Raw genomic sequence first — 55,166 nt, forward strand, 5'->3', positions numbered from 1 at the left:
AGTTCCCCGCGGTGGTGGTCAAGCGGGGCGCCGCGGGCGCGCTGGTCGCCCGGGGCGGCGAGGTGCGGGCGGAGGTCCCCGCGCTGCCTGCCGTCGCCCACGACTCGACGGGCGCGGGCGACGCGTTCACCGGCGCGTTTCTCGCCTCCCGGCTGGGGGGTGCGGATCTTCGCGTGGCGGCGGAGGAAGGGTGCCGGGCCGGGGCCCGGGCCGTCGAACGGGTCGGGGGGAGGCCCCCGGTGCCCGGTTCGACGGACTGCTGAGCGTCTCCCGGTACGGAGTGGCCAGGCCCTGCCTGCGGCTGCAGGAGTGTGGGGGCTTGTCGCGCAGTTCCCCGCGCCCCTTACAGGGCGCCCTACTCGCCGGAGCTGCCATGGCAGGGGGAAGGCCCCCGGTACCCGGTTCGACGGACTGCTAAGCGTCTCCCGGTACGGCGCGGCCAGGCCCTGCCTGCGGCTGCAGGAGTGTGGGGGCTTGTCGCGCAGTTCCCCGCGCCCCTTACAGGGCGCCCTACTCGCCGGAGCCGCCATGGCAGGGGGAAGGCCCCCGGTACCCGGTTCGACGGACTGCTAAGCGTCTCCCGGTACGGCGCGGCCAGGCCCTGCCTGCGGCTGCAGGGGTGCGGGGGCTTGTCGCGCAGTTCCCCGCGCCCCTTACAGGGCGCTCCACTCGCCGGAGCCGCCATGGCAGGGGGAGGCCCCGGTGCCCGGTTCGACGGACTGCTGAGCGTCTCCCGGTACGGAGTGGCCAGGCCCTGCCTGCGGCTGCAGGGGTGCGGGGGCTTGTCGCGCAGTTCCCCGCGCTCCCTTACGGGGGCGCTTTACTTACCCCTTCCTGCCCCACGCCGAGATCAGCGGTGACGTCGCCAGGTCCATCGTGCCCGTCGCGACGCTCGCCAGGTGGGTGGTGATGTCCTCGTCCGTGGCCAGGCCCGCGGTGGTCAGGGCCGTGCGGGACTGCTGGATCGTCATCATCTCCAGGGCGGCGCACGCCGGGGCCGTCAGGGGGAAGTACGCGTCGGCCTCCACCTGGCGCAGGCCCGCGGCGCGCAGCAGACGGGGCAGGCCACGGCCGTACGCGACGTCCGAGCCCCGCTGGGTGAGCAGCGCGCGCCTGATGCGGTTCGCCAACTCCTGTGCGGGGCCGTGCTCGTCGGGGCAGGGCAGGGGCTGCAGCGCGGGGTCGGCCTCCTCGATCAGGAGCCGGCCCCCGGAGCGCAGGGCCCTGATCATCGACCGCAGTGCCTGCTCCGGGTCGGGCACCCGGGACAGCACGAGCCGCGCGTGCACCAGGTCGAAGCCCTCGACGGGCGGTGCGTCCGCGCCCACGTCGTGTGTGCGCACCTCGACCGGCGAGCGCGCGGCCGACGTCTGCCAGGACGTGTCCGTGGCGGTCGCGAGGACCCGCCCGGTGGGGCCCACCCGCTTGGCGAGCCAGGAGACGACGGAGGCGCCGCCCGCCCCGACCTCCCAGCAGCGCCAGCCAGGACCGATGCCGAGCCGCTCGATGTGCCGGAAGGTCGTGGGATCGAAGAGGGCCGCGAAGGCGTCGTGGCGCCGGCCGACCTCGGTGGCGCCAGCCGCCTCAGCCGCCCCAGCGGGTCGATTTCCTGAGAGATAGCCGTCGATGAGCGTCATGCCGCGATCATCCCAGTTGTCCGGGCTTCGCCTGGGGAGGCTGAACCGGGCATATCGGAGCGGAGTCTTCCGTTCCCACAGGCCCCGGCCGCACTGTCGCCTCGTACTGGCAGACTTGCTGGCCAAGTCACCGGAACGAGGAGCCACGCATGTCGATGGCAGGCAACCTGCGGAAGGTAGGGAACCTCCGGAAGGTGGGCGGCCTGCGGAGAGTCGCACGGGCAGCCCGCCTCACCCGCAAGCACACCCGCGTCGACCTCAGCCATCCCGTCCGCTCCCCGCTGGGCTCGTCGGTGGTCAAGTGCGTGACGTACCGCGACGGAGTCCGTCAGGAGGGCGGCCGCGACCTGGTCGAGGAGGTCGAGCGCGTACGCAAGAGCGGTGACGGTTTCGTCTGGCTGGGTCTTCACGAGCCCACGGAGCAGGAGTTCGCGGGCATCGCGGAGCTCTTCGACCTGCACCCGCTCGCCGTGGAGGACGCGGTGCACGCGCACCAGCGGCCGAAGGTCGAGCGGTACGACGAGACGCTGTTCGCCGTGTTCAAGACCGTCTGTTACGTGGACCATGCCGAGCTGACCGCGACCAGCGAGGTGGTGGACACCGGCGAGATCATGGTCTTCGTCGGCCGGGAGTTCGTGATCACCGTGCGGCACGGCAGGCACGGCTCGCTCGGTCCGCTGCGCGAGGAGCTGGAATCGGCGCCCGAGCAGCTCGCCAAGGGCCCCGGAGCGGTGCTGCACGCGCTGGCCGACCACGTCGTGGACGACTATCTCGCCGCCACGGACGCCGTGCAGGCCGACATAGACCAGGTCGAGATGGACGTGTTCTCCAAGGAGGGGGAGCGCGCCGATCCGGGCCGCATCTACCAGCTCAAGCGTGAACTCCTTGAGCTGAAGCGGGCCGTGGTGCCGCTCGACCGCCCCCTGCAGATCCTGTCCACCCAGCCGATGCGGGTGATCGCCCCGGAGATACAGGCCTACTTCCGGGACGTCGACGACCATCTGAAGCGGGTCACCGAGCAGATCGCCGCCTTCGACGAGCTCCTGAACTCGATCCTCCAGGCGCATCTCGCCCAAGTGACGGTCGCCCAGAACGAGGACATGCGGAAGATCACTGCATGGGCCGCCGTGATCGCCGTACCGACGATGGTCTGCGGTCTGTACGGCATGAACTTCGACCACATGCCCGAGCTGCACTGGAAGTACGGCTACGGCATGGTCGTCGGACTGATCGTCACCGTCTGTTTCGCGCTGTACCGAGGGTTCCGGCGCAATGGCTGGCTCTGACGCAATGGCTGGCTCTGACGCACCGCGACGGCCACGCCACGCCCCGGCGTCTAGTCTGTGACGGCCATGTCAACCACCGGGGGAAGGTGACCGATGCCTCTGCGCGAGGGTGATCCCGAGTCGATCGGCGGCTACCGGATCGAGTCGCGGATCGGCACCGGCGGCATGGGCGTCGTCTATCTCGGACGCTCCGCCTCGGGCCGCGCGGTCGCGGTCAAGGTCGTCCACACCCAGTACGCGGACGACCCCGAGTTCCGCGCCCTCCCCCAAGCTCTTAAGGAGCAGGGGGGACCCCCCTCGCCAGGAGGTCACGGCCGCGCGCCGGGTCAGCGGCGCCTTCACCGCGCCCGTCGTGGACGCCGACCCGGAGGCCGCGCTGCCCTGGATGGCCACGGCGTACGTGCACGGCGACACCCTCGCCCAGCGCGTCGCCGAGCAGGGGCCCCTCGACTGGCCCCGGCTGAAGCGGCTCGGCGGCGAACTGGCCGAGGCGCTGCGGGAGATCCTCCCCCACGCCTTAAGGGCGCGGGAGGTGCCCCCTCCGCCGAGGTGGTGCACCGCGACCTGAAGCCGAGCAACGTACTGCTGCTCGACTCCGGGGAGGACACGGACGGCGGCGGCGGTGACGGCGGCGACAGCGGGATGACGCGCGTCATCGACTTCGGCATCTCCCGTGCCGCGCACAGCGATGTCCGGACGCAGACGGGCCTGGTGATGGGCTCACCGCCGTTCATGGCACCGGAGCAGTTCAGCAGCCCGCGCGACGTGGGGCCGCCCGTCGACGTCTTCGCGCTCGGCGCACTTCTCGTGTACGCGGCGACGGGGCGCAGCCCCTTCGAGGCGGAGAACGCGTATCTGGCTGCCTATCAGACGGTGCACAACGACCCCGAACTGGGCGCGCTGCCCGAGGCGTTGCGCCCCCTCGTCCTCTCCTGCCTCACCAAGGACCCGCAGGACAGGCCCACTCCGGTGCAGGTGCTCGAGGCGCTGGCCGCGCTGCCGGAGGAGGGGGAGCCGGGTGCGCCGCAGGACCGCGTGTCCACCGTGGAACGGGCGGAGGAGCCGGAGGGTACCGCCACCGACACCTCCGACGCATCCGACACCTCCGACGCCTCCGACACCACGTTCGCCCTGTCGGCGACCGCTACCGCGGCCCAACGCCCGCGCCGGGGGCGGCGGTTCAAGGTGGTCCTCGCGGGTGCCGTGGCGCTTGCGGCCGTGATCGGCATCGGCGTATCCGTGGCACTGCTCGGGGCGTCGGATCCCGTCGCGGAGGGCACGGACGGCAAGCCGGGCCTGCCCGACGGCTGGCAGCCGTGGCACGTCGCGGCCGAGAAGGACGGCGACGACATGATGCCGTCCTCGGAGGCCTGCACCCCGCACGCGCGCGGCGTCTACTGCGCGTCGCCGACCACGGCGCTGACCCGGCTCGATCCCCTGACGGGCAAGGTCACATGGACCAAGCCGATGCACCGCCCCAAGTCCAGCGACGGGTACTCGGTCACCGAGCCCGTGGTGGGCGCCGGGGCGGTGTTCACGTTCAGCGCGGAGGGCTCCCAGGGCGTCGACGCGTACGACGCGAAGAGCGGCCGGCGGCTGTGGCGGCTGCCGGGGCCGCACGCGGAGTTCCAGTTCCTGAGCGGCGTACTCGTCGTGCACAAGGGCGAGTTGAGCGAGTCCCGGACGTCGACGTACACGGCGTACGATCCCCGGTCCGGCGACGAGCTGTGGCACCACAAGGTGACCAGCGACTCGCCTGGCGCGTTCTACGCGGGCCCGGACGGCACGGTCTTCGCGGATCTGCGCACCGCAGCGCGCAAGGGCGACCCCGCCCCCGCCTCATCGGCCATCACGCGCTTCGACGCGCGCACCGGCCGGAAGCTGGGCTCGGTCAAGGCGCCGAAGGGCGATCTCTGGCTGGCCACGGTGCACGACGGCAAGGGGTACTTCGCCCGCTGGGAGGACGACTCCGGCGTCTCCTCACGCTTCTTCATCCAGGATCTGACCTCGGGGGACGTCCGCGGGATCGACTTCCCCTGGGCAGTCGAGCCGGAGGCGCCGCCGCTGGTGCGCGGCGACGCCATGTACCTGTTCGACTACGCCAACGAGACCGTGCTCGCCCTCGACCTCGAGCGGGGCAAGCCGCTGTGGACCACCTCGCGCGAACTGCGGATCTTCAGCGAGCCTTCGGTGCGGGGCGACACCCTGTACGCCACGATGCCGGACAGCAGCGTCATCGCCGTCAACACCCGTACGGGCAAGGAGCGGTGGCGCTCGGCGCCCTCCTTCAGGGACACCGACAGAGGCGGCTCGGTGGACGACAGCTCCCCGAGCGGGGTGGCCCCGCTGGCCCTCGGGGGCGTGCTGTACGGGGTGACGGACGACGGCACGTTCTCGGTGGCGGCGAAGGGGTAGTCGTACGCGAGCAGCCGTAGGCGATCAGCTCTTCGCGTACACGCTCTCGACCCAGCCCGCGAGCTGCTCCTCGGTGAGGTGTTTGGCGAGGTCGGCCTCGCTGATCATGCCGACCAGACGCTTGTTCTCGATGACAGGGAGCCTGCGGATCTGGCGGCCCTGCATCTCGTGCAGGACCTCGTCGACGTCCGCGTCCGACGCGACCCAGCGTGGCGTACCCTTGGCCATCTCGCCCGCGGTCACCTTGGACGGGTCGTGCCCCATCGCCACGCAGCCGACCACGATGTCGCGGTCGGTGAGGATGCCGCAGAGGCGTTCATTCTCGTCGCTGATGGGCAGCGCGCCCACGTCGAGCTGGCGCATGAGCTGCGCGGCGCGGTCCAGGGTCTCGTGGGCGGGGATCCACTGGGCACCACGGTGCATGATGTCTCCGGCGGTGGTCATGAGTACCTCCCGTTGCCGGACGGCCGGCGCGGCACGGAGGCACCGCTAGTCCCGGCGCCCTTCATTCTCTCCGGGTCTGCGGGGGTCCGCACGCCGGGGACGGGCACCGCGGATCCCGGTCCGGTCGACGTTCAGCCGCTCCACGCCGGATGCCGGGGATCGTCGGCGCGTACGACCACGTCGGCCGCCGCAGCGGGATCCGTCTCCGTCTCGTACCGCTCGAAGGCCGGCAGCGTCCACTGCTCGTCCGGTGCGGTACGCCGGCGCAGGGCGCCCTGCGAGAGCCGTATGTGGACCGTCAGGTCGAACGGGAACCAGTGGCCGAGGAGCAGCGGGCCGTGCATCAACAGGATTCCGCCGGGCGGGAGTTCGACGTACGGGCTGCGGGTGGCACGGTCCGCGGCCGGGTCCCACAGGTCGGGCAGTACGCGTCCCGTGCCGCCCGGATCCAGTGGCCCGAACACCTCGCGCCACAGGGCTCCCGTGTCGAACCAGCCGCTGTGGTACGCCTCCACGTCCTCGCGCCCGTACTCCAGGCGCAGGGAGGCCGGGCGCAGGAAGTCCTCCGTGCCGATCACCAGCGCGGACCGTCCGCGCACCCGCAGGGCGTCGGCCACGCGGTGTGCGAGCTCGCCGGGCCTGCCCGCGGGGGCGCCGTCGAAGGCGATGCGGGGCCAGAGGCTTCCGTCGGCCGTCTTGAGCTCCGCGAGCCGGCCGGCGAGGGCTTCGGTGAGCCGTTCCCAGGTGATCGCTTCGAGTCGCACAGGGCCCATGATGCCGGGTGCGCGGTAGGGCCCCTCGGGGAGGGGGAATGCTTCGTTCATGGCTCCGACCACCCCTCCTCTGCCAACTCCGCCCGCCGGACCGGGACTTGTCGCCATCCAACCGCTGAAGCGGCGGCACTGCGAGGAGTGCCGTGGCGGACCGCTCGCCCTGCTGGTCGTGGAGGACGGCGGGCCGCGCTGTCTGGACTGCGCCGACCTGGGGCATCTCGTGTTCCTGCCGCGCGGCGACACCGCGCTGACGCGGCGGGCCCGCGAGGGGAGCGGCCTTGCGGCGGTGGTCGTGCGCCTCAACCGGCGCCGGAGCCGGTACGAACGGCAGGGCGTTCTCGTCGAGGAGGCGGCCCTCGCGCGTGCCGAGGAGCGGTGCCTCGCAGACGCGGAGGCGCGGGCGCGGCGGAGGGCGCGGGACGCGGTGCGGCGGGCGGCGGAGGACGTCCGCTTCACGGGGGCGTTCGCGGACGAGATACGGCGCCTGTTTCCGGGGTGTCCGGAGGGGCGGGCGCTTGCGATCGCCGCGCATGCGTCCGTGCGGGGCAGTGGGCGGGTGGGGCGCAGTGCGGCGGGCCGCGCGTTGTCCGCGGGGGCGGTGACCGCGGCTGTGGTTGCCGCGGTGCGGCATACGGATACTCCGTACGACCGGCTGCTGATGAGCGGGGTGCCGCGGGGTGAGGCCCGCCGCCGGATCGCTGCCGCGGTCGAGGCCACGCTGGCGCTGTGGCGCGCCGCCGCGCCTCCTGGCCGGGCCTCGGCGTGACCTCCGGCCGGGCGTCGTCGACCTCCGTCGCGGGGAGGGGCTCGGCTTTGCCTTCCGGCCGGGCGTCGTGCCTCTGGCCGAGGCGGGGCTCGGTTTGGCCTTCGGCCGGGCGTCGTCGACCTCCGTCGCAGGGAGGGGCTCGGCTTTGCCTTCGGCCGGGCGTCTTCGCGGATTCGAGCCGCCGCTTCGCGGCGGATCTTTCCCGCCCGCCCACCCGATTACCCCGGGTGAACGGGTGGGTGGGCGGGAGAAATCGCCGCGGAGCGGCGGCTAGGGCGGACGGGCAGGTGACAGCCGAGCCCCGCATCGCCGCGCAGCGGCGGCTTGGGGCAGTGGGCCCGCGGCAGGCGGCCCCTCAGGGGTGCCGCGAGACGTCCTCGCATGCGATCGCGCGTCGTGCGCATGGCCGACCCCGCGCCCAGGGAATTGACTTGTGGTGGGCGACCCCGCCATGCAGACTCACGGCTCGCTCGCCCACCACCCGGCCGCCTTACCCGACGCGGGAGTTGCCATGATCGAGGGACCGTACTTCGTACTCGTGCTGCTGGGCGCGCTCGCCAGCGGCCTGGTGGCCGGAGCGTTCATCGCGTTCTCGACCTTCGTGATGAAGGGCCTCGCCGCGCTGCCCCCGGCACAGGGCATCGCCGCGATGCAGTCGATCAACGTCGCCGCCGTCACCCCCGGGTTCATGGCCGTGTTCATGGGCGCCGCCGGCCTCAGCTCGGTCGTCGCCGTCGTCACGTTCGTGCTCTGGCCCGACGAGGGCACCGTGGAGATCCTGCTCGGCAGCGCGCTGTATCTGTTCGGGTCGTTCGGGGTGACCATTGCCGCGAACGTCCCCCGCAACGACGCCCTGGCCAAGCTCGACCCACAGGCCCCGCAGAGTGCGGAGAAGTGGCGTACGTACGTCAGCGAGTGGACCAGGTGGAACCACATCCGGGTCGGCGCGTCGCTCGCCTCGGCGGCGGCCTTCACCCTGTCGCTGACCTGACCTGACCTGACCTGACCTGACCCGACCTGACCGGCCCCCCGACCCGACCGAGTGCCGCGGCGGCCGGCCCGGCGTAAGGTGGCGGAAAGCCTGCAAAAGCACGCGAGGGAGACGGCCATGGCCGACCCCAAGGGCTTCCTCACCACCCCCCGCCAGGAATGGCCGCGCCGCCCCGTGGGCGAGCGGGTCGGTGACTGGGACGAGGTGTACGTCCCCGGAGCGTTGCTGCCCATCGTCGAACGGCAGGCGGACCGCTGCATGGACTGCGGCGTTCCGTTCTGTCACGACGCGTGCCCGCTGGGCAATCTGATCCCGGAGTGGAACGACCTCGTCTCGCGCGCCGGCTGGCGGGCCGCCGCCGACCGGCTGCACGCCACGAACAACTTCCCCGAGTTCACCGGCCGCCTGTGCCCCGCCCCCTGCGAGACGGGCTGCGTCCTTGCGATCAACCAGCCCGCGGTGACCATCAAGAACGTCGAGGCGGCGATCGCCGACCGTGCGTGGGAGGACGGCCTCGATCCGCCGCGGCCCCCGGACCGGCACTCCGGCCGTACCGTCGCGGTCATCGGCTCGGGCCCCGCCGGTCTCGCCGCCGCGCAGCAGCTGACGCGCGCGGGGCACACCGTCGCCGTGTACGAGCGCGACGACCGCGCGGGCGGGCTCCTGCGGTACGGAATCCCCGCGTTCAAGATGGAGAAGCACCACGTGGAGCGGCGGCTCGCACAGATGCGGGCCGAGGGCACGGTCTTCCGTACGTCGACGGAGGCGGGCCGGGACATCGGCGGGGCGGAGCTGCGGGCCGGGCACGACGCGGTCGTCCTCGCTGTCGGCGCCACCGCCTGGCGTGAACTGGACGTGCCCGGGCGGGAGTTGGCCGGTATCCACCAGGCCATGGAGTATCTGCCGCTCGCCAACCGCGTCTGCGAGGGCGATCTGGACCGCTCGCCGCTGTCCGCCGCCGGCAAGCACGTCGTCATCGTCGGCGGCGGGGACACGGGAGCCGACTGCCTGGGCACGGCCGTGCGCGAACGGGCCGCGTCCGTCACGCAGTTGGACATCTACGCGCGGCCTGGCGAGGCGCGCGACGACCTTGCCGAGCCCTGGCCGACGTACCCGAAGGTCTACCGGCTCTCCGCCGCCCACGAGGAGGCAGGGGAGCTGGGCACCGCACCGGCGGCGGACGCCGACGCGCGCCTCTTCGCCGCGTCCACCCTGCGCTTCACCGGCGACGCGACGGGGCGGGTGCACGCCCTGCACCTGGCCGAGGTCGACGCGGACCGCCGTCCGCGGCCCGGCACCACCCGTGCGCTCCCCGTCGACCTGGTGCTTCTGGCGCTCGGCTTCTCGGGCCCCGAGCGGACGGAAGGCGGCCTCCTCGACCAGCTCGGCGTGGACGTCGAGGAGCGCGGCACCCTCGCACGCGACGCGGGCTTCGCGACCAATGCGCCGGGGGTCTTCGCGGCGGGCGACGCGGGCCGCGGCCAGTCGCTCGTCGTCTGGGCCATCGCCGAGGGCCGCGCGGCCGCTGCCGCGGTGGACCGATGGCTGACCGGCTCGACGCACCTGACGGCACCGATAGGGCCGTACGACCGACCGATGACGGCGTGACGCGAGGGCCGGGCGGCCGCGCGGCCTGACGCAACGGCCTCTCCGCCGCCCACCGCGATGGACCAATGGCTGCCCCTGCTGACCGCGAACGCCCCCGCACTGGCCGGAAGACACCGTCAACCAGCCCGTCAGCTCCAGGAATTGGCCCTCTGGTGGGATCGTTGTCATGGGAGGCACGTCGCCGTCGGGGCCCGCCGGGGTGGGGGCTGTGGTCCGCCCCGCGAACGGCATCGGACCCGTCGACGACATGCCGAGATCCTTCGTTCCGCCGTCAGGCGCAGGGCCACCCCCGCGCGTCCCCCCTGTTGGCGGCCGGTCCTGGAGGGTGCCTGATGACGACGCTCGGCGAACGCCCCGCATACGACGACACGTACGGCGACGGTCATGGCGAGGGCAAGGGTGGGGCGCGGGGCGCGGGTGCCGCGCGTGCCACGGCCCTTCCGCCCGTTCCGCTGGACGATCCGCGGGCGGCACAGACCCACCTCACCGGCTCCAAGGCCGCGCACCTCGCGCGCGCCGCCCGCGCCGGGCTCCCCGTACTGCCCGGCTTCGTCGTCCCGCACGGCACGGACGAATCCCCCGACGCAGGTGCCCTGCACCATTCCTGGCGTGAGCTGTCGGCGGACGGTGCGCTGCCGCTCGTCGTCCGCTCCTCGTCCCCGCAGGAGGACACCCAGGAGTCGTCCCTGGCCGGGCAGTTCGCGTCCGTGCTCGATGTGCGCGGCTGGGACGCCTTCCGTGCGGCGGTCGACGTCGTCCGCGCGTCGGCGCACCTTTCCGACGGCACGACGGCCGCGATGGCCGTCCTGGTCCAGCCGATGCTCGCCGCGCGTGTCGGCGGCGTGCTGTTCGGCGCGGATCCCGTCGAGGGGCGGCCGGACCGGATGCTGGTGAGTGCGGTGCGGGGCGGTCCCGACACGCTCGTCAGCGGCGAGCAGCCCGGCACGAACTATCTGCTCAGCCCGCGCGGGCGCGTCCTGCGTACCGAACCCCCGGCGCCGGAACGGCTGTTGACCGCATCCGAGCTGTCCCGCCTCACCTGCCTCGCCCGGCGCGCGCGCAAAGTGTTCGGCGGGCCGCAGGACATCGAGTTCGGCTTCGACGACGACGGGCGTCTCTGGCTCTTTCAGAGTCGTCCCATCACGGCGATGGCGGCCCGGCCGGCACGCGGGGCACGACTGCTCGGTCCCGGACCGGTCGCGGAGACGCTTCCGGACCAACTCCAGCCGCTGGAAGAAGACTTGTGGGTCGCTCCGATGGCGCGTGGGCTCGCTGCCGCACTGGACATCGGGGCCACCGCGCCGCGGCGCACGCTGCGGACCACGCCCGTGGTCACGGTGGTCGGCGGACGCGCTGCGGCCGATCTGCGCCTCCTTGGCGCCGCACCGCCCCCGCACCGCGTGCTCGCGCTGCTCAACCCGGCGCCGGGCGCCCGCAGGCTCGCCGCGGCCTGGCGGCTCGGCCGGCTGACCGCGGCGCTCCCCGGCCTCGCCCTTGACCTCGCCGCGGACATCGACCGCGCGCTCACAGGGACGGCGCAGGCCGCCCAACTCCCTTGCCCCGAGCTCGCGTCCACCCTCCGCTGGACCCGCGCCGCCCTTGTGTCCCTGCACGCCCAGGAGGCCCTCTGCGGGGCGCTGCTCCCCGAGCGGCACACCGCGACGGCGGCGGGTGCGGCGCTCACCGCGCTCGCGCAGGCGCGGGCACGGGGGCTGCCGGACGACCGTGCCGTGGCGCGGTATCCGGTGGTGCTCGCGCTGGTTCCGCCGCGGCTGGAGGGGGAGGTTCGGCTGCCGGAGAACACCGGGCATGGCGGGAGCGCACCCGCCCCCGCGTCCGCGGGGGCCTCAGGACTTCCGCCGCGAGAGGCGCTCCGGCTGCGCATCCGCTGGGTGCAGGAGCTGCAGGTACGCCTTGTGCGCGAGGCGGCGCGGCGGCTCGTGGCGCGGGGCGAGCTCGGCGCGCCGGGACGGGTCGGGCTGCTGCGGTGGCCGGAGCTGGTGGACGCGCTCACCGGCGGCCGGCTGCCCGGCGATGTCGGGGAGCGGCTGCCGCGGGCCGCTTCGGCCCGGCTGCCGGACGCGTTCCGGATCGCGGAGGGCGGCGCGGTGGTCGCGGAACGGTCCGCGCGGGGCACGGGGGACGGCGGGCGCGGCGTGTCCGGCGGGCGGGCCGCGGGGACTGCGTGGGACGGCACCGGGGCGCGGCCCGCGGACGCGGTGCTCGTGGTGCGCACGCTCGACCCGGCACTCGCGCAGCTGCTGCCCGGCCTCGCGGGGCTCGTCGCCCAGACCGGCAGCCCGCTCTCCCATCTGGCCGTGCTCGCCCGCGAGTTCGCCCTCCCCGCGGTCGTCGGTGTGTCGGACGCCGTACGGCGCTTCCCGCCGGGCTCCCGCCTCACACTGGACGGCACGACCGGCGACGTACACGCGGACGCGGACGCGGAAGGCACAGAGGCCACAGATCCCGAGGTGCCCCGATGAAGCGGCTCGCCTACTTCTTCGGCGGTGCGGCCGCCACCGGAGCCGCCGTCTACCTGGTCGTCTATCTCTACCGGTGGCAGTGGCAACGGGCCATCCTGTGCGGTGTGTTGCTCCTGGTCGTCGAGATCGTGCTGCTCGGCGCGGTGCTCCTCGGCCGGATCGCCCGCGTCGAGGAACGGCTGCGCGACGCCGACCGGCGCCAGGACGACGTACTCGCGCGGCTGCGTGCGGAAGGGAACCCCGGCCCCGAGTCGCGGACGCCGCGCTTCCGCTGGCTCGACGACGACCCCGCAGGACGTACGTACGTCTTCGTGCCCGTCCTGATGGTGACCGGCGTACTCCTCTCCGGTCTCGCCTGGGCGGTGCAGCGCATCGCCTCCGCGACGGCGCGCCCCGCCGCCGAACAGCGGCTCGCCGGGCGCCTCGCCGTCCTCGCGGCGCCGCCGCCCGGCACCGGCCTGGAGGATCTGCCCCCGCCGGGCGGGCCGCGCGACCGGCGCGGGACGGTGCGGCTGCTCGCCGTCGCGACCGTGGGCGCCGCCCTGCTCGCCGCGCTCCTCGTGGGCATCGCCGAGCTCACCCAGACCCGCGAGGACCATGCGAACACGTCGGCGGCGACTTCGGTGCTCCTGCGGATCGACATGCGCGGCGCGGACGCCACGCCGGAGCGCCGTTCGCTGGCCGCCCATCAGATCTGGGAACGCTGCCGGGACTCCACCTCCGTCCCGCTGCGCCATGCCGCGCTCGGGCCGCTTGGCGACGATCTGTACGCGGGTGTCGTGCGGCCCGCGCTCACCGACCACGACCGCATGCGGCTGCGCGGCTGCCTGGAGGACACGGGTCTGGACAAGGCCCGTCTGACGGTGCGGGGAATCGGCGACACGGGCCCGGACGACGGCTGAACGGCCCACCCGGACGACGACTGAGCGGTGCCGCCCGAACCACTCCTCAACTCCCTTTTATGTACGGCGCGTTACCCTGCCAGTACACCTCGTCCCCAATCCTTGGTCCCTCATGACCGTCACCCGCACGGCCCCGTCCACGTCCACATCCACATCCACATCCCCACCACTCCCCCGGCATCGCCGTCTGCGCCGCATCTGCCTGCGTGCCATCGCCGGGTGCGCGCTCGCCTATCTCGCGCTCTGGGCGACCGGCACCCTCGGCATCCTCGCGCTCTCCTACTGGGCGCGGAACGCGACGGCCGCCCCCACGAGCGCCGTCAGCGCAGCCGGCATCCATCACTTCCGCCCGGTGGACAGCGACGGGCTGCTGTGGCGGGGTGCCGCGCCGTCACCCGACGGGTACCGCCGGCTCGCGCAGCTGGACTTCGCCACGGTCGTCGATCTGCGCGCCGAGGACCTGAGCGCGGCCCAGCTCGGCGCGCCGCGCCGCGCCGGACTCGACGTCGTACGGCTGCCGATCCGCGACGGCCAGACGCCGACGCCGGTGCAGGTGCGCCGGTTCCTGGACGTGGTGCGCACCGCCCACGGGCCGGTGTTCGTGCACTGCGGTGCGGGAGTCGGGCGTACGGGGGCGATGGCGGCCGCGTATCTCGTGCGGACCGGAGAGGGGTCCTCGCAGGCCGCGGTGCGGCGCAATCTCGCGGTGGGGCCGCCATCGGTCGAGCAGATCTACTATGCGCTGCGGCTCCGCGACGACCGTGCGCAGCAGCCCCCGATGCCGGTCGTCGCGGTGAGCCGTCTTGTGGACGCCCCCCGCAGGATGTGGTCGCGGCTGTGAGATCCCGTCAGGCGGTCACGACAGAGGAACGGTCATGACAGGAGGAACGGTCACGACAGGAGGAAATCGGCCTCCCCGTCCTTCGCCCCCTGGATGAACGCCGTGATCTCGCCATGGGTGTAGATCAGCGCCGGGCCGTCCGGATCGGCGGACTGGCGGACCGCGACCCTGCCGTCGGCCAGCTTCATGGCCTCCAGGCAGTTGCCGCCGTTGCCGCCGCTCCACGGCTTGTGCCAGCCCTCGTTGCCGAGGTCGCGGGCGGGCATGCCGTTGTATATCCGGGAGTCGTCCCGTGACTCGGGGCGGGACCCGGCTCCGGGCTTGGACCCGGGTCGCGTACCGGCTCGGTGTCGATCCATTCACAGCTCCTTGCGGACATCCCGGAGGATCTCCTTTGTGCGATGTGCCGTCGCGGCTTGCGCCGCCATGCGGTCCATGACCTCCAGGTGGGTCGCCACCTCATTGCGCGCGTCCAGATAGACCGCGCCGGTCAGATACTCGCTGTAGACCATGTCCGGCAGCTCCGGCATGGCGAACCGGAACAGCACGAACGGTCCGTACGTGCCGGGATGCGGACCCGCTGCGAACGGCGCGATCTGCAGCGTCACATGGGGCAGTTCGACGGCTTCGAGCAGCTTGTCGATCTGCTCGCGCATCACATCGGGACCGCCCACGGGTCTGCGCAGCGCGGTCTCGTCCATCACGACCCACAGGCGCGGCGCGTCCTCGCGGGTGAGCAGCGCCTGGCGCTCCATCCGCAGCGCCACATACCGCTCGATGTCATCGGGGTTGGTCTGGCCGATCGCCCCGGAGCGCATCACGCCACGGGCGTACTCCTCGGTCTGGAGCAGTCCGGGCACGAAGTGCGGTTCGTAGGACCGGATGAGGCTGGCCGCGCCCTCCAGGCTGACGTACATGCTGAACCAGCCCGGCAGGATGTCGTGGAACCGCTGCCACCAGCCCGGCTTGTTCGCCTCCTCGGCGAGCATCACGAAGCCCTCGGCCTCGTCGTCCGCGATGCCGTAGGACTTCAGGAGCAGTTGGAGGTACGGGATCTTCAGCGCGACCTCGGCCAGCTCCATGCGGCGGACCGTGGCCGGGGCGACGCGCAGGATCCGTGCGGCCTCTTCGCGTTTGAGGCCGGCGCGCTCACGCAGGTCCTGCAGGCGACGACCGAGAACGACCTGTCCGACGGTCGGCGCGGACCGCGGTTCGCTCACGTCCCTACCTCCACGTACTCCACGTAACCCCAACTCACTCCGCACCTGGAGCCGTTGCGAGCAGTGTGCCATGCGCCGTCTCGGAGGGACACGCCACTGTGCACTTTTCAGAGTGGGTCTTGCCAAGGTGTTCCCGACGGGGCGATAGTGGATGGCGTGACTCCGCCCGCGCCGTTACATGCCGCAGCCGCCGAGGCCCGTGTTGGCGATACCGCCGACGCATGGTTCGAGGGCGGCGCCGAGCTCTGCGTCAGCTTCGCGCTCGCGCCACGCCCGGGGTCTGCCGCGCAGGCCAGGCGGCTTGCGGGCGCCCAGCTCGTGGGCTGGGACATCGACGAGGACGCGCGCGAAGCCGCCGCCCTCGTCGTCTCCGAACTGGTCACCAACGCCATCGTGCACACCGCGAGCCACCGGATCGTCTGCGAGCTCTGTACGCGCCCCGGGACGCTGCGCATAGCGGTACGTGACGAGGGGTGGGGCTCAGGTGCCCCGCGTCCCGCCCATCGAGGGCCCGACGACGAGCACGGGAGGGGATTGCTCCTCGTCGAGGCGGTCAGCAGGGCGTGGGGGGTGCGGGACGAGGGTCCCGGCGTTGGCTGCACGGTGTGGGCGGAGCTCGGGGCGTGAGCGGGTGATCGGCGTGAGCCGGTGTTCGGCGTGAGCCCGTGTTCGGCGTGGGCGTGAGGGCAGCTTGGGCGTGACGACGATGCGGGCGGGGAGCGTGTGAACGCGGTGACAGTGCGGCGGCCGTTGGATCTGAACACGCTCGTCCGCTTCGAGCGGGGGCGGGCCGCTGCCGCCGTTCCGCCGCCCACGCGGCTCGCCGTTCCTGAGGGGATGTCACAGCCGCTGGGGTGTGATGCCGTGGCGGTGCCTGCGGGGATCGGGCCCGGGTTGATGGCGCGGTTGCCTCGGGTGGGGTGTGTGTACGAGGACGTGGACGGGGCGCGGTGGTGGTGGATCGTGCCGGCGGATTCCGATGTCGCCCTGGAGTGGCCGGCTCCCGCGTTCTACGCGGCCGGTGCGGTTGTGCCCGGCGCGCGCCGGTCCCCCTCCCTGATCCACTGCCCGCCCGCGGAGGGCGGTGTTCCCGGTGTTCCCTACACTCCGCCGATTCCCCTGTACCTGGCGTTGTGCAGGGTGACGGGAACTACGCCGGGGTGGTCGCGGGCGGTGCGGGCCTAGGCTCCGGCGGTTCTTTTCCCCGACCCCGCCCCTACCCGAATCCCTTCCGGCTGCGTCGGCACGGGCTGAAAAGGCAACTGCCGGGCAAGGTCGGCGCCCTCCCGCAGGCACCGCCCCCGCGCCCTCAGCCGGACACCGCCCGTTCCACCGCCGCCACCACCTCCCCCGGCGCCTCCATCTGCGCGAGATGCCCCACCCCGTCCACCACCCGGACCGAAGCCCTGCCCATCAGGGACGTCGCGTTGGACGCGGGGATCACCCGGTCCTCGCGGCCCCACACCGCCACCACCCGCAGCGACGCCGGAAGCAGGTGCCGCACGTCGAGGGCCGGTGCGTCGTCCTCGTCGAGCAGCGTGGTCAGCAGCGTGCGCAGGGCGACGTCCACGCCGTCCAGGCGTTTGTACTTGAGCAGGTCGTCCACCAACTGCCGTGTGACGAGACCCTCGTCCGCGAACAACTTCCCCAAGTGCGGGCGGAGTTCGCGCCGCGTACCGGCCGCCGCGAAGCCCCGCAGGTAGGAGGCGTCCACCTCCGGGCCGTACCCGGCAGGCGCGATCAGCGTCAGGGAACGCACCCGCTCCGGGACCCGCGCCGCGACCGCCGTCGCGACCGCGCCGCCCAGCGAATGCCCCACCAGATGCGCCCGCTCGATGCCGAGCGCGTCCAGGAAGCCCACGACCACGTCCGTCAGCGCGTCGAGCCCGCCCGCGCCGACGTCCTTGCCCGACTCCCCGTGACCGGGCAGGTCGAGCGCGTACACCGTGTGCCGCGCGGCGAGGGGCTCCTGCACGAAGAGCCAGGAGTTCTTGTCGCCGCCGTAGCCGTGGACCAGCACGATCTCCTCGGGGCCCGCACCCGACGTCGCGTACGCGAGGGCCCGTCCGTCCACCTCCGCGAGACCGCTGACCGGGCTGCCCTCGTCCTCCGCGGGCACCCCGCGCGCCAGTTGCTCGCGTGCCTCGGCGGCCACCCGCTCGATCTCGTCCTCCGGGACCTCCGCGGGCGCGATGACCGCGATGACGCACCCGACGGGCGCCTCGCCGCCCGCCTCGGCGACGATCCTGCGCAGCACGCCGCCGGACGGAGCCTCCAGCGTGCCCGCGATCTTGTCGGTGTCGATCTCCGCCAGATCGTCACCCTCCTCGACCTCGTCGCCCTCCTGCGCGATCCACTCGGTGATCTTCCCGGTCTTCATGGACAGGCCCCACTTGGGCATGGTGACCCGTTCGACGAGCGACATCCCGGATATCTCCGCCATCCCCTCCGCCCTCACGGCTTCCAGTCGACGGCCGACTTGACCGCGGCGGCGACCCGCCCCGCGTCCGGCATGTACAGGTCTTCGAGCGCCGGGCTGAACGGCACCGGCGTATGCGGCGGCGTCACCGTCCCGATGGGCGCGCGCAGCGCACCGAACTCCTCGCGCGCGACGAGCGCCGCGATATCGGCGGCCATCCCGCAGCGCGGCGACGCCTCGTCCACCACGACAAGGCGCCCGGTCCGTGCGACGCTCTCGAGGATCGTGTCGGCGTCCAGCGGGCTCGTCGTGCGCGGGTCGATGACCTCGCAGTCCACGCCGGACGCGGCCAGTTCCGCCGCCGCGTCGGACGCCACGGACACCATGCGCCCCAGAGCCACCACCGTCACGTCCTCGCCCTCGCGCACGATGCCCGCCTCGCCGAAGGGGATCGCGTAGCTCTCGGCGGGGACCTCGCCGACCACGTCGTACATCGCCTTGTGCTCGCAGAAGATCACCGGGTCGTCGTCCCTGATCGCCTGGATCATCAGCCCTTTCGCCTCGTACGGGGACGAGGGGAGGACCACCTTCAGTCCGGGCACGGCCGTGAACGCCGGGTACATCGCCTGGGAGTGCTGGGCGGCCGCGCGCAGTCCGGCCCCGTACATCGCACGGATGACGACGGGGGTGACGGCCTTGCCGCCGAACATGTAGCGGAACTTGGCCGCCTGGTTGAAGATCTGGTCGAAGCACACGCCCATGAAGTCGATGAACATGAGCTCGGCGACCGGCCGCAGGCCGCGTGTCGCCGCGCCGATCGCCGCGCCGATGAACGCCGACTCGGAGATGGGCGTGTCGAGGACCCGCCCGGGGAAGCGCGGGTGGAGCCCCTTCGTCACGCCCAACACCCCGCCCCAGGCGTCGGATTCGCCGGGTGCCCCCGCACCGCCCGCGTTGTCCTCGCCCATGACGATGACGGAGGGGTCGCGCTCCATCTCCTGCGCCAGTGCTTCGTTCAGCGCCTCGCGATAGCTGATGCTGCGTGCCACGGTCGACTCCCCTCAGAGATACGAGATTCAGAGGTACGAGATGTAGACGTCGGTCTCCAGATCCGCGCCGGTCGGCGGGGGCGCCGCCTGCGCCTCCGCGACGGCCTCGTCGATCAGTCGGGCCACTTGTGCGTCGATCGCGTCGAGTCGGTCGTCCGTGAGGGTGCCCGCCACCTGCTGCCGGAAGCGCTTGATGCAGTCGAGTTCGGCGCGGGCGCGCTGCACCTCGTCGGCCCGGTACTTCTGCTGGTCGCCCTCGAAATGGCCGTAATACCGGGTGAGTTGGACCTCGATGAGAGTGGGCCCCCCGCCCGCACGTGCCCGGTCGATCGCCGCGCCCGCCGCCTCGTGCACCGCGAAGAAGTCGAAGCCGTCGACGCTCACGCCGGGCATGCCGAAGGCCGCCGCGCGGGCCGCGATGGAGCCGCCGCCCACCGACCACTCGGCCGAAGTGGCCTCCGCGTAGCCGTTGTTCTCGGCGACGAAGACGGCGGGCAGCTGCCAGACGGAGGCGAGGTTGAGGGATTCGAGGGTGGTGCCCTGGTTGCTGCCGCCGTCGCCGAAGAAGGCCACGCCGACGCCGCCGTCCCTGCGCACCTTCGCGGCGAGCGCGGCACCGCAGATGAGGGGCGGCCCGCCGCCGACGATGCCGTTGGCGCCGAGCATGCCCTTGGAGAGGTCGGCAATGTGCATGGAGCCGCCCTTGCCGTGGCACGCCCCGGTCCTACGCCCGTAGATCTCGGCCATCATCGACTTCACGTCGACATGCTTGGCAATGCAGTGGCCGTGGCCCCGGTGGGTGGACGCGATGACGTCGCGGTCGTCGTCGAGGTGCGCGCACACCCCGGTCGCTGACGCCTCCTCACCTGCGTACAGATGGACGAAGCCGGGGATGTCGCCGGTCGCGAACTCCTCGTGGAGCCGCTCCTCGAAGTCACGGATCGTCCGCATGGTGCGGTACGCGTCGAGCAACGCGGGTCCGTCGAGGCCGTGTTCGTGCGGGGCCCGGGGTGTCCGGAGAGTGCCGGTCACGGAGTAACTCCTTTGCCGGTGCGGGTGCGGAGTTGCGTGCATGGGCCATGGCACTGCGGTCCCGGTCGATCGGCAACAGTTGCCCGGGGTTGCAAGTCCGGACACGGTGCAACCCCGGGCAACTCATGCCGGCCGACCGCTCAGTCGGTGCCGCCCAGGCCGTGAGCCCCGCGCATACCAGCAGGACGGTCATGTAGAACCAGGCCACGGGGGCCATCGGGCAGGAGACGCGGACACAAGCCGCGATCGTGTCCGCCCTGGCCCATGACGCGCTGTGTTCCGACCCGTCGCGCACGCGGCCCGCCCCGAGGCCCGCGTGAGATCACGCGGCGGCGGCCACCTCCGTGACGACGGCCGCCTCGGTGTCGCGCACGATCACCAGGAAGGCGTCGGACGCGAGGTCCATGACGACCTCCGCCCGCAGACCCTCCATGCGGCGGGCCCGTGCGAACTCCTCCGCGGGCCACGATCCGCGCGGCCCACCGGCCGGAAAGCGTTCCAGTACCACTCGATCGTTCATCATCGTCTTCCCGCTCCCCCGTCGGCAGTCCAGCAAAGGACTCTCATGGAGTAGAACGCATCGCGGGGTGGAAAAGACTCACAACGTGACGGACCTGACACCGAGTTGTGTCCGGAACACTCACTCGTCGTACTCGTCGTGGTACCGCACCGGGCTGCTTCCGGCGGGGGCGCCGAGGGCGGTGAGGTCGAGGAGGCTCGAGTAGGAGCCCACCCAGTCGGTGCCGCGCTCGTACGCCGAGTACGTGTGGAAGACGCGCTCGCCGTCGCGCAGGAAGCAGCTGAGGCCCGGCACTTCGACGGTCTTGCCGTCCTCGTCGACGGTGGCGTGGAAGTCGTGGTTGAAGTCGTCGCCGTTCGACGAGTACCACGGCACCGTCCAGCCCATCCGCGCCTTGAAGGGCAGGATCTTGGTGAACGGGGCGCGCGAGATGGCGACGAAGTTGGTGCGGCGGGCCCGCAGATGGGCAAGGTGCCCGATCTGGTCGAGGAACGCCGAGCAGCTGGGGCATCCCGCGTCCCACTCCGGGGCGAACATGAAGTGGTGGACGATGAGTTGGGCGTGACCGTCGAAGAGGTCGAACAGCGTCGCCTTGCCGTCGGAACCGTCGAACAGGTACTCCTTCTGGATCTCCACCATGGGGAGCCTGCGCCGCTCGGCGTTGAGCGCGTCGCGCGCCCGGATCTCGGCCTTCTCCTTCGCGAGCAGTTCCGCGCGCGCGGCGAGCCACTCCTCGCGCGTGACGATGTCGGGAAGTCCCATGGTCCCCAGTCCCTCCTGCGGATCCGCGCCTCGGATCCGTGCTTCTGCGAGGGGTGACCCGCGGGCTCGCCGGAACTCATCGGTCGCGGCGAAGAAATTTTTGAGGATCTCGAGGAACTCTCAGAACGTCACGGGGAGTCCTATGAGCCCGCGCGCCCGCATCGAGGGGCGCCACCGCAGCTCCTCCTCCGGGACGGCGAGCGCGAGGCGGGGGAAGCGGTCGATGAGCGCGCCGAGCGCGGTGGCCGTCTCCAGGCGGGCCAGGGGTGCGCCGACGCAGTGGTGGATGCCGTGCCCGAGGGCGAGGTGGCCGGTGGTGTCGCGGGCGATGTCGAGGCGGTCCGGGGCGGGGAAGCGGCGCGGGTCGCGGTTGGCGGCGGACGGGGAGAGCAGCACGGTCTCGCCCGCCGGGACGGTGACCCCGCCGATGGTGATGTCCTGGAGCGGGAAGCGGCGGATGGCGAGCAGGGCGGGGCCGTCGTAGCGGTTGAACTCCTCGACTGCGGACGGTAGTTGGGAGGGGTCCTTGCGCAGGGCCGCGAGCTGCTCGGGGTGCCGGAGCAGGGCGAGGGTCGCGTTGCCGATGAGCTGGACGGTGTTCTCGTACCCTGCGAAGAGGATCAGGAACGTGAGCGACATCAGCTCGTCCTCGCTGAGGCGATCCCCCTGCTCGCTCTCGTCGCGTACGGCGATGAGGTCGGACAGCAGGTCGTCGGCGGGGTTCTCGCGCTTCTCGGCAAGGAGCCGGGTGAAGAAGCCGAGCATCGCGACGACGGCCTCCTTGGCGGCCCCCGGTCGCGCCGGATCGGGCACGACCAGAGCGTCGGTCCAGGCCCGGAAGTCCGGCCGGTTGCCGTCCGGCACCCCGAGGAGGTCGCAGATGACGGTGATCGGGAGCGGGGCGGCGTAGGCGGCGACGAGATCGGCGCGGCCCGACGGCTCGACGGCGTCGAGGAGTTCGTCGGCGGTGCGCCGGATCGGTGCGCGCAGGCTCTCCACCCGGCGGGAGGTGAAGGCTTTGACGACCAGGCGGCGGATGCGGGTGTGGTCCGGCGGGTCCATGTTGAGCAGGTTCGCGTCCAGGGCGGGCGGCAGGCCGAAACCCCGGTAACTCCCGGGCAGCGCATGGCTCTTGTCCAGCGAGAGGCGGGGGTCGGCGAGCGCCGCGCGCACGTCGTCGTACCGCGTGACCAGCCAGGCCGGGCTGCCGTCGGGCCCGGCGACGCGGTGCACGGGCGCGGTGTCACGCAGCCGCGCGTACACGGCGTACGGGTCGTCGATGAGGCCGTCGGCGGGGTCGCCGATGAGGCCGTCGGCAGGGTCGTCGACGAGGCCTTGGGCGGGGTCCGGGTGCGGGGTGTGTGACATGCCCTCTAGCCTAAGTAGCCGCCTGCCGCTGCCTCTGTCGGGCCCTGCCATCAGCCCTCGTAGTCCTGGATCCGCTTGCCGTGGCTCCGGTCGATCAGGGCGGGCAGTTCGGCGCTCAACTCCCGTACGATCTCCGGCACATCGAGGGTCAGCAGTCGCCCGTCGCGCATCAGGACCCGCCCGTCGACGATCGTCGTGCGGACGTCCGCGGAGCGCGCGCTGTGCACGAGCGTGGCCGCGAGGTCGTGCACCGGCTGGGTGTGCGGTCCTGTGAGGTCGACGAGGATGATGTCGGCCCTGCGTCCCGGCGCGAGGCTGCCGATCTGTTCACCGAGGCCGACGGCCTGCGCGCTCTGCAGCGTGGCGTGGTGCAGCGCCTGACGTGCGGTCAGCCAGGACGGGTCCCGTTCCGTGGACTTCTGGACGAGCGCGGTGAGCGCCATGGACTCCCACACGTCGAGGGAGTTGTTCGACGCGGCCCCGTCCGTGGCGAGGCCGACGGGGATGCCGATCTCGCGCAGGGCCCGAACCGGCGTGGTGTCCCAGCCGAACTTGAGGTAGCCGCGCGGCGCCGACGCGACGGCGACGCGTCCTGTGGCCTGCCGAAGGACGGGCAGGTCGCGGTCGAGGATGCCGGTGCCGTGCGCGATGAGGACGTCCACGTCGAGGAGTCCGGCGCGGTGAAGGGCCTCGATGGGGGTGCGGCCGTGCCGGGCCAGGCTGTTTTCGGTCTGCTCGGCGTTCTCCGCGGCGTGCAGATGGACCATCAGGCCGTGTTCGCGGGCGAGTTCGGCGGTCGCGGCGAGGTCGGCGTCGTCGACGGTGTACGGCGCGTGCGGGGCGAGCGAGGTGGTGATGCGGCCGTCGGTGGCGCCGCGCCGCCGCAGTGCGAACTCCAGGGACGCGGCGCGGCCATCGGGCCCCTGCGAGGAGAAGAACGCCGCGCCGAGGTTGGCGCGCAGGCCGCTGTCGGCCACCGCGTCGGCGACGGCGTCCATCGCGAAGTAGTGGTCGGCGAAGCAGGTCACCCCGCCCCGGATCATCTCGGCACACGCGAGCCGCGCGCTGAGCGCGACGACCCGTTCGGTCAGGTTGGACTCGATGGGCCAGATCCAGTCGTTGAACCACTCGTGCGCCGGCAGATCCTCGGCGAGGCCGCGCAGGGCCACCATCGGGGTGTGCGTATGGCAGTTGATCAGTCCGGGCAGGGCGGCCTGACCACGGGCGTCGATGCGCTCGACGGCGGCGAGGTCCGCCACGGCGCCGGTCGTGGTGACACGGTCGATGCGGCCGTCGCGTACGACGAGGGCCGCGTCGTGGCGGAAGCGGACTTCACCGGTGGCGTCGGCGGTGGCATCACCGGTCGTGTCACCGGTGGCATCGTCGTGGACGAGGGCCGTGCAGCCCGTGATGACCAGGTCGGCGGGGCCGTGCGCGGGAGGCGGCGTCATCTCTTCAAGGTACGGGGAGTGCGCATCCCGTGCCCTGTCGCGTCGCCGGTTTCGCGAGCACGCTGACGTCAACGGACGATCCCACGCGAAAAGTTGGAGCCCGCCATGCTCCTAGGCACCTGGAACCTGGAGAACCTCTACCGGCCCGGCGGCAGGTTCGGGCCCAAGGACAAGGCCGCGTACGAGGCGAAGCTCGCCTCGCTCGCGGCGACGATCAGGGCCCTGCGGCCCAGCGTCCTCGGCGTACAGGAGGTCGGTGACCCCGAAGCCCTGCGGGATCTGGCGGGGATGCTTGGCGAGCGCTGGGAAGTGACGCTCTCCGAGCACGCGGACGACCGGGGCATCCGGGTCGGCTTCCTCAGCAACCTGCCGGTGTCCGTGGTCGCCGACGAGGACTGCTTCCCCGGGCCGATGCGCCCGGTGCAGGTCGACGACTCGGGCAGGCCGGTGGCGCGGGCGGGGCGGGGTGTCCTTGCGGTGACGGTGTCGACGCGCGCCTTCTTCTTCGAGGCGGCCGTCTGCCATCTGAAGTCCAAGCTCCTGTCGTATCCCGGCGGCCGCTTCAAGCCCGAGGACGAGGGCGAGCGGGCCCGCTTCGGCGCGTACGCGCTGTACCGGCGCTCGGCGGAGGCGACCGTGGTGCGCGCCCTGGCCGACCGGATGCTGCACGGCGACGGCCGCGAGCACCAGGTCGTGGTGCTCGGCGACCTGAACGACGAGGTGACGGCGGCGACGACGCAGATCCTGCTCGGCCCGCCGGGATCGGAGATCGGCACACCGGGCTTCGACAAGCCGGACAAGGGCGACGCGCGGCGGCTGTGGAACGTGGCCCCGCTCATCCCGGCCGAACAGCGCTACTCCCGCATCCACGCCGGGCGCCGCGAGCTCATCGACCACGTCCTGGTGAGCAAGAGCCTGCTCGACCTGGTCACGACGGCGGGCACCGGCGTACCGGGGGCCGCCGCGACCGCACTGCCCTCGATCGGCGACGACGAGGATCCGGCGGCGCGCAGGGACGCGCCGGGGTCGGACCACGCGCCGGTCTGGATACGGATCGAGCGCTGAGGCTGTCCGCCCGATACTGGGGCTACGCGGCGCCGGAGGTGGCCAACTCCTGGCGCCGCCAGGCCTCTTCGGGGCCGCGCAGTTCGGCGCCGAGGATGCTGTCGCCGATGAAGCCGTGGAGCGCCGCGCCTACCAGGACCGTCCCGTACGCCACGCGTACGTACTGACGCCCGCGGGCCAGGAGTTGTACGGCACCGTCCTGACCCTCATGCGGCCGGCCGGCACCGGGTACGGCGTTGGTGCACACGGTGCCGGCGGAGGGCTGAGCCTCAGCCTCGCGGAAGCACCGTCGAGAGCACACCCGGCAGCGGATACCAGTCGGACGAGACGATGCTGGCGTGGCCCCGCGCGAGCAGCGCGACCCGCTCCCCGGCCTGCACCTCGGTCGGATTGACGGCATCGATGGCCGGGGCGACGTTGTGGGCGTCGGACATGACGACGAGATAGCGCCGGTCGGCGTACCACCGCGTGTCGATGCTCCCGCCCGCGTACGCGGAGGCGTCCCCGTCGAACAGCACGAACCAGGGCCTGATCGCCGCGTCCGCATATCGAGCGCGCGGATCGCCCGCCTCCGCGCCGAGCACGGCGGGGAACGCCGCGGCCTCGCCGATACGCCCCGCGCCGGCCAGGTCGCGCAGATGACCCGCGTACTCACGGTCGGTCCACAGGGTGTCCGCCGGGTTGCCCTGCTCGACGGTGCCGGGGATGAGTTCGACGATGAACTTGCCCGCCAGCGCGCTCCGTTGGGGCCATCCGTCGCTGCGTACGGCATCGTCGAGGGTGGCGTGGCCGCCGACGAGCTCGCCGGGGCGGTAGACGGCATCGCCCAGCTTGCTCTTGAGCAGGGCGTCGAGATCGGCGGGCCCGCGCCCGTTCTTCGCCTGGAAGCCGTCCTTCAGCTCGGCCTTCAGGAGGATCGGCCGGTGTCCCGGGTGGGCGTCGTGCCAGCTCTTCATGTCCGCGAGGCAGCCGGCGAGGCTCTGGTTGCGTGCCTTGGTGCGCAGTTCGGCCGGGCTCGCGGCGTTCTCGCAGTTGTTGTCGTTGCCGACCGGGTTGCTGTGCGAGACCCGCCAGCCGCTGCCGAACACATTGGTCCATACGTCGAGTTCGAGCATTCCCGCGCCGGAGTCGAGCGCGTCGGCGAAGTAGGGGTACTTCGCCTTCTCGTACGCGTTGTGGACGCCGACGCCGGTGGTGGACGAGTACGGCGAGCCGGGCGCCGGATCGTCGGCGCGGGCGGCTTGGGCGGCTTGGGCGGTACCACCGGTGACTCCGAATGCGAGGGCGCCCGCCGCCGCGACCACCAACGCGAGTCCCGCCCCGCTCCTCCGTGCCGTCATGCCCACCGTCCTCCGCCGACGCTCCGGTCAAGTCATCGGAAACCTAAGGGAGTTGAGTGTCCATTGGGAAGACGGCGGCTTACGGGACATATCCGGGAGGGGAGAGATATTCAGCCGCAGTGTCGACGGGCGCGGGCGGAAAGCGTTACCGGTCCGCTACTGTCTGCCACCGTCATTGATCTACGACTCCGCAGAAAGGGAACACGCCGCCATGCCGCTCACCCTCTCCCGTATCTCCCGCACCCGTCTCGCGGTGACCGCCGCAGCGACGGCCGTCCTCGCGGTCGGCGCCCCCGCCGCGTACGCGTCGCTGGACGGATCCGGCACGCACACCCGGACAGCGAAGACGGCAAGCACGGCGACGGTGGCCCGCGGCGACGCCTACACCGAGACCCGGCTCTTCTTCGGCACGGAACGCCCCGACGGCGGCCCCGACGTGACCGACGAGCAGTTCATGGCGTTCATCGACGACGAGGTGACGCCGTCGTTCCCCGACGGTCTGACCGTGCAGGACGGCCGCGGCCAGTGGCGGGACTCGAACGGCAAGATCGAGCGGGAGCGTTCGTACGAGCTGATCCTGCTGTATCCGACGAGCGAGGCGCGCAAGCGTGACCCGCAGATCGAGGAGATCCGGTCGGACTACGAGAAGCAGTACGCGCAGGATTCGGTGGCCCGCCTCGACGACCGGACCCGCGTGGACTTCTGACGGCGGAGCGGCGGTCGCTCCGGGGGCGGTCGCGTTTCAGGCCACGGTCGCGCTCAGGCCACAGTCTCGAGCTCGAGCCCGAGCTCGGCGAGAAGCGCATCGATCCACTCCTCGTGCCGCTTCGGCAGGCGCCCGGTGTCGTCGACGTGCACCGCGCAGGCCGTCGTGGTGTCGACGAGGCGCTCCAGGGCGGCCGCCACCTTCTCCGAGCCGGCGGAGTGCCGTGCCAGGGCGGGGAGTTCGGCGGCCGCCAGGTCGATCGCGGCGCGGGCCTCGGCCAGGTTCCGATAGGCCTCGCGCCGCAGGGCCCAGCGGTCGGCACGGTCACGGGCGCCTGCGCGTACTCCTGCGCCTTGTTCGACACCGCGCAGAACATGCCGCAGATACGCGTGCGCCGACTCGCAGGCGGTGGCGAGCCCGGCCTGTACGCGGCCGCCTCGCCGCACCGGCCACGGCAGATGCCCGACGAGCAGGACGATCCCGCAGGCGAGCAGCGTCTCCCCGATCCGCCCCCAGGAGGCCTGCGGCTCGCCGCCCACCATGACGAGCGAGAGCACGAGCACCGTCACGACGGCGGTCTGCGCGGCGAAGTGCCGGGTGGCGACGGGAATCAGGGCGCCGCACACCGCGACCACGGCGACGAGCCCGGCGGGTTCCGGCAGCAGGGCGGCGAGCCCCGCGAACAGCAGGGCGCCCAGGACGGTGCCGAGCGCACGGCACAGCACACGGGACGCCAGCGGCCCCAGATCGGGCTTGACCAGGAAGACGGCGGTGGCGGGCAGCCAGTACCAGTGCACGTGGTGCAGGCCCTGCGCGACGGCGGCGCTCACCCCGAGGCAGAGCGCGACACGAACGCCGTACTCGCGCCCGCCGGGACCCACTGCCGTGCGCAGTACGTCGACGGGGGCGCGCCCCGGTGTACGCGGCGGCTCGGCGGTGCCGCGGTCGAAGACGTCGGCGGCGTGCAGCAGGGCGTCGTCGAGAGCGCGGAGCCCGGCGTCGGAGCGGGCGGGCGCGGGCAACGGACCGCAGATGAGGCCGTCACGGACGGCCACGGCAAGACGCCGCACCCCCTCCCCCGTACGCGCGGGCAGCGGCTCGCCGGCCCAGGCGAGCGCGGTCGCGGCCTCGCCGAGCGGCAGCGCGGCGAGGTACTGCGCGTGCAGCCGTCGCTCGGCGGCTCGACGCGGCCGCCGCAGCCGGGGTCCCGAGAGGGCGTCCTGCGCCTGGTCGAGAGCGGCGGTGAGGGCGGCGCGGCGGGCGGGTGCGTGCGGGGTTCCGGCGGCGGCGAGGAGCGCGGCGACGGCTTCGTACACGGCGGCGACGGCGATCCGCTCGCCGCCGAACCGGTGGGCCCCGCCCCCGGGCGACGGAAGGGCGAGCCGCAGCACGACGAGCCACCCCGCCCCGGCGAGGAAGAACAGCGCCTGCTGCCACCCGGGTTCGGGCAGCGGCATCCCGGCCCCGATGGCGGCCGCGACGAGCAGTTGCGTACCACCGGCGGATGCGACGGGCCCCACCGCGCTGAAGGCACCGGCGAGCAGCCCGAGCCCTCCGAAAAGCAAGGGCAGCAACCAGCCCTCACCGCCCCACGCACCGACGTACGACCCGAAGAGGAGCCCACCCGCCCCGGCGAACGCGGGCACCCCCAACCGCCGCACGGCGGCCCGGCGACCCCCCGCCCGGTCATTGATCCCGGCCAGCATGGCCCCGAGCGCGGCCACCACTCCGACGGAGGGCCGCCCGGCGACCACGGCGACGAGAAGCAACGGCCCCGCGGCGAGCGCACCGCGCAGCACGGCGTACCACGGAACGGGACCGCGCTGCATACGGAAGGCATGCCCGAGCCAGGGCGGAAGGGCGACTGCGCGCGGGGTCGTCGTCACGTGACTCACCGGGCCGGTCTCCTGTCGTCATCGGAACGTGTGTGAGTTGCCGTGGGACGACGTCGGCCTGGGCTTGCTCGCTCGCTCCTGATCAACGGTAGGCCCCGTTCTTGGAGAGAAAGGGACGTACGCGTTTCCGTGATGTGACGCTTCGATGTGATGCTGCGGTGTGATCACTGAGGAGAGGGACGCAGGCGGGCACGGGGACGACGGCGACCGGGAGGGCGCCGAATCCGACGACGGCTGGCCCGACGTGCCGGGCGAGACCGCCCTGACGATCAAGGTCCCCGAGGCGGACCCCTTGGGGGTGTGGCAGGACCGCAAGGCATACCGCCTGGGCCGTGCCCAGCCCCTGTTCCACCGGTCCGAGCCGCTGCCCGCTACCGGCTACCCGTTCCGCACCTCCCCGATCGACCCGCTCTGGATCACTATTCCGCCGTGCACATTCCCGCTGAGGTTGTTGTACACATCACCGCGCCGCTCGCCCTCGGGGCCGCCGGGCGTCAACTCTTCAAGAAGAGAACGCAGTTCGGCAGCCGCCGCCGGATCCGCGCGCAGGGTGCGGCGCATGCGGCCACGCCATTCGGCCAGCACGTCGGCCTCGGCCTCGGCATCCGAGCTGTCCCGCGCGGCGGCCAACTCGGCACGCGCCTCCTCCAGCTCCCCGGCGACGACGTCCTCATCCCCCGCACGCCCCCGCGAGAAGAAACCGGCGACCCGGTCCCGCACCTGGCCCCAGCCGTCGGTCACCATCCCCTGCACGAGCGCCGTCGCCCCCGCCGCCGCCAACGCGGTCAACTCAGCGTCCACCAGGCCCCCTCGTCCCATAATGCGCGTCACCACGCATCCCGATTCCGTGCTCCACGGTAACGCCCGCCACCGACAATTCGCTGGCGGACAAGGGACGCCCGGCCTCAGGCTTGCGACCATGAACGGCACCGACGACACCACCACCGCACCCCCGAGCCACCAGATCCGCGCCTTGCACACGGAATCGACGGTCACCGTCTACCAGGCGTACGCACCCGGGCTCGGCGAGGCAGCGGCGCGCACCGGCCGGTTCCCCTCCTCCTGGAAGCGGGACCGCATGACGTGGATCAAGCCGTCCTTCCTCTGGATGATGTACCGCTGCGGCTGGGCCACCAAGGAGGACCAACAGACCGTCCTGGCCGTCGAGATCACCCGCGAGGGCTTCGAATGGGCCCTGCGCCACGCCTGCCTCTCGCACTACGCGCACGGGGTCCACGCCGACGCCGCCGCCTGGAAGCGCGACTTGAAGCAGGCGCCGACCCGAGTCCAGTGGGACCCGGAACGCGACCTCCACCTGAACCCGCTCCCGCACCGCTCCCTCCAGCTCGGCCTGGCGGGCGACGCGGCGCGGCGGTACGCGGACGAGTGGACGGTGTCGATCACTGACGTCACCGAACTGGCCCACAGCGTCCACGCTCTCGTACGCGAGAACGATCTGACCGCCGCGGGACGCCTGCTGCCCCTCGAACGGCCCTACCCGGCGGCCGCCGGTCTGCTCGACCACCTGACCGCCAGGGCGTAACGCGCGCCGCCGTCAGACGGCCAACGTACGGATCAGCTTGTTGGCCTTGAAGTCGCGGGATTCGACGGTGAGTTTGCCGTCGCTCCCGAGGAGTACGCGTAGACCCTGCGACTCCGCGCCCGAGCCCGGCTTCTCGCCGCCGTTGCCGTCGGGGCCGTACATGGTCTGGATGAAGCCGGTGTTGACGACGGCGAAGCCCTTCGGGTCGCCGCCCTCGACGATCTTCTTCGCCGCCCAGTCCGAGCGGTTGAGGTCCCAGTGGGTGTGCCCGGAGAAGAAGACGACGTTCGGGTGCGCGCCGAGGATCGTGAGCAGGACGGCTTCGTCGACGAAGTCCTGATCGTAGAAACGGGCGGCGTCCGGCCCCGTCGTCCCGGACACCGATCCGGGCAGGACGTGGTGGCTGAAGATCAGTACGTAGGGTTTGTCCGCGTGGGACTTGAGGGCGCTGTCCAGCCAGGAGAGCTGGGAGGAACCGAGCGTCACGAAGGGCGGGTTGGTGCCGTTCACCGCCGGTGCGGTGGTGCCGATGAAGAGCAGCGGGAGTTCGCCCGCCGTCGTCTGGGAGTAGACGTCCGGCATGCCTGTGTAGTCGAGGAAACGCTTGACCTGGGTGTCGAAGGGGTCCTAGGTCTCTAGCACCCCCGTCACCGCCCCCACCGGATCCACATCCGCCTCGCCCTCCGGCCACCAGTCGTCCCGCCCCGGCTCGCTTCGGTACGGGTACCAGCGGCCGTCCCTCCCGTAGCGGAGTTGGAGGGAGCCGGAGGCGTTGGTGAGGTGGTTGCGGTGGATTGTCATGCGGGGGAGGTCTGCCGTGATGAGGGCGCCTCGGGCTCGGTCGAAGGGGCCCGCCGGGGGGTCCCAGGGGGATTCCAGTACGGACAGGCCCTCCTCCGCGCCCTGGCGCCAGGCCGCCGCCGCGCGGGAGAGGTCGGTGGGGGTGTGGCCCACCGCCCTTGCCAGTTCGGCGAATTGGCGGCTGAAGCTGCGGCGTCCTGTGAGGCCGGGGTGTGATGCGGCCAGGCGTACCGCGTCGTGCCAGGGGTCAGCCGCCGCGAAGGGGTCCGCGCCTGTGGTGAGGAAGGCGTGGGCTCGGGCCGCTGTGTCCGTTGCCAGGAACTCCAGGGATGTGGAGTCGGGGGCGCCGGGGAGTGAGGGGAGGAGCGGGGGTTCGCCCGGGTGGGCGGGGGCGGCGAGCGGGGGTGGGAGCGGGGGGCGGTAGTCCGTGGCGAAGGCCTCCCGGGCCAGGGTGCCGGGGAGGTTCTCGGGGCCGGTGTCGGACTCGGCGGAATCGGATTCCTCGCGGGCCGCCGCCCGCGCGTTGCGCTGCGCCAGTTCGTCCAGGAGCGCCGCCTCGTCCCCGCCGCGCAGGAGGAGAAGTACGAAGGGGTCCGCGTCCAGGAGTCTGGCCGTCTGGTAGGTCAGGGCCGCGGCGTGCTTGCAGGGGCGGCCGTGGTCCGGGCAGCTGCAGGACGGGACCAAGTCACCGGGGCCGGGGAGGAGTTGGACATCAGCTTGTTCCGCCGCGGCCGCCAGCGCGTGCGGCATGTCCTTGTCCAGGAGCGCGGCGATGTGCGCGGGTTCCGTGGCCACCGCGTCCAGGAAGGTGTCCCAGTCCTCCGGGGTGAGGGTGCGCATGCGGATCTCGGCGCGGTAGGGGCGCGGGCGACTGCCGTGTACGTACGCCACGATGCGGCCCGGCGCGACGGTGATCGTGTCGACGTGGCCCTCACGGGCGTAGGCACGGCCACAGGCCAGGCGACCCGCGTCCAGCGATGTGCCCTCCAGGGCGGCGATCCAGGCGTTGCCCCACCAGGAGGTCGCGAACGGGGCCTGGGGGTCGGGGTGTTGAGGGAGCGACGGGAAGACGCGGCCGTTGCCGCCGGTGCGGGTGGAGGCGGTGCGGGTGCCTCCACCCGTGCGGGTGGCGGAGGCCCGCGTCTCGCCCGGGCGGGAGGCGGAGGCCGACGTGTCACCCAGGCGGGAGGAGGCCCTCACGTCGCCCGCGCGGGTGGCGGCCCTCGCATCACCCGAGCGCTCGGCAGCCGCACCCGCACCCGCACCCGCACCCGCACCCGCACCCGCATGATCCGAGCGAGCGGCAGCAGACCGCACGATCCCTGCACGGGCAGCATCCCGCGCTCCACCAGCCGCCGCCCCCGCACCACCCGAACGACCACCAGCCGACCGCACGATCCCCGCACGGGCAGCGGCCCGCGCTCCCCCCGCACCGCCTGCGTCCCCACACGCGTCAGCCCCCGCGCCCCCACGATCGGCCCCGGCGCCAGGACGCTCCTCAGCCACGCCCTCGCCCGCGCGGGCGGCGGCCCTCGCATCACCCGAGCTCTCGGCAGCCGCCCCCGCATCACCCAAGCGAGCGGCAGCGGACCGCACAATCCCTGCGCGGGCGGCGGCCCGCGCTCCACCGGCACCGCCCGCACCGCCTACGCCCCCGCCCCCGGCGGAGCCGCCCCTCACGCCGCCCTCCGCAACGACACCAGATCCGAAAGCTCCGCATCCGTCAGTTCCGTCAGTGCCGCCTCGCCGCCGCCCAGTACCGCGTCCGCCAACGCCTGCTTGTGGGCCAGGAGTTCGGCGATGCGGTCCTCCACCGTGCCCTCGGCGATCAGGCGGTGGACCTGGACCGGCTGGGTCTGGCCGATGCGGTAGGCGCGGTCCGTTGCCTGGTCCTCGACCGCCGGGTTCCACCAGCGGTCGTAGTGGATGACGTGGCCCGCGCGGGTCAGGTTCAGGCCCGTGCCCGCCGCCTTCAAGGAGAGGAGGAACACCGGGGCCTCGCCCGACTGGAAGCGGTCCACCATCGCCTCGCGCTGCGGCACCGGCGTACCGCCGTGCAGGAACTGGGTGCCGATGCCGCGCGAGGCGAGGTGCGATTCGAGGAGGCGGGCCATCTCTACGTACTGCGTGAAGATCAGGACCGCCCCGTCCTCGGAGAGGATCGTGTCGAGGAGTTCGTCCAGGAGTTCCAGTTTGCCCGAGCGCGAGCGGCCTGCGCGGGTCATGATCGCGGCGTCCTTCAGGTACTGCGCCGGGTGGTTGCAGATCTGCTTCAGGGCCATCAGGAGCTTCATGACCAGGCCTCGGCGTGCGATGCCCTCGGATGCCTCGATGTGGGCGAGGGTTTCGCGTACGACCGCCTCGTAGAGCGAGGCCTGTTCGCGGGTGAGGCTGACGGGGTGGTCCGTCTCCGTCTTCGGTGGCAGTTCCGGGGCGATTCCGGGGTCGGACTTCTTGCGGCGGAGAAGGAAGGGGCGGACCAGGCGGGACAGGCGGGCCATCGCCTCCTCGTTCTCGGCGGTCTCACCGCCCTCCACCAGGCGGGCGTAGCGCGCACGGAACGCCTTGAGCGGGCCGAGCAGGCCCGGTGTGGTCCAGTCGAGCAGGGCCCAGAGTTCGGAGAGGTTGTTCTCGACGGGGGTGCCGGTCAGGGCGACGCGCGCCGCCGATGGGATCGTGCGCAGCGCCTTCGCCGTCGCCGCGTGCGGGTTCTTGACGTGCTGCGCCTCGTCCGCGACCACCAACCCCCAGGGCTGGGCGGCCAGTTCGGGGGCACTCGTACGCATCGTGCCGTACGTCGTGAGGACGAAGCCGCCCGTCAGGTCGCCGTCGAGGCTGCGGCCCGTGCCGTGGAAGCGGCGCACCGGCACCCCGGGCGCGAAGCGCTCGATCTCCCGCTGCCAGTTGCCGAGCAGTGAGGCCGGGCAGATCACCAAGGTCGGCTCGGGGCGGGCGCGGTGCAGGTGGAGGGCGATCAGGGTGACCGTCTTGCCGAGGCCCATGTCGTCGGCGAGGCAGCCGCCGAGGCCGAGGGAAGTCATCCGGTCCAGCCAGGCCAGGCCCCGGAGTTGGTAGTCGCGCAGGGTCGCGGCCAGGGCGGGCGGCTGCGCAACGGGGCGCAGCTCGTCGGTCAGGCGTTCCCGCAGCCGGGCGAGGGCGCCGACCGGCACGGCATCGACCCGCTCGCCGTCCACCTCGGCCCCGCCCGTCAGCGCGACGGACAGCGCGTCCACCGGATCGAGCAGGCCCAGGTCCCGCTTGCGTGCTTTGCGTACGAGTTCGGGGTCGACCAGGACCCACTGGTCGCGGAGGCGGACGACGGGGCGGTGCGCCTCCGCGAGGACGTCCATCTCGGCCTCGGTGAGCGGATCACCGGCCCCGGCTGCTCCATCGGACCCATCGGACCCATCGGCCCCCAGCGCCAACTGCCAGCGGAATTCGAGGAGTTGCTCGGTCTTGAAGAAGTCGAAGTTGTCGGCCGCCGTGCCGGGCGCGGGGCGTACGACGGCCGTCGCCGTCAAGCCGCGCGTCAGCTCGCGGGGCCAGTGCACGGCGACGCCCGCCGCGCCGAGGCGGGCCGCGGCCGCGCCGAGCAGTTCGTACAACTCCTCCTCGCTCAGCGGCAGTACGTCCGGCAGCGGACGTTCGAGGAGCCGGGCGAGCGGCGGCCAGACGCGGGCGGCGCGGCGCACGGCGAGGAGGGTGTCGACGCGGGCGCGCGGCCCGAAGTGATCGGCCCCCGCCCAGAGTTGGGCGGCGTCCGCGACGAGCGTGGGGTCGGCGAGGCTGTGCACCTGAACCACCGCCGCGGCCGCGCCCTCGCCGCCGGCGGAGGCCTCGCCTTCGGCGGGGTCCGCCCTGTCGAACACCTCGTGCGTCCGCAGATCGAGCCGCAGCGAAACCCGCACCCCGGTGTCCATCCCGGCCGCCACCTCTGCGGCCCACTCCCGCGCGCCCGGCAGCCGCTGTGGCTCGCGCGCGGCGAAGGGCGCGCCGACCGCGTGCGCCGCGGCGGGCGTACGGGGCAGGGCGTCCACCACGGCGTCGACGAAGGCCCTGACCAGGGCGAGCGGCTCGGGCAGCAGGAGGGGCTTGCTGCCGGGGAGCGGTACGGCGTGCGCCTCGACCGGCAGCGCGGCGGCGATCGCCCGCAGCTGCGTGACGTCGGCCTCGTCAAGGGGTCCCGCCCGCCAAGCGTCGAGATCACCGCCGGTAAGACCGGGCAGCAGCCGTCCTCGCGCCGCCAGGTGCATCGCGTGCCGGGCGGCGGCGGCCCAGCAGGCGACGGCGGGGTGCGCGTACGCCCGCTCGGCGCCCAGGAGCAGCGGCAGCGCGTCCGCCACGGGCAGGATCAGCGCGGGGACGGTGCGCGTACGGACGCCCTTGCCGTGTCTGCGTACGACGGGGATCTCACCCTCGACCGCGCGGGGAAGCCACGGGTACGCACCCTGGGCCGAAGGCCCCTCGTCGACACCCCGAGCTGAAAGAGCCCCACCCGGAAGCCCCCCACCCGGCGCCCAGAAAGCAACCCGGCCCTCCCGCGGCACCTCGGCCGGCAGAAAGACAGCAGCGCAGGACCTCAGCAGCTCACGGACCCCCGGGGGCACGAGGGTGTCGTCGGCGTCCGCGGCAGCGTCCCGCACCCGCACCGCCCTCACGTTCACCGCCTCGCTCACCCTCAGCCACCCTCACGTCATTCCCGAACGCCACCCTAAGTCAGCAAGTCGACCACCTCGGGATGAACGCTGGTAGGAAACTTTCCTAACAATAGTTCGCCCCGCGTTATTGACGCGCACATGTCGTCTCGACAAGATGCCTGCGGAACGGTCCCCACACCGCTCACGGCCCCCCACGCCGATCTAGGAGACGGACATGCCGCCCACCCCCCGCGCCATGAACACCCGTACAGAGAAGGCCCGTACAAAGAAGGCCCGTTGGGCCATCCCCCTCGCCGCCGGCGCCTCGCTCGCTCTGGTCGGCGGGGTACTCCTCTGGTCCCCGGCCGACGAGGCCGACGCCGCGCCGGGCGGCAAGAGCGGCAAGAGCGGCAAGGACGCGAAGGCCGCGTTCACCGCCGTCGCCGCCGGCGACATCGCCGAACAGTGCACCGAGGGCGACAGCGGCTGCGAGCACCCCAAGACCGCCGCGCTCGTCGAGAAGCTCAACCCGTCCTTCGTGATGACGATGGGCGACAACCAGTACGACGACGCCCGGCTGCAGGACTTCGAGAAGTACTACGACACCAGCTGGGGCGCCTTCAAGGACAAGACCCGCCCGACCCCGGGCAACCACGAGACGTACGACCCGGAGGGCGCGCTCGCGGGCTACAAGTCGTACTTCGGCGACGTCGCCTACCCCAAGGGCGAGAGCTACTACAGCTACGACCAGGACAACTGGCACTTCATCGCGCTCGACTCCAACAGCTTCGACGACGACGCGCAGATCGAGTGGCTCAAGGCCGACCTCGCCGCCAACTCCAAGAAGTGCGTGGCCGCTTACTGGCACCACCCGCTCTTCTCCTCGGGCGAGCACGGCAACGACCCGGTCAGCAGGCCGATCTGGAAGCTGCTCCACGACAACAAGGCCGAGCTGGTGCTCAACGGCCACGACCACCACTACGAGCGGTTCGCCCCGCAGAACGCGGACGGCGAGGCCGACGAGAACGGCATCGTCGAGCTGCTCGGCGGCATGGGCGGCGCCAACCCGTACAAGATCGAGGAAGTGCAGCCCAACAGCGAGAAGCGGCTCACCGAGACGTTCGGCGTGGTGAAGCTGGACTTCACCGACACCGGCTTCTCCTGGGACCTCGTCGGCACGGACGGCGCGACGAAGGACAGCAGCCCGTCCTACGAGTGCCACTGAGCCGGCGGGATGTATCTGGCATCCACCGACGCGGTCGCGAAGGCCAAGGCCAAAGCCAAAACCGAAGCCAAAGCCGAAGCCGAGCCCGAAGCCGAGCCCGAAGTGGCGGACGTCGCGGCAACGGCCAAGGCCAAGCGCGGCCGCGTCGCCGGACCCGTCCTCGCCCTCGGCGCGGTCAGCCTGGTCACCGACATCTCATCCGAGATGGTCACGGCGGTCCTTCCGCTCTATTTCGTGCTCCAACTCGGCCTGTCCCCCCTCCAGTTCGGCTTCCTCGACGGTCTCTACAACGGCGTCACCGCCGTCGTACGGCTCCTCGGCGGTTACGCCGCCGACCGCGGCGGCCGGCACAAGCTCGTCGCGGGCGGCGGCTACGCCCTCTCCGCGCTGTCCCGGCTCGGCCTGCTCCTCGCGGGCGGCGCCACGGCCGGGATCGGCGCGGCGCTCGCGGCGGACCGCATCGGCAAGGGCGTACGCACCGCGCCGCGCGACGCGCTGATCTCGCTCAGCAGCCCGCCGGACGCCCTCGGCCGCGCCTTCGGCGTGCACCGCGCGATGGACACGACGGGCGCGCTGCTCGGTCCGCTCGCCGCGTTCGCGCTGCTGTGGGCCACGGCGGACGCGTACGACGCCGTGTTCGTGGTCAGCTTCTGCTTCGGGCTGCTCGGTGTGCTGATGCTGGTGGCGTTCGTACCGGGCCGCCACGACGCGTGCCTGGCAATGGCACCACCGGATCCGTCAAAGACCGAGCGGGGCAGGGTCGTTGACCTCCTGCGCGTCCGCGCGTTCCGGCGCGTCCTCGGGGCGGCGGCGCTCCTTGGCGCGGCCACCATCGGCGACGCCTTCCTGTATCTGCTGCTCCAGCGGCGGCTCGACTTCGCGGTCAGCTGGTTCCCGCTGCTGCCCCTGGGTGCCGCCGCCGTCTATCTGCTGCTCGCGGTGCCCGCGGGGCGGCTCGCCGACCGCGTGGGCCGCCGCGTCCCCTTCCTGGCCGGGCACGCCGCGCTGCTCGGCGGGTACGTCCTGCTGCTCTGCCCCACCGACGGTTGGGCCCTGCTGATCGGCGTACTGCTGCTGATCGGCATCTTCTACGCCGCCACCGACGGCGTCCTGATGGCGCTCGCCACGCCCGTGCTTCCGCAGGGGCGCAGGGCGAGCGGCATGGCGGTGCTCCAGACGGGCCAGGCCCTCGCCCGTCTGGTCGCCGCGGCGGGCTTCGGCGCGGCGTGGACGCTGTGGGGCATCGGCCCCGCGCTGACCTGCGCGGTGCTCGCCCTCACGGTGGCGCTCGCCGGGGCGGCGCTGCTGCTCCCGCGCGCCGAGCGTCCGATCGTCCGCACCGAAATCCCCGAAATCCCCGAAGTCCCCGAAGGGCAGGCATGACCGCGCCTCCACGCTCCCTCCGCGCCCGGATCGTCGCCGTGTCGGTGGCGGCGGCCGTCCTCGCCACGGTCGCCGTCGCCTACACGCTGCACGCCGCCGGGCGCGCCCAACCGGCCGCGGCCTCATCGGAGTTCGCCCTCGACACCGGGCAGCTGTACTTCCGCAGCTCGGAGGCGGGTGCGGGCCGCGTCGCCCGCACCGCCATGCCGTCGGGCAAGGGCCCGCGCACCACCGGCGGCCCCTCCTGCGAGCGCTTCTACGCCGCCGGGGGCACCGCCGTGTGCCTGCAGCGCCGCTCGGGCATCCCGCCCAAGTCGTACGCCCTGGTCCTGGACGACAGGCTCAAGGAGAAGCGCCGTATCGCGCTCACCGGAATCCCCAACCGGGCCCGGGTCTCGGCATCGGGCCGGATGCTGTCGTGGACGATGTTCGCGACCGGCGACTCCTACGCGGGCTCGTCCTTCTCCACCCGAACATCGATCCTGGACACCCGCAGCGGCTATCTCATCAAGAACATGGAGGAGATCCCCCTCACCCTGGACGGCCGGCGCTACCACTCCCCCGACGTCAACTACTGGGGCGTCACCTTCGCCGAGGACGACAACCGCTTCTACGCGACCGTCTCGACGAAGGGCAAGACGTACCTCGTCCAGGGCGACATGAAGAAGTGGGCGGCGCGCACCCTGCGCACCAACGTCGAGTGCCCGTCCCTCTCCCCCGACAACACCCGCATCGCCTTCAAGAAGCGTGTACGGAAGGGCACTTCGGACCCGTGGCGCCTGTACGTGCTCGACCTGCGGACGATGCGCGAGCGCCCGCTCGCCGAGTCCCGCAACGTCGACGACCAGGCGGCATGGCTCGACGACGACACCCTCGCGTACGCGCTGCCCGGCGAGGAGGGCCGCAAGCAGGACATCTGGACGACACGGGCGGACGGCGAAGGGAAGCCGAACCTCCTTGTCGAGGGCGGCACTTCACCGTCCGCGGTGCGCTGACCCCGCACGAGGTCGGTCCCTCACGCGAGGAACTCCGCGACGGGCGCGACGAACCCCTCCGCGTCGTCGAGCCACGGAAAGTGCCCCGCGCCCGGCCGCACGACGAACGTCGCATCCGGGAACAGCGCGGCGACTTCGGACACGGCGGACGGCGGCGCGCCGAGGTCGAACTCCCCCGCGACCACCAGGACCGGAGCCCCGAACTCGGCAAGCGCCGCGCGCGTGACGTCGGGCTCGAACGCACCCTCGGCGCCGAAGGCCTCGGTGACGGCCGGGTTCTGCTGGCCCGCCTCCGCAGCCTGATGCGCCTGCGCCGCCGCGTCCCACTTGCCGTACGAGAAGGGCGCGATGGCCTGCCAGCTGTCCGCCGTGGCGTTGCCGGACACGATGGCTTCGAGGGCCGCGAAGGCCTCCGGGAACCAGGGCTCGTCCTTGCGCAGCAGCGCGGTCTCGCGCCGGGTCGCACCGTCGATCGCGACGCCGACGGCCCTGGTGCTCGGCGTGACCAGGACGAGCCTGCCGACCCGCTCGGGGTACCGGGCCGCGTACTGGACGGCGATATTCGCGCCCGCGCTGTGCCCCAGCAGATCGATGCGGTCGAGCCCGAGGTGCTCCCGCAGGGCCTCGACGTCGTCGACCAGGCGGTCGCACCGGCAGGCGGCAAGGTCCTGCGGCAGCGCGGACTCCCCCGTGCCCCGGATGTCCAGCATGATCAATTGCCGGTGCGCGGACAGACCGCCGAGCTCACCGAGGTACACGGAGTCCTGCGGGCCGCCGGGCAGGCAGATGAGCGGCGCACCGTCGCCGTACACGTGATGGGCGAGGTCCGAGCCGTCATGCGCGGGGAAGAGAGGCATGGCGGCGATCTTTACAGCGGGCTCCGCCCACGGCAACCGAATTGCCCGCCCGCCTTCTGGCCACCCGCAATTCGGATGCGTACGACCGCCCGGCTCCCCCACGATCAGAGGCATGACCACCACCCACCGAACCGTAGTCCCCACCCTCTTTCCGCCTCCCGGATACGCCCACGCGGCCGTCGTCGAAGCAGGCGCCCGCCTCGCCTTCATGGCGGGCTCGGTGCCGCTCGACGCCGAGGGGAACCTCGTCGGGGAGGGCGACGTGCCCCGCCAGACCGCTCAGGTCATCGCCAACCTCGACGAGGCGCTGCGCGCGATCGGCAGCGATCTGTCCCAGGTGGTGGCCAGCACGGTGTACGTGGTCGGCGACGAACCCGGCGTACTGACCAAGGCGTGGGAGGTCGTCCGCGCCTCCGCCCTGCACGCGGGCCCGCACACGTCGACGCTCCTCGGCACCACGTGCCTCGGGTACCCCGGCCAGTTGGTGGAGATCACCGCCACGGCTGTCGTGCCGGAGCCATCCGCCGGGCCCGAGGCGGCCCGCTGAGCGCTCGGCGGGGAGGGCAGTTCTGAACCCGCGGGCCGGTGGGGGCTGGTCGCGCAGTTCCCCGCGCCCCTTACGGGGCCGCGGCCGACCGCGCGACGCAGTCAAGGATCACCTGGCCCAGCGGTGTCGTGTGTACGCCCGCGACGCGCAGCCCGCTGTCGGAGGCCAGGGCCGCGTACTCGTCGACGCTGCGCTCCCGGCCGCCCGCGAGGACCAGCATGCGCAGGTCCATCTCCGCGAAGGACGCCGGGTCGTCGGCCGACGTCTCGATGACGACGACCCGGCCGTGCTCCCCGGCCGCCTCCGCGCACCGGCGCAGGACGGCCCGGGCCTGCGTGTCGCCCCAGTCGTGCACCACTCCGCTGAGGATGTACACGTCCGAACCGGCGGGCAGCGGGTCGAAGAAGCTCTGCCCGACGATCTCGCACCGGTCCGTGAGACCGCGCGCGGCGAGGAACTCCCGGCCCCGCTCGGCGGTCTCCGGGAGGTCGAGCAGGGTGGCCCGCAGGCCCGGGTGGGTTTCGAGCACCTCGGCGAGCAGCGCGCCGACTCCGCCGCCGACATCGGTCACGTGCCGGGCCGTGGACCAGTCGTGGCCTCGGGCCGCGTCCGCCACGAAAGCCGCGCCGGACGACATGGTGGCGTCGAAGGAGGCCGCCATGTCCGGATGCGCCGCCAGATAGGGCCAGAACGGGGCGCCGAAGACCTGCTCCCAGGCGGGCTCGCCGGTGCGGACGGTGTGCATCAGGCCGGTGAACGCCAAGTCCATCGTGCCGCCGAATCCATCGAGGTCGAGCCAGCGCCGCAGCTGTGCCGGATGACCGGAACGCAGCAGCTCCGCGGTGCCGTTGAGCCCGAAGCGCCCGGGCTCAGGCTCGGTGAAGACGCCGTGGCACACCAGGTGCCGGAGCATCCGGCCGAGCGCGTCCTGATCGGTCCCCGAGCGCCGGGCGAGGTCGTCGGTCCGCCCGGAGCCGTCGGCGATCAGGTCGGCGATGCCCAGCGTGGCGGCCGTCCGCAGAGCCATGGGGGTGATCAGGTCCATCAGCGGCCCGATGGTCCGCCAGGCCCGCAGTGCGCTGTCGCCCTCGTTCTCCGGGTTCTGCGGGTCCTCCAAGTCCTGCGGGTCCTGCGGGGCCGTCCCTGTCATGGTCGTCTCCCTTTGTCCGCGGACGGCGGAGGGCTCAGCGGAGAGCTCGGCGGAGAGCTCGGCGGAGCGCTCAGCGGAGAGCTCGGCGGAGCACTCGGCGGAGCGCTCAGCTCCAGCGCCCTGCTCGCGAGGCCCAGAGCGTACTGCGGCCACCACTGCCCGGCGCGCGGGCCGCCCCGGCATGTTCCGTCGGACTCACCGGGGCGCTTGATCCACAGATAGGCGTCGAGCGCGGGGTCGCCGGTGCGGGTGGTGGGCGGGGTGCCGAGGGCGCGTCCCGGCGGGTTGCACCAGGTCAATCCGTGACCGGTGTAGGGGCCGTTGCCGTTGCGGCTGCTGTCGACGACGAAGTGCTTGGCGCCGCCGATGCGGTCCGCGAGGCGATGTCCGTACTCCGAACTGACCGTGTCGGTCTGGTAGTTGGACACGTTGAGCGCGAAGCCGTCGGCCTTGGCGATCCCGGACTGCCGCAGCGGGGTGACCAGGCGCTCCTCGTCGGGGATCCAGTCGGTGTTGCCCGCGTCGAGGTACACCTTGGTGTTCGGGCGGGCCTTGAGGCGGTCGACGGCGTGCGCGAGCAGTGCGTACCGCTCCTCGGCGTCGGCCATCTCGCAGCCCGCCACCTCCTGCGCGACGGCATCCGGTTCGACGACGACGTACGCGGCACGGTCGCCGATGGCCGCCGCGAACTCCTCGATCCACAGCCGGTACTCCATCGCGCTCGCCGCGCCACCCCCGGAGTAGTCGCCGCAGTCGCGGTGCGGAATGTAGTACGCGACGAGTACGGGGACGCGCCCCGCGGCGGCCGCCACCTCCGTGACCGCGCGGACCCTTTTCCCCGGCCGCTCGTCGGCCAGCCACACGGCCTGGGCGCGGCCGCCGATGCGGTCCATGAGCAGTGCTTCGGAGGTGTGGCCCTGGCGTCGCCACTCGGCCGCCTGAAGGGCGGCGGCGCTGTCCGGTTCGACCCAGAAGGCGGTGTCCTGCGGCGCGGCCCCGGACACACCGGGAGCACCGGAAGTCCCGGAAGTCACAGAAGCCCCGGGCGCCCCAGCGCAGCCGCTCGCCGCCGCGCCAAGGAGCAGCGCTGCGGCCAGGAGCCCGGAGCGGACGGTACGGCGAAGGGCGGCGCGGGGACGGGGCCTGGCCCCGTCGGACCGGACGGTCGGCTGCGACACCGGGCACCTCCAGTTGCTCGGCGCCGGACCTTCCCGGCGCATTGCACGGAGTCTGGAGTCGTCCGGCCCGCGCGGGGCGCCGTCCCCCGCCGGTCGTACGACAGATCGTTCCCTAATATCACTCCGACGGCGGCGCCCAAGTGCGCCTCTTCGGCAGGGGTTTGGCGTACCCGCCGATCCGGCTGGTGGTCAGGCCGAGCCCGACGAGCGACTCGGCGAGCTTCACGGCGGCGGCGACCCCGTCGACCACGGGCATGTCGAGGGCGGCGCCGACCTTCTCCTGCAGCCCGGTCATCCCGGCGCAGCCGAGCACCAGGACCTCGGCCCCCGCGTCGCGCGCCCGCCCGGCGGCACCGAGGAAGGCGCGCAGGGTGGCCTCCTCGTCCCCCAGGTCGAGGACGCCGAGCCCGGTGCCGACGACGGCCGCGCAGTTCTGCGCGACGCCCGCCGCGTGCAGGCTGTCCTCGATCTGGCCACGGGCCCGGTCGAGCGTGGTGACGACGCCGTACCGCCGCCCGAGCAGACAGGCCAGATGGGCGGCGGCCTCGGTGATGTCGACGACGGGCACGTCGAGCAGCTCCCGGGCGCCCTCGCGTCCGTGCTCGCCGAACCCGGCCATGACCACGGCGTCGTACGCATCGTCGTACGCACGCAGGGTGTCGAGGACGGCGGCCGCCGAGAGATGGCTGTCGAGCCACCCCTCGGCGGACTCGGGGCCCCAGGCGGGGGTGAGCCCGGTGATCGTGGTGCCCGGGGCGGCCGCGTCCCGGGCACCGCGCACGATCTCCTCGGTCATCGACCGCGTCGTGTTGCAGTTGGTGACGACAATGCGCACTTAGCCCTCCACCGCGGGCTCGGCGGCCTCCACTGGCTGGGCGGTCCGCTCCGAGCGGCACAGCGCGCCGTACAGCAGCGCGGCCGTGGCCGTACCGATGAACCAGGAGTACGGGGCCACGTAGTCGAAGAACGGCACCAGCGCACACACGGCCGCGAAGCCCGCCGTCGGCAGGAAGGCCGCGAGCGCCTTGGGGTTGACACCCTTCTTGTAGTAGTACGGCGATCCCGGCTCGGCCTTGAAGAGCGCCTCGGTGTCGATGCGTCCGCGCTTCACCCAGAAGTAGTCGACGGCGATGATGCCGAACAGCGGCCCGAGGAAGGCGCCGAGACCACCGAGGAAGTAGTTCACGACGGTCGGGTTGGAGTACAGGTTCCACGGCGTGACGAGGAGCGCGGCGACCGTGGAGATGAGTCCGCCGATCTTGAAGGTGATCTTCTGCGGCCAGACATTGGCCAGGTCGTACGCGGGCGAGACGAAGTTGGCGACGATGTTCACGCCCATCGTGGCGACGGCGAAGGTGAGCGCCCCGAAGATCAGCACCCAGGTGTTGCCGATCTCGGCGACCAGCTCGGCGGGGTCGGTGATGGCCTTCCCGAAGACCTCGAGGCTGCCCGCGGTGACGATGACGGAGAGGATCACGAAGGCGGTCGAATTGATGGGAAGGCCCCAGAAGTTGCCGCGCTTGACGGTGCGGTAGTCGGGGGCGAAGCGCGAGAAGTCGCAGAAGTTCAGCATCAGCGTGCCGTAGGTGGCGAGGATGAGCCCGATGGCGCCGAACCACTGCCGCACCTGCTCACCGGTGGAGACCGGGTTCGGGGTGCTGGTGAGCGAGATGGTCCAGCCGGCCTTCCAGAGGATCCACACGGCGAGGGCGATCATCACGACCCAGATGGCGGGCCCGCAGAAGTCCTGGAACTTCCGTACGGACTCCATGCCCTGGGTCATGATCAGCCCCTGCACCAGCCAGAGGGCGACGAAGGAACACCAGCCGAGCGCGTGAAGGCCGAGGAAGGAGCCCTCGGTCCACGACTCCAGGCCCGGGAAGGCGGCGACGAGCATCACATTGACCGCGATGGAGGCCAGATAGGTCTGGATTCCGTACCACATGATGGCGATCACGGCCCGGATCAGGGCGGGGATGTTGGCGCCCCAGACACCGAAGCTGATGCGGCTGACCACGGGGAACGGCACGCCGTGGCGCTGGCCGATGCGTCCCATCATGTTCATTCCGACGTAGATCAGCACGAAGCCGACGAGCAGCGAGGTGAAAATCTGCCAGACGTTGAGCCCGAGCACCAACAGGCCTGCGGCGAAGGTGTAGTTGCCGAGGTTGTGGACGTCGGACATCCACAGCGCGAAGAGGTCGAAGACCTTCCACTTGCGCTCGGCGGTGGGGGCGAGGTCTTCGTTGGTGAGGCGGGGATCGGGCACGAAGTCGGTCGCGGCGCCGGGGGCGTCGGCGCGCTGGGTGAGGGACACGGGGCCTCCTGCGAAGGGGACGGAGGTGCGGCACCTTTGGTATACCAAAGTTTGGTATACCAAAGGTGCCGTCATGTTCCCGCCCCCAGCGGCGCCCGGCAATGTCCGTACGGTTACGAATCGGTAAATCGATGCGGGGTTCGGCAATGATGGACCCCATGACGACCGTGGAGCAGCCGCTGGGCGCCGTACGCGAACGCGTGCTCGCCGAGCTGCGGCAGGAAATCATCGCCGGACGCCTCGGCCCGGGCGACCGCCTGGTCGAACGGGAACTCGCCGACCGCCTGGGGGTGTCCAGGGTCCCGGTGCGCGAGGCGATCCGGGCCCTGGTCGCCGAGGGCTTCATCACCTTCGAGACCCCGCGCAGGACCGTGGTGCGCCGCCTCACCCGCACCGATGTGACCGAACTCTTCGAACTGCGCGAGGCGTTGGAGGTCTTCGCCGCGGGACGCGCGGCGCAGCGGGCCACCGAGGAGGGCCTCGCGGAGCTTTCGGCCCTCCTCGACAGCGCGGCGGAGGCGACCCGCACGGCGGACGCCGAGGCGATCACGGACATCAACACCCGCTTCCACGACCGCATCCTGGCGATGGCGGGCAACAGCCTGCTGACGTCCGTCATGGAACCGGTCGACGGCCGCCTGCGCTGGATGACGCGCCGCAACGAGGAGTGGACGCACCTGCTCGCGGAACACCGTGAGCTGTACGAGGCGGTGGCGTCGGGGGACGCGGGGCGCGCACGGGAAGTGGCGCTGGCCCACGTCCGGACCAACTACCGCTCGACGGTGCGGCATCTCTTCGGCGAGGAACAGGGCTGACGCGTGACTCCTTGATGCCGCTGTCGCGGTTGGACTGTCACCGGGTGTAGGTGCGGATGCGGTAGCGCAGTCCGGACGTCGAGGACTGCCAGCCCTTGTCCTCGACGACTTTCCACGTCGGGCCCGGTGTCGGGGCGTAGACGTCACCGTTCACCGGCGAGTCGACCTCCGTCACCGAGAGCACCGTGGCGTGTTCCAAGGCGGCACGGTAGATCTCACCGCCGCCGATGACCCAGGCCGTGGCAGGGGCGGCCGGGTCCAGTGGCTCGCCCGCGAGTTCCAGCGCCTCGGCGATGGACCCGGCGCGCTCCGCGCCTTCGGCCACCCACTGCGGGTCGCGCGTCACCACGATGTTGCGCCTGCCGGCCAGCGGACGGAATCGCGCGGGCAGCGAATCCCATGTCCTGCGCCCCATCACCACCGGATGACCGAGGGTGGTCGCCTTGAAATGCGCCATGTCCTCAGGCACTCGCCACGGAATCGCGTTGCCCGCGCCGATCACGCCATCCAGGGTCTGCGCCCAGATCAGCCCGACGTTCATACCGCGACCGGGGCTTTGATGGCCGGGTGGTGCCGGTAGCCGAGGACTTCCACATCGGAATAGGCGTAGTCGAAGAGCGAGTCGGCTCGGCGCAGACGCAACTCGGGGAACTCGAACGGGGTGCGCGAGAGCTGCTCGGTCACCTGCTCGACGTGGTTGTCGTAGATGTGGCAGTCGCCGCCGGTCCAGATGAAGTCGCCCGGTTCGAGGCCGACCTGCTGCGCCACCATGTGCGTGAGCAGGGCATAGCTGGCGATGTTGAACGGGACGCCGAGGAACAGGTCCGCGCTGCGCTGGTACAGCTGGCACGAGAGCTTGCCGTCGGCGACGTAGAACTGGAAGAAGGCGTGACACGGCGCGAGCGCCATCTCGGCCAGCTCGGCGACGTTCCAGGCGGAGACGATCATGCGGCGGGAGTCCGGGTCGCGGCGCAGCGTGTCGAGGACCTCGCTGATCTGGTCGATGTGCCTGCCGTCCGGGGTGGGCCAGGAGCGCCACTGCACGCCGTAGACCGGGCCGAGCTCGCCGTTCGCATCGGCCCACTCGTCCCAGATGGTGACGCCGTGCTCGTGCAGCCAGCCGATGTTCGAGTCGCCGCGCAGGAACCACAGCAGCTCGTACACGATGGACCTGAGGTGCACCTTTTTGGTCGTGACCAACGGGAACCCCTGCGCCAGGTCATAGCGCAGTTGGTGCCCGAAGATACTCCGGGTGCCGGTGCCCGTCCGGTCGGCCTTGGCCGTCCCGGAGGTGAGTGCAAGCCGCAACAGGTCTTCGTACTGGGTGTCCGCCACAGCCGTGGAGTTTACTGGCCGCCTGGACCCGGACCCGACGGACCCGACGGCCCCGCAGTCATGTCACCGCCGCACCCAGCGCCACGAACCCGCAGATCAGCACGGACAGGACGGCCAGCAGCGGCCACACGAACCGCAGGTACCTGTCGTAGCCGACCTTCGCAAGGGCGACGCCGCCGATGGTCACCGCCGTGGTCGGCACCCACAGGTTCATCCAGCCGCTTGCCGACTGCCACGCCGTGACGACGACCGCGCGCGAGACCCCGGCGAAGTCGGCGAGCGGGGCGAGGATCGGCATGGCGAGGGTGGCGTGCCCGGAGGTGGAGGGGATCAGGAAGGCGAGGGGCAGGTTCACGATGAAGACGATGATCGCGAACAGGCCCGACGACGTGCCCTTGACCACCCCCTCGATCGAGTGAAGCACCGTGTCCGTGATCTTCGAGTTGTTCATGATCGTCGTGACGCCGCGGGCCAGCAGGATGACCAGCGCCGGCGAGACGAAGTCGGCCGCGCCCTGGATGATCGTCGAGCTGAGCTTCTGCTCCCCCATCCGCGCGACGAGCCCGACGAGCACCGCCGCACAAAGGAACAGGGCGGCCAACTGCGGGAAGGACCAGCCGAGTTCGAAGCCGTAGGGCGTGGCGTCGGCCTTGCCCGTGAGCGCGCTCGACCAGGGCACCACCGAGAAGATCATGAAGGCGAAGACGAGCGCGGTCGCGATGAGCACCGCCTTGTGCAGGCCGGTGAGCTCGGGCACCTCGCTCGCCCCCGCCGATGCCTGCTCATGGTCCCGGTCGCCGGGCAGGAACCCGGAGAGCGAGCGCTCCGGGTTCCGCTGGACGCGCCTGGCATAGCGGATGACGTAGGCGACCGTCACGGCCGTCAGCACGATCCACATCGCGAAGCGAAGGACGATGCCGTCGCCGAGCGAGATGTCGGCGGCGGACGAGGCGACGCCCGTCGCGAAGGGGTTCACCGTCGAGCACAGGACGCCGACGCCCGCGCCGAGGATGATCGCGCCGACGGCGGTCATGCGGTCGTAGCCGAGCGCGAGCATCAGCGGCACGATCAGGCCGTAGAAGCCCAGCGTCTCCTCCGCGAAGCCCTCGACCGTGCCAAGGACGGAGAAGACGACCATGACGCCGGCGATGAGCAGCGCCCCGCGATCGCGCAGCCGGTGCGCGAGCCGCCCGATGCCGCGGTCGAGCGCGCCGGTGGCGAAGACGACGGTGATGAAGGCGCCGATGGCGAGTACGAAGAGGAAGACACCCGCACTCCCGTACAGCGCGCCGACGTTGTCCGGCGCGACCAGCGAGGTCTTCTCGTCCTGGATGCCGTAGAGGCCGTTGACCGGGGCCAGGAAGAGGTCGTTGAGACGGTCGACGAACAATTGGCCGGAGTCGACCCGGTGGTAGGTGCCCTGGACGGGGGCGCCCGATTCATTGCGGTCGTACTGGCCGGACGGGATGAGGAAGGCGAGCAGCCAGACGGCCACGGTGACGATCGCGAGGACCGTCAGCGCGCTGGGGAAGGTGAACTTCCTTTTCCGCGCGGGCTCTTCAGTTTCCGGCTCGGGGTCTGTGCCGGTCGTGCTCACGCGGCGCCGCCTCCCGCAGGGAAGCCGGCGGCGTACTCGCGGACGAAGGCGCACATCGCGACGACCGTGTTGCGCAGCTCGGAGAAGAGGACGCGCTCGTTCGGGGCGTGCAGATTGCACATGCTGTCCTGGGCGCCGAAGAGCAGCACCTCCGCGCCGGGTGCCGCCTTCGCCAGGCCGTTGACCAGCGGGATGGAGCCGCCGGTCGCGACGAACGAGGTCTCCTCGCCCCAGGCCTCCTTGAGCGCGGCGCGCGCGGCACGGTAGGCGGGGCCGCCGGTGGCCGCCTCGTAGCCGGGGCCGGTGTCGCCGGGCGTGACGGTGAGCGGGACCCCGAACGGCTTGAGCGAGCGCAGATGGTCGACCAGCTTGGCCTGCGCGTCTTTCGGGTCCTGACGCGGGTGGAAGCGCAGGTTCAGCTTGGCCTTGGCGTACGGCACGACGGCCGAGGCGGCGTGCTCCACGCCGGGCGCGTCCAGGCCGATGACGGTGATCGCGGGGCCGCTCCAGAGCCGCTCCCCGAGGCCGCCGCTGCCGATGAGCGGCACCCCGTCGAGCACCCCGGCGAGCTCGCGGAACTCCTCCTCGGTGTAACTCGTGCCGCTCCATTCCTCACGCCGCAGCCCTTCCACGGCCACATCCCCGTGTACGTCGTGGAGCGTGGCAAGCGCCTTGAGGAGTACGACCAGGGCATCAGGCGCCGCACCACCGAACTCCCCGCTGTGGCGCGGCTCTTCGAGGGTGCGCACCTCGACGACCACTTCGGAGGCGCCGCGCAGCGCGGTGGTGAGGGTGGGGGTGCCGGGCCGGAGATTGCCGAGGTCGGCGACGACCATGGCGTCGCAGGCGAACCGCTCCGGGTCGGTGGGCGGATACTCGTCGAAAGTGCTGCCGTACTCCTCCTGCCCCTCGATGACGATCTTGATCCCGACGGGCGGCCGCCCGTCGTACGCGCGCAGCATCCCCAGGTGCGCGATGACATTGGACTTGTCGTCCGCGATGCCACGGGCCCGCAGACCGCCCTCGATGGGCGTCGGCTCGAAGGGCGGCGACTTCCACAGGCCCTGGTCGCCGGGCGGCTGGACGTCGTAGTGGCCGTAGAGCAGGACCGTGGGCGCATCGGGGCTCGGCGGCGGGATCTCGCCGTAGATCACGGGCGCGGTGTTCGGCAGATCGAGCCGCTCGACGGTGGGCACCCCCACACCCCGCAGCAGCTCGACGAGCAGATCGTGCGCCGCGAACACCGGTTCTGCCGGGTAGCCGGGGAAGGCGATCGATGGGATCACGGCGAGCCGCTCGAGGTCGGCACGCAGCGTGTCCATCAGGTCGTCGACAGTGTCTTCGGGCTTCATGGTCGGCACCCCTCGCTCTTCGTCCAGCTTTGCGGCGATCAGCCCGAATTATCGGACCAGGGGACGGGTGCTTCCCGGACGGCTCGCCGTGCGCCCGGCGATGCCGCACTGCTGCCGCACCGGCCCTTGTCCCGGTCCCGGCCGCCGGACAGGCACTAGGGCCTGTCCGATGGGTCGGGCCGGTCTTCGCGCCGGGTGCCGATTCAGCAGGGCCGAGCGGGCCCTGGTGCGTGCAGCTGCAAGGCGGAGGAGGGCGACAACGCGGAGCGTTGGCAACCGACGACAACGCCGCAGATGCGCGTGCCAGGGGTCGCGACCCCGGCAGGACCCATCGGACAGGCACTAAAGTCGAGGCATGGCTTCGGAGACTTCGGGCGGCGGCAAGGACAACGGCGGCGCGGCGGGCGCGGGCGAGGGTTCCGTGCGCGTCGACGCCTGGATCTGGTCCGTACGCCTGGTCAAGACCCGCTCGATGGGCGCGGCGGCCTGCAAGGGCGGCCATGTACGGGTCAACGGCGTGCGTGTGAAGCCCGCTTACGGCGTGCGCGTGGGCGACGAGGTGCGGCTGCGCCACGCGGGCGGCCGTGAGCACGTCGTCGTGGTCAAGCGCGTCATCCGCAAACGCGTCGGCCCGCCGGTCGCCGTCGAGTGCTACGTCGACAACAGCCCTCCCCCGCCACCCCGCGAGGCGGTCGCCCCCGCCGGCGTACGGGACCGGGGCACGGGCCGCCCCACGAAGCGCGACCGCCGGGACATGGAGCGACTGCGGGACATGGAGCGGCTGCGGGGCCCGGAGGGCTGAGCGCTCCGCGGGAAGTGCGGTGATGAACCCGCGGGCCGGTGGGGGCTGGTCGTTCCCCCAAGTTCTCGGCTTCGCTCGAACAGGGGGGACCCCCTTCGCGGCGGAGCCGCACATGTCACAGCCTCGCGCCCCCCACGGGGCGCGGTACCGCACCGGGCTTCACCGAGGCCGCGCGAATTACCCGGCAACCGCCCGTACCCAGATGCCGTCCTCCGTCAGGTACTTGTCCACCTTCAGGCCCGCCTCCGCCAGGGCCTCCTCGAACTGTTCCTTCGTCATGGGGCGGGCGAGGAACGTCTGGGTCCAGTGGGCGTCCGGGAAGATGTACTCCGCGCGCACGCGGTTCACACCGCCGCCGACCGGATCCGCCGACACGATCCGTACCGTGTAGCCGCCCGGGTCGACCCGCTCCCGCGGCAGGTTCGTGTGATAGTCCATGCCCTCCCGCTGGATCAGGACACAGCCGCCGTCCGCCACATGCTTCCGGCAGGTCGCCAGCATGCCGTCGCGCACCGCCAGATCGCCCTCGTGCACGAGGAACGAGCCGAGCATCACCACGTCGAACTTCTCGTCCAGGTCGAGCGACTCGATCGCGCTGCGCACGGTGCGGACCACACCGCCGGGTCCTTCGGTCACGGCGAGCGCCTCGACCTTCTCCAGCATCTCGGCCGACTCGTCCACCGCGGTCACCCGGAAGCCCCGCTCGATCAGCGGCCGGGTCACCCGCCCCGCCCCGCTGCCCAGTTCCAGAATGTGCGCCCCGGCCGGCACGGCGGCCTCGATGACGTCCGGTTCGTCCCCGACGGTCAGGCGGGTGTACAGGTCCACCGCGCAGCCGTCCGGCGTGATCGCTCCAGGTCCCGTTCCCTCGTGTCCCTCACGCATCTCAGCAGTCATGACCCGTCAACGAAGCGTCCCGCAGGCCCGTTCCCGCCTCACGCTCCTGTCGCACCGCCTACAGCGGGAACCAGCCATGCCCGCCGTACCAATGACCTCCCGCCCGCAGATGGTCCCCCACGGCCCGCTCCACCCTTGTCCGCCTCGGCAGTTCGGCCACGGGCAGGCTCCGGTCGCCGAAGACGAAGGCTATGGGGCCTTCGTCGTCCGGCTCCTCCTCGTACCCCCGCGCCGGGTGGAATCGCTCCTGGAAGCGGACGATGTTCGCCTCCGCGGGCAGATACCGCCTCAGCTGCGGATCGAGCAGCCAGGAGTGGCAGACGGCTGTCTCATACCGTTCCTCCGGGAAGTGCCGAGCGAAGAACTCCCGCGCCAGCGCCAGCGACCGGTCGCACGCCTCCGGAGTCAGCGGCCCCCGGAAGTCGGTGATGTGGACGTTGAGGCAGGGGTCGCCCGGGCCCGCGCTGTGCCCGCCGACGGATGTCGCCGCGCCCATGCGCGCCCCGAGCACGGCGCGCTGGAACTGCAGGCGGCCCAACTGATAGAGCTCGCCCCGGAAATGCAGGCTGTTCCACTCCGGCACCACGAGGCCGCGGCCGCCGTGCGCCCTGCGGTGCACCGCCAGATGCCGGCCGAGGTCGGCGAGGGTGCGGCGCGAGACGTCGTCGGGGATGCCGCGGCCGCGGTGATAGGCGCGGACCCGGGGCAGCGCCGCCACGTACACGAACACGAAGAAGCAGTGTCCGAGCTCCCCCAACTCCTCGGGCAGCACCGGGATCCGGGGCCCCGCGCCGGGCTTGCCCATGTCCCGCACGAGCGCGTCGACGCAGCGGTCGAGCAGCCATAGCGCGTCGGGATCCTCGAGGAGCCGCCCGCTCAGCGCCACGAGGCCGTTGATGTCCTCGTGCCCGACAGCCAGGTCGAGCAGGACCTCCGGCAGGTCGTCGGCGTCCGGGAGCACCGCGCCCGCCCGCGGCGCGTCCGCGCCCTCCAGATCCTTCAGCCACGACGCGAGGCCCTCGTCCGTCCTCGCCCGGTCCCTCAGTACGTCCAGCACAGCCCTACCCCCCGTTCGGACGCCGGCGACGCGATGGCGTCGGCGGCACATCTACGATCTTGCGGCCTCCGGCCCTTCCGGACCACCACCCACGGGTGGATCCTGGAGGGTGGAGAAACAGGTGGAGAGAGGGTGGAGATGACCCTCATGATGCGCACAGGCAGTGAACCGATGACCGCGCGCAGTCCCCTGCGGATGCGTTTCTGGTTCAGCGTATGGGGACTGGTCTGGGCGACCTTCGGCACCGTCGCCTTCGCCCTCGTGGGACGCCCGCAGTGGGCGGCGGCGTGCGGCGTGCTGTTGCTGGTCGTCATCGTCGACATGGCGGTGGTGGTGCACCGGATCCACCAGGGGCCGCACTATCAGCCGGGCCGCGACATCCCGCCGTACGAGCCGCCGAGAGCCGGCTAGCGGCCGGTGCTCCCGTCGCTGCTCTCGCCGCTGTTCTCGCCGCCGTCGAAGCGGGCCGCCGCCAGATAGTCCGGCTGCGGGTCGAGCGCCGCGGCGAGGCGGAAGTGCCGCCTGGCCTGGTCCGGCCTGGCCGCGCGCTCATAGGTGCGGGCGAGCGCGAAGTGGGCGAACGCGTTGTCCGGCTCACGCTCCAGGACGATGCTGAACTCCAGCTCGGCCGCCCTCAGTTGGGCGGCGGCGAAGAAGGCACGGGCCCTCAGCAGCCGGGCCGCCGTGTTCTCGGGGTGGGCCGCGATGACCGTGTCGAGCAGCTTCACCGCGCCTCGGGGATCGCGCGCGGCAAGGAGCTGCTCCGCCGCACGGAAGTCGATGACATGGGTCTCCGGGGTGATTTCGGGCACGCGTGACTCCTTCCCTCGCTCCACTGTGTCAACGCCCGCCGAGCCGACGCCTATTCCACCGATTCACACAACGTACTTCGCCGCTTCACACCGCGCTCCAGCCGCAGAGCCTGCCCTCACAAGGCAGAGCTTCACACCGCCACAACCACCAGCACGAGCCCCAGAACCAGGATCGCCGAGCCCGCCACCACGAAGCCCCGGTCGATGCCCTTGCGCTCATGCCCGAGCAGCACGGTCTCGCGAGGATCGTCGCTGTCGTACGCGATACGCACCCGGTCGCCCGCGACCAGCGGCCGCTTCCGGCTGCGCGGCACCGGCGACACCACCTCGACGACCCGCCCGTCCCCCGTCTCGAACTGCAGCAGCGGCCGCTCGGCGCCCGGCTGCACCGCCTTCACCAGGGCCTGCGTCACCTCGCCCGAAGCGCTGATGTACCGGGTGCGCCACAGGCCGTACGCGCCGGCCAGCAGCGCGACCAGGCCGCCCAGAGCGGTGACCACCGCCAGTACGACCACTGCCCCGCCCCCTTCTAGGCCGCCCGGGCCCGCCGCGCGAGGTCCGCCCAGACGGCGGCGACGCGCTGTTCGAGGCCCTCCAGGGGGCCGTCGTTGTCGATCACCACGTCGGCGATCTCCAGCCGCTTCTCGCGCGTCGCCTGGGCGGCCATCCTCGCGCGGGCGTCCTCCTCCCGCATGCCCCGCAGCCTCACAAGGCGGTCCAGCTGCGTCTCGGGGCTCGCGTCGACGACGACCACGAGGTCGTACAGCGGCGCCAGGCCGTTCTCCGCGAGCAGCGGCACGTCGTGGACGACCACCGCGTCCTCCGCGGCGGACGCCTCGAGCTCGGCGGAGCGTGCGCCGACCAGCGGATGCACGATCGAGTTCAGTACGGCC

General features: G+C 72.1%; 56 protein-coding genes (2 of these 56 cut by a window edge). 22 read left to right on the forward strand and 34 right to left on the reverse strand.

Features of this window, described 5'->3' with window-relative positions:
* Positions 1 to 263 carry the end of a sugar kinase gene (locus AB0O76_RS35425; RefSeq protein ID WP_365500136.1) on the forward strand. Its footprint begins 661 nt before the window's first position, so only the last 263 of its 924 coding nucleotides appear in the window; the start codon falls outside the window, past its left edge; its stop codon occupies positions 261 to 263.
* 561 nt (positions 264 to 824) lie between these two features.
* Here AB0O76_RS35425 and AB0O76_RS35430 read toward each other — a convergent pair.
* Positions 825 to 1,637, reverse strand: coding sequence for a methyltransferase domain-containing protein (locus AB0O76_RS35430; protein WP_365500139.1), 813 nt, complete (start codon positions 1,635 to 1,637; stop codon positions 825 to 827).
* A gap of 149 nt (positions 1,638 to 1,786) precedes the next feature.
* Here AB0O76_RS35430 and AB0O76_RS35435 point away from each other — a divergent pair, with 149 nt between their 5' ends.
* The 3 genes from AB0O76_RS35435 to AB0O76_RS35445 all read left to right on the forward strand — a co-directional run bounded on the left by AB0O76_RS35435 (position 1,787) and on the right by AB0O76_RS35445 (position 5,338).
* Complete coding sequence (locus tag AB0O76_RS35435) at positions 1,787 to 2,923, forward strand: magnesium and cobalt transport protein CorA (protein WP_365500142.1); 1,137 nt, start codon at positions 1,787 to 1,789, stop codon at positions 2,921 to 2,923.
* A 352-nt stretch (positions 2,924 to 3,275) separates the two neighbouring features.
* On the forward strand, positions 3,276 to 3,491 hold the full coding sequence (locus AB0O76_RS35440; RefSeq protein WP_365500145.1) for a hypothetical protein: 216 nt from the start codon (positions 3,276 to 3,278) through the stop codon (positions 3,489 to 3,491).
* Positions 3,473 to 5,338 carry a PQQ-binding-like beta-propeller repeat protein gene (locus AB0O76_RS35445; protein ID WP_365500148.1) on the forward strand — a complete coding sequence of 622 codons (1,866 nt, stop codon included), beginning with the start codon at positions 3,473 to 3,475 and terminating at the stop codon, positions 5,336 to 5,338. Before AB0O76_RS35440 ends, AB0O76_RS35445 begins: the two co-directional genes overlap by 19 nt.
* Positions 5,339 to 5,362: 24 nt before the next feature.
* On the opposite strand, the gene AB0O76_RS35450 is transcribed toward AB0O76_RS35445, so the two are convergent.
* Positions 5,363 to 5,782: a CBS domain-containing protein gene (locus AB0O76_RS35450; RefSeq protein WP_365500151.1), complete on the reverse strand. Its 420-nt coding sequence runs from the start codon at positions 5,780 to 5,782 to the stop codon at positions 5,363 to 5,365.
* A 131-nt stretch (positions 5,783 to 5,913) separates the two neighbouring features.
* Positions 5,914 to 6,546, reverse strand: coding sequence for a uridine kinase (locus AB0O76_RS35455; RefSeq protein WP_365500292.1), 633 nt, complete (start codon positions 6,544 to 6,546; stop codon positions 5,914 to 5,916).
* A 58-nt stretch (positions 6,547 to 6,604) separates the two neighbouring features.
* On the opposite strand from AB0O76_RS35455, the gene AB0O76_RS35460 reads away from it, so the two are divergent.
* From AB0O76_RS35460 to AB0O76_RS35485, 6 genes are all read left to right on the forward strand, one after another.
* On the forward strand, positions 6,605 to 7,321 hold the full coding sequence (locus AB0O76_RS35460; RefSeq protein ID WP_365500154.1) for a DUF2293 domain-containing protein: 717 nt from the start codon (positions 6,605 to 6,607) through the stop codon (positions 7,319 to 7,321).
* 511 nt (positions 7,322 to 7,832) lie between these two features.
* Entirely contained in the window at positions 7,833 to 8,312 is a 480-nt protein-coding gene (locus tag AB0O76_RS35465) for an anthrone oxygenase family protein (protein ID WP_365500157.1), read from the forward strand.
* A gap of 117 nt (positions 8,313 to 8,429) precedes the next feature.
* The gene (locus AB0O76_RS35470; RefSeq protein WP_365500160.1) at positions 8,430 to 9,920 is read left to right on the forward strand and encodes a glutamate synthase subunit beta; all 1,491 of its coding nucleotides are present in this window, start codon (positions 8,430 to 8,432) and stop codon (positions 9,918 to 9,920) included.
* Between the two features lie 332 nt (positions 9,921 to 10,252).
* The gene (locus AB0O76_RS35475) at positions 10,253 to 12,403 is read left to right on the forward strand and encodes a PEP/pyruvate-binding domain-containing protein (RefSeq protein WP_365500163.1); all 2,151 of its coding nucleotides are present in this window, start codon (positions 10,253 to 10,255) and stop codon (positions 12,401 to 12,403) included.
* Positions 12,400 to 13,305 carry a hypothetical protein gene (locus AB0O76_RS35480; RefSeq protein WP_365500166.1) on the forward strand — a complete coding sequence of 302 codons (906 nt, stop codon included), beginning with the start codon at positions 12,400 to 12,402 and terminating at the stop codon, positions 13,303 to 13,305. Before AB0O76_RS35475 ends, AB0O76_RS35480 begins: the two co-directional genes overlap by 4 nt.
* 112 nt (positions 13,306 to 13,417) lie before the next feature.
* Positions 13,418 to 14,146, forward strand: coding sequence for a dual specificity protein phosphatase family protein (locus tag AB0O76_RS35485; RefSeq protein ID WP_365500169.1), 729 nt, complete (start codon positions 13,418 to 13,420; stop codon positions 14,144 to 14,146).
* 50 nt (positions 14,147 to 14,196) lie between these two features.
* On the opposite strand, the gene AB0O76_RS35490 is transcribed toward AB0O76_RS35485, so the two are convergent.
* On the reverse strand, positions 14,197 to 14,412 hold the full coding sequence (locus AB0O76_RS35490) for a DUF397 domain-containing protein (RefSeq protein ID WP_365500295.1): 216 nt from the start codon (positions 14,410 to 14,412) through the stop codon (positions 14,197 to 14,199).
* Between the two features lie 93 nt (positions 14,413 to 14,505).
* Positions 14,506 to 15,366, reverse strand: coding sequence for a helix-turn-helix transcriptional regulator (locus AB0O76_RS35495; RefSeq protein ID WP_365500172.1), 861 nt, complete (start codon positions 15,364 to 15,366; stop codon positions 14,506 to 14,508).
* 156 nt (positions 15,367 to 15,522) lie between these two features.
* Between AB0O76_RS35495 and AB0O76_RS35500 the strand changes: the two genes are divergently transcribed.
* Positions 15,523 to 15,993, forward strand: a complete 471-nt coding sequence (locus tag AB0O76_RS35500) for an ATP-binding protein (protein ID WP_365500174.1) — start codon at positions 15,523 to 15,525, stop codon at positions 15,991 to 15,993.
* Between the two features lie 210 nt (positions 15,994 to 16,203).
* Positions 16,204 to 16,551, forward strand: coding sequence for a hypothetical protein (locus AB0O76_RS35505; protein WP_365500297.1), 348 nt, complete (start codon positions 16,204 to 16,206; stop codon positions 16,549 to 16,551).
* Between the two features lie 124 nt (positions 16,552 to 16,675).
* On the opposite strand, the gene AB0O76_RS35510 is transcribed toward AB0O76_RS35505, so the two are convergent.
* From AB0O76_RS35510 to AB0O76_RS35540, 7 genes are all read right to left on the reverse strand, one after another.
* Positions 16,676 to 17,809, reverse strand: a complete 1,134-nt coding sequence (locus tag AB0O76_RS35510) for an acetoin dehydrogenase dihydrolipoyllysine-residue acetyltransferase subunit (protein ID WP_365500177.1) — start codon at positions 17,807 to 17,809, stop codon at positions 16,676 to 16,678.
* Positions 17,810 to 17,820: 11 nt separating this feature from the next.
* A complete protein-coding gene (locus AB0O76_RS35515; protein WP_365500180.1) occupies positions 17,821 to 18,834 on the reverse strand; it encodes an alpha-ketoacid dehydrogenase subunit beta in 1,014 nt (337 codons plus the stop codon).
* A 27-nt stretch (positions 18,835 to 18,861) separates the two neighbouring features.
* Positions 18,862 to 19,866: a thiamine pyrophosphate-dependent dehydrogenase E1 component subunit alpha gene (locus AB0O76_RS35520; RefSeq protein WP_365500183.1), complete on the reverse strand. Its 1,005-nt coding sequence runs from the start codon at positions 19,864 to 19,866 to the stop codon at positions 18,862 to 18,864.
* Between the two features lie 322 nt (positions 19,867 to 20,188).
* Positions 20,189 to 20,386, reverse strand: coding sequence for a hypothetical protein (locus tag AB0O76_RS35525; protein WP_365500186.1), 198 nt, complete (start codon positions 20,384 to 20,386; stop codon positions 20,189 to 20,191).
* A gap of 120 nt (positions 20,387 to 20,506) precedes the next feature.
* Positions 20,507 to 21,148: a DUF899 domain-containing protein gene (locus AB0O76_RS35530; RefSeq protein WP_365500189.1), complete on the reverse strand. Its 642-nt coding sequence runs from the start codon at positions 21,146 to 21,148 to the stop codon at positions 20,507 to 20,509.
* Positions 21,149 to 21,268: 120 nt separating this feature from the next.
* Entirely contained in the window at positions 21,269 to 22,516 is a 1,248-nt protein-coding gene (locus AB0O76_RS35535; RefSeq protein WP_365500192.1) for a cytochrome P450, read from the reverse strand.
* Positions 22,517 to 22,566: 50 nt separating this feature from the next.
* On the reverse strand, positions 22,567 to 23,967 hold the full coding sequence (locus AB0O76_RS35540; protein WP_365500194.1) for an amidohydrolase: 1,401 nt from the start codon (positions 23,965 to 23,967) through the stop codon (positions 22,567 to 22,569).
* A gap of 105 nt (positions 23,968 to 24,072) precedes the next feature.
* Here AB0O76_RS35540 and AB0O76_RS35545 point away from each other — a divergent pair, with 105 nt between their 5' ends.
* Positions 24,073 to 25,032, forward strand: a complete 960-nt coding sequence (locus AB0O76_RS35545; protein ID WP_365500197.1) for an endonuclease/exonuclease/phosphatase family protein — start codon at positions 24,073 to 24,075, stop codon at positions 25,030 to 25,032.
* 22 nt (positions 25,033 to 25,054) lie between these two features.
* Here AB0O76_RS35545 and AB0O76_RS35550 read toward each other — a convergent pair whose 3' ends face one another.
* A complete protein-coding gene (locus AB0O76_RS35550) occupies positions 25,055 to 25,279 on the reverse strand; it encodes a hypothetical protein (RefSeq protein WP_365500200.1) in 225 nt (74 codons plus the stop codon).
* A 22-nt stretch (positions 25,280 to 25,301) separates the two neighbouring features.
* Positions 25,302 to 26,372 carry a phosphatidylinositol-specific phospholipase C domain-containing protein gene (locus tag AB0O76_RS35555; RefSeq protein ID WP_365500203.1) on the reverse strand — a complete coding sequence of 357 codons (1,071 nt, stop codon included), beginning with the start codon at positions 26,370 to 26,372 and terminating at the stop codon, positions 25,302 to 25,304.
* A gap of 211 nt (positions 26,373 to 26,583) precedes the next feature.
* Between AB0O76_RS35555 and AB0O76_RS35560 the strand changes: the two genes are divergently transcribed.
* Positions 26,584 to 27,078, forward strand: coding sequence for a DUF3574 domain-containing protein (locus tag AB0O76_RS35560; protein WP_365500206.1), 495 nt, complete (start codon positions 26,584 to 26,586; stop codon positions 27,076 to 27,078).
* A gap of 53 nt (positions 27,079 to 27,131) precedes the next feature.
* Here the strand turns inward: AB0O76_RS35560 and AB0O76_RS35565 are convergent, their stop codons facing one another.
* Positions 27,132 to 28,907 (reverse strand): FUSC family protein, encoded by a 1,776-nt coding sequence (locus AB0O76_RS35565; RefSeq protein ID WP_365500300.1) that lies wholly within the window; start codon positions 28,905 to 28,907, stop codon positions 27,132 to 27,134.
* Positions 28,908 to 29,351: 444 nt separating this feature from the next.
* Positions 29,352 to 29,774 (reverse strand): hypothetical protein, encoded by a 423-nt coding sequence (locus AB0O76_RS35570; protein ID WP_365500209.1) that lies wholly within the window; start codon positions 29,772 to 29,774, stop codon positions 29,352 to 29,354.
* 118 nt (positions 29,775 to 29,892) lie between these two features.
* Here AB0O76_RS35570 and AB0O76_RS35575 point away from each other — a divergent pair, with 118 nt between their 5' ends.
* Positions 29,893 to 30,516, forward strand: a complete 624-nt coding sequence (locus AB0O76_RS35575) for a DUF4291 domain-containing protein (protein WP_365500212.1) — start codon at positions 29,893 to 29,895, stop codon at positions 30,514 to 30,516.
* Positions 30,517 to 30,528: 12 nt separating this feature from the next.
* On the opposite strand, the gene AB0O76_RS35580 is transcribed toward AB0O76_RS35575, so the two are convergent.
* The 4 genes from AB0O76_RS35580 to AB0O76_RS35595 all read right to left on the reverse strand — a co-directional run bounded on the left by AB0O76_RS35580 (position 30,529) and on the right by AB0O76_RS35595 (position 35,903).
* Positions 30,529 to 31,098, reverse strand: a complete 570-nt coding sequence (locus AB0O76_RS35580; protein ID WP_365500215.1) for a DUF4073 domain-containing protein — start codon at positions 31,096 to 31,098, stop codon at positions 30,529 to 30,531.
* Between the two features lie 45 nt (positions 31,099 to 31,143).
* Positions 31,144 to 32,517 (reverse strand): SWIM zinc finger family protein, encoded by a 1,374-nt coding sequence (locus tag AB0O76_RS35585; protein ID WP_365500218.1) that lies wholly within the window; start codon positions 32,515 to 32,517, stop codon positions 31,144 to 31,146.
* Positions 32,514 to 32,699 (reverse strand): hypothetical protein, encoded by a 186-nt coding sequence (locus tag AB0O76_RS35590; protein WP_365500221.1) that lies wholly within the window; start codon positions 32,697 to 32,699, stop codon positions 32,514 to 32,516. Before AB0O76_RS35590 ends, AB0O76_RS35585 begins: the two co-directional genes overlap by 4 nt.
* 294 nt (positions 32,700 to 32,993) lie before the next feature.
* A complete protein-coding gene (locus tag AB0O76_RS35595; protein ID WP_365500303.1) occupies positions 32,994 to 35,903 on the reverse strand; it encodes a DEAD/DEAH box helicase in 2,910 nt (969 codons plus the stop codon).
* 286 nt (positions 35,904 to 36,189) lie between these two features.
* Between AB0O76_RS35595 and AB0O76_RS35600 the strand changes: the two genes are divergently transcribed.
* Genes AB0O76_RS35600 through AB0O76_RS35610 form a run of 3 tightly spaced genes read left to right on the forward strand, consistent with a single transcriptional unit; the run spans position 36,190 to position 39,557 of the window.
* The gene (locus tag AB0O76_RS35600; protein WP_365500224.1) at positions 36,190 to 37,179 is read left to right on the forward strand and encodes a metallophosphoesterase; all 990 of its coding nucleotides are present in this window, start codon (positions 36,190 to 36,192) and stop codon (positions 37,177 to 37,179) included.
* A gap of 9 nt (positions 37,180 to 37,188) precedes the next feature.
* The gene (locus AB0O76_RS35605) at positions 37,189 to 38,562 is read left to right on the forward strand and encodes an MFS transporter (protein ID WP_365500226.1); all 1,374 of its coding nucleotides are present in this window, start codon (positions 37,189 to 37,191) and stop codon (positions 38,560 to 38,562) included.
* A complete protein-coding gene (locus AB0O76_RS35610) occupies positions 38,559 to 39,557 on the forward strand; it encodes a hypothetical protein (protein WP_365500229.1) in 999 nt (332 codons plus the stop codon). The genes AB0O76_RS35605 and AB0O76_RS35610 overlap by 4 nt, the downstream gene beginning before the upstream one ends.
* Before the next feature lie 20 nt (positions 39,558 to 39,577).
* Here the strand turns inward: AB0O76_RS35610 and AB0O76_RS35615 are convergent, their stop codons facing one another.
* Positions 39,578 to 40,414 (reverse strand): alpha/beta hydrolase, encoded by an 837-nt coding sequence (locus AB0O76_RS35615; protein ID WP_365500232.1) that lies wholly within the window; start codon positions 40,412 to 40,414, stop codon positions 39,578 to 39,580.
* A 112-nt stretch (positions 40,415 to 40,526) separates the two neighbouring features.
* Here AB0O76_RS35615 and AB0O76_RS35620 point away from each other — a divergent pair, with 112 nt between their 5' ends.
* Positions 40,527 to 40,961, forward strand: coding sequence for a RidA family protein (locus AB0O76_RS35620; RefSeq protein ID WP_365500235.1), 435 nt, complete (start codon positions 40,527 to 40,529; stop codon positions 40,959 to 40,961).
* 70 nt (positions 40,962 to 41,031) lie between these two features.
* Here the strand turns inward: AB0O76_RS35620 and AB0O76_RS35625 are convergent, their stop codons facing one another.
* The 4 genes from AB0O76_RS35625 to AB0O76_RS35640 form a co-directional block, all read right to left on the reverse strand.
* Complete coding sequence (locus tag AB0O76_RS35625; protein ID WP_365500238.1) at positions 41,032 to 42,111, reverse strand: methyltransferase; 1,080 nt, start codon at positions 42,109 to 42,111, stop codon at positions 41,032 to 41,034.
* Positions 42,108 to 43,145: a glycoside hydrolase family 6 protein gene (locus AB0O76_RS35630; protein WP_365500306.1), complete on the reverse strand. Its 1,038-nt coding sequence runs from the start codon at positions 43,143 to 43,145 to the stop codon at positions 42,108 to 42,110. The genes AB0O76_RS35625 and AB0O76_RS35630 overlap by 4 nt, the downstream gene beginning before the upstream one ends.
* A gap of 262 nt (positions 43,146 to 43,407) precedes the next feature.
* Positions 43,408 to 44,124: an aspartate/glutamate racemase family protein gene (locus AB0O76_RS35635; protein ID WP_365500241.1), complete on the reverse strand. Its 717-nt coding sequence runs from the start codon at positions 44,122 to 44,124 to the stop codon at positions 43,408 to 43,410.
* The gene (locus AB0O76_RS35640) at positions 44,125 to 45,606 is read right to left on the reverse strand and encodes an NCS1 family nucleobase:cation symporter-1 (RefSeq protein WP_365500244.1); all 1,482 of its coding nucleotides are present in this window, start codon (positions 45,604 to 45,606) and stop codon (positions 44,125 to 44,127) included.
* Positions 45,607 to 45,764: 158 nt separating this feature from the next.
* Between AB0O76_RS35640 and AB0O76_RS35645 the strand changes: the two genes are divergently transcribed.
* Positions 45,765 to 46,421: a GntR family transcriptional regulator gene (locus AB0O76_RS35645; protein ID WP_365500247.1), complete on the forward strand. Its 657-nt coding sequence runs from the start codon at positions 45,765 to 45,767 to the stop codon at positions 46,419 to 46,421.
* Between the two features lie 37 nt (positions 46,422 to 46,458).
* On the opposite strand, the gene AB0O76_RS35650 is transcribed toward AB0O76_RS35645, so the two are convergent.
* From AB0O76_RS35650 to AB0O76_RS35665, 4 genes are read right to left on the reverse strand one after another with little or no spacing between them, the layout of a single operon-like run.
* Positions 46,459 to 46,962, reverse strand: coding sequence for a dihydrofolate reductase (locus tag AB0O76_RS35650; protein ID WP_365500250.1), 504 nt, complete (start codon positions 46,960 to 46,962; stop codon positions 46,459 to 46,461).
* Positions 46,959 to 47,756 carry a thymidylate synthase gene (locus tag AB0O76_RS35655; RefSeq protein WP_365500253.1) on the reverse strand — a complete coding sequence of 266 codons (798 nt, stop codon included), beginning with the start codon at positions 47,754 to 47,756 and terminating at the stop codon, positions 46,959 to 46,961. The genes AB0O76_RS35650 and AB0O76_RS35655 overlap by 4 nt, the downstream gene beginning before the upstream one ends.
* Positions 47,757 to 47,814: 58 nt before the next feature.
* Positions 47,815 to 49,353, reverse strand: coding sequence for a Na+/H+ antiporter NhaC family protein (locus AB0O76_RS35660; protein WP_365500256.1), 1,539 nt, complete (start codon positions 49,351 to 49,353; stop codon positions 47,815 to 47,817).
* A complete protein-coding gene (locus AB0O76_RS35665) occupies positions 49,350 to 50,705 on the reverse strand; it encodes a M20/M25/M40 family metallo-hydrolase (RefSeq protein ID WP_365500259.1) in 1,356 nt (451 codons plus the stop codon). Before AB0O76_RS35665 ends, AB0O76_RS35660 begins: the two co-directional genes overlap by 4 nt.
* A gap of 355 nt (positions 50,706 to 51,060) precedes the next feature.
* On the opposite strand from AB0O76_RS35665, the gene AB0O76_RS35670 reads away from it, so the two are divergent.
* Complete coding sequence (locus tag AB0O76_RS35670; RefSeq protein WP_365500262.1) at positions 51,061 to 51,507, forward strand: RNA-binding S4 domain-containing protein; 447 nt, start codon at positions 51,061 to 51,063, stop codon at positions 51,505 to 51,507.
* Positions 51,508 to 51,684: 177 nt separating this feature from the next.
* Here the strand turns inward: AB0O76_RS35670 and AB0O76_RS35675 are convergent, their stop codons facing one another.
* Together AB0O76_RS35675 and AB0O76_RS35680 are read right to left on the reverse strand one after the other, a co-directional pair.
* Positions 51,685 to 52,392, reverse strand: coding sequence for a class I SAM-dependent methyltransferase (locus AB0O76_RS35675; RefSeq protein ID WP_365500309.1), 708 nt, complete (start codon positions 52,390 to 52,392; stop codon positions 51,685 to 51,687).
* 70 nt (positions 52,393 to 52,462) lie between these two features.
* Positions 52,463 to 53,365 carry an acyltransferase domain-containing protein gene (locus AB0O76_RS35680; protein ID WP_365500312.1) on the reverse strand — a complete coding sequence of 301 codons (903 nt, stop codon included), beginning with the start codon at positions 53,363 to 53,365 and terminating at the stop codon, positions 52,463 to 52,465.
* A gap of 234 nt (positions 53,366 to 53,599) precedes the next feature.
* On the opposite strand from AB0O76_RS35680, the gene AB0O76_RS35685 reads away from it, so the two are divergent.
* Positions 53,600 to 53,872: a DUF6343 family protein gene (locus AB0O76_RS35685; protein WP_365500316.1), complete on the forward strand. Its 273-nt coding sequence runs from the start codon at positions 53,600 to 53,602 to the stop codon at positions 53,870 to 53,872.
* On the opposite strand, the gene AB0O76_RS35690 is transcribed toward AB0O76_RS35685, so the two are convergent.
* From AB0O76_RS35690 to coaE, 3 genes are all read right to left on the reverse strand, one after another.
* Entirely contained in the window at positions 53,869 to 54,273 is a 405-nt protein-coding gene (locus AB0O76_RS35690; protein WP_365500265.1) for a tetratricopeptide repeat protein, read from the reverse strand. The two genes, AB0O76_RS35685 and AB0O76_RS35690, sit on opposite strands and share 4 nt — an antisense overlap.
* Before the next feature lie 131 nt (positions 54,274 to 54,404).
* Complete coding sequence (locus AB0O76_RS35695; protein ID WP_365500268.1) at positions 54,405 to 54,788, reverse strand: DUF3592 domain-containing protein; 384 nt, start codon at positions 54,786 to 54,788, stop codon at positions 54,405 to 54,407.
* Between the two features lie 14 nt (positions 54,789 to 54,802).
* Positions 54,803 to 55,166, reverse strand: partial view of a dephospho-CoA kinase gene (gene coaE, locus AB0O76_RS35700; RefSeq protein WP_365500271.1) — the 3' portion only. 239 nt of this gene lie beyond the right edge of the window; 364 of the gene's 603 nt are visible here — the last part of the coding sequence; the start codon falls outside the window, past its right edge — the gene reads right to left on this strand; it ends in the stop codon at positions 54,803 to 54,805.

Origin of the sequence: Streptomyces sp. NPDC086554, assembly GCF_040686095.1 — a bacterium.
GTDB lineage: Bacteria > Actinomycetota > Actinomycetes > Streptomycetales > Streptomycetaceae > Streptomyces.

What these genes read in the sequence shown, in the direction of transcription:
- AB0O76_RS35430 (WP_365500139.1), bottom strand. Translation starts at nt 1,637, where the DNA reads ATGACGCTCATCGACGGCTATCTCTCAGGAAATCGACCCGCTGGGGCG.
- AB0O76_RS35435 (WP_365500142.1), top strand. Translation starts at nt 1,787, where the DNA reads ATGTCGATGGCAGGCAACCTGCGGAAGGTAGGGAACCTCCGGAAGGTG.
- AB0O76_RS35450 (WP_365500151.1), bottom strand. Translation starts at nt 5,782, where the DNA reads ATGACCACCGCCGGAGACATCATGCACCGTGGTGCCCAGTGGATCCCC.
- AB0O76_RS35460 (WP_365500154.1), top strand. Translation starts at nt 6,605, where the DNA reads ATGGCTCCGACCACCCCTCCTCTGCCAACTCCGCCCGCCGGACCGGGA.
- AB0O76_RS35465 (WP_365500157.1), top strand. Translation starts at nt 7,833, where the DNA reads ATGATCGAGGGACCGTACTTCGTACTCGTGCTGCTGGGCGCGCTCGCC.
- AB0O76_RS35470 (WP_365500160.1), top strand. Translation starts at nt 8,430, where the DNA reads ATGGCCGACCCCAAGGGCTTCCTCACCACCCCCCGCCAGGAATGGCCG.
- AB0O76_RS35475 (WP_365500163.1), top strand. Translation starts at nt 10,253, where the DNA reads ATGACGACGCTCGGCGAACGCCCCGCATACGACGACACGTACGGCGAC.
- AB0O76_RS35480 (WP_365500166.1), top strand. Translation starts at nt 12,400, where the DNA reads ATGAAGCGGCTCGCCTACTTCTTCGGCGGTGCGGCCGCCACCGGAGCC.
- AB0O76_RS35485 (WP_365500169.1), top strand. Translation starts at nt 13,418, where the DNA reads ATGACCGTCACCCGCACGGCCCCGTCCACGTCCACATCCACATCCACA.
- AB0O76_RS35490 (WP_365500295.1), bottom strand. Translation starts at nt 14,412, where the DNA reads ATGCCCGCCCGCGACCTCGGCAACGAGGGCTGGCACAAGCCGTGGAGC.
- AB0O76_RS35505 (WP_365500297.1), top strand. Translation starts at nt 16,204, where the DNA reads ATGTCACAGCCGCTGGGGTGTGATGCCGTGGCGGTGCCTGCGGGGATC.
- AB0O76_RS35510 (WP_365500177.1), bottom strand. Translation starts at nt 17,809, where the DNA reads ATGGCGGAGATATCCGGGATGTCGCTCGTCGAACGGGTCACCATGCCC.
- AB0O76_RS35525 (WP_365500186.1), bottom strand. Translation starts at nt 20,386, where the DNA reads ATGAACGATCGAGTGGTACTGGAACGCTTTCCGGCCGGTGGGCCGCGC.
- AB0O76_RS35530 (WP_365500189.1), bottom strand. Translation starts at nt 21,148, where the DNA reads ATGGGACTTCCCGACATCGTCACGCGCGAGGAGTGGCTCGCCGCGCGC.
- AB0O76_RS35535 (WP_365500192.1), bottom strand. Translation starts at nt 22,516, where the DNA reads ATGTCACACACCCCGCACCCGGACCCCGCCCAAGGCCTCGTCGACGAC.
- AB0O76_RS35540 (WP_365500194.1), bottom strand. Translation starts at nt 23,967, where the DNA reads ATGACGCCGCCTCCCGCGCACGGCCCCGCCGACCTGGTCATCACGGGC.
- AB0O76_RS35545 (WP_365500197.1), top strand. Translation starts at nt 24,073, where the DNA reads ATGCTCCTAGGCACCTGGAACCTGGAGAACCTCTACCGGCCCGGCGGC.
- AB0O76_RS35555 (WP_365500203.1), bottom strand. Translation starts at nt 26,372, where the DNA reads ATGACGGCACGGAGGAGCGGGGCGGGACTCGCGTTGGTGGTCGCGGCG.
- AB0O76_RS35560 (WP_365500206.1), top strand. Translation starts at nt 26,584, where the DNA reads ATGCCGCTCACCCTCTCCCGTATCTCCCGCACCCGTCTCGCGGTGACC.
- AB0O76_RS35565 (WP_365500300.1), bottom strand. Translation starts at nt 28,907, where the DNA reads ATGCAGCGCGGTCCCGTTCCGTGGTACGCCGTGCTGCGCGGTGCGCTC.
- AB0O76_RS35575 (WP_365500212.1), top strand. Translation starts at nt 29,893, where the DNA reads ATGAACGGCACCGACGACACCACCACCGCACCCCCGAGCCACCAGATC.
- AB0O76_RS35580 (WP_365500215.1), bottom strand. Translation starts at nt 31,098, where the DNA reads ATGCCGGACGTCTACTCCCAGACGACGGCGGGCGAACTCCCGCTGCTC.
- AB0O76_RS35600 (WP_365500224.1), top strand. Translation starts at nt 36,190, where the DNA reads ATGCCGCCCACCCCCCGCGCCATGAACACCCGTACAGAGAAGGCCCGT.
- AB0O76_RS35605 (WP_365500226.1), top strand. Translation starts at nt 37,189, where the DNA reads ATGTATCTGGCATCCACCGACGCGGTCGCGAAGGCCAAGGCCAAAGCC.
- AB0O76_RS35610 (WP_365500229.1), top strand. Translation starts at nt 38,559, where the DNA reads ATGACCGCGCCTCCACGCTCCCTCCGCGCCCGGATCGTCGCCGTGTCG.
- AB0O76_RS35615 (WP_365500232.1), bottom strand. Translation starts at nt 40,414, where the DNA reads ATGCCTCTCTTCCCCGCGCATGACGGCTCGGACCTCGCCCATCACGTG.
- AB0O76_RS35620 (WP_365500235.1), top strand. Translation starts at nt 40,527, where the DNA reads ATGACCACCACCCACCGAACCGTAGTCCCCACCCTCTTTCCGCCTCCC.
- AB0O76_RS35625 (WP_365500238.1), bottom strand. Translation starts at nt 42,111, where the DNA reads ATGACAGGGACGGCCCCGCAGGACCCGCAGGACTTGGAGGACCCGCAG.
- AB0O76_RS35645 (WP_365500247.1), top strand. Translation starts at nt 45,765, where the DNA reads ATGACGACCGTGGAGCAGCCGCTGGGCGCCGTACGCGAACGCGTGCTC.
- AB0O76_RS35650 (WP_365500250.1), bottom strand. Translation starts at nt 46,962, where the DNA reads ATGAACGTCGGGCTGATCTGGGCGCAGACCCTGGATGGCGTGATCGGC.
- AB0O76_RS35665 (WP_365500259.1), bottom strand. Translation starts at nt 50,705, where the DNA reads ATGAAGCCCGAAGACACTGTCGACGACCTGATGGACACGCTGCGTGCC.
- AB0O76_RS35670 (WP_365500262.1), top strand. Translation starts at nt 51,061, where the DNA reads ATGGCTTCGGAGACTTCGGGCGGCGGCAAGGACAACGGCGGCGCGGCG.
- AB0O76_RS35675 (WP_365500309.1), bottom strand. Translation starts at nt 52,392, where the DNA reads ATGCGTGAGGGACACGAGGGAACGGGACCTGGAGCGATCACGCCGGAC.
- AB0O76_RS35685 (WP_365500316.1), top strand. Translation starts at nt 53,600, where the DNA reads ATGACCCTCATGATGCGCACAGGCAGTGAACCGATGACCGCGCGCAGT.